Genomic DNA, 54,479 nt, shown 5'->3' with positions numbered 1-54,479 from the left:
GGCGCCATGCGCCCAACGGATGTTCCGGGAGGCGGGAACTGGGAGGCGGGCGGCGGGAACCGGTGGATGCGAACGTTCGGGTGGGCCTCCCGGCCCTCCGCGGGGACGGAGCCCCGCGGCAACGGATGTTCCGGGAGGCGGGAACTGGGAGGCGGGCGGCGGGAACCGGTGGATGCGAACGTTCGGGTGGGCCTCCCGGCCCTCCGCGGGGACGGAGCCCCGCGGCGGCGGAGTTGGGAGTTCGGAGTTGGGAGCGGGGAGTCGGAAATGGGGAGCGGGCAGCAGGGAGGGAGCATTGGCCTCCAGCCTCCAGCCTCCAAACGGCGGGCGCAGAGCGCCCGCCCCCCGCGGCGACGCCGCCGAAAGGCGGCGAGCCATCCGCCGCCGCGGGCGGCGAGCCCGCGGCATCCCGCGACGGGGCGAGCGGGGGCGGCGGCTCGCTTACTGGCGGCGGACGGCCCCCGGGATGCCGCTGGGGTCGATGCGCATGCCGTAGAGCTCCTGGTTGTGGCTGTGGGCGAGCTGGTGGAGGTTGAAAACGGCGAGCATCGCCTGCCACTGGCCCTGCGCTTCGAGCGTCTGGTTGACGGCTTCCTTGGCGAGCTTGAGGGCGAAGGACGGCTTCTCGGCGATCTTCTTCGCGAGGTCGAGGGTGAAGTTCTCGAGTTCGTCGCGCGGGACGACGTGGTTCACCATGCCGAGGCGGTAGGCGTCCTGCGCGGTCACCCAGTCGGCGGTGAAGAGCATCTCCTTCGCCTTGCGGGCGCCGAGCTCCCAGGGGTGGGCGAAGTATTCGACGCCGCAGACGCCCATCTGGACGACGGGGTCGGAGAACATGGCGTCGTCGCTGGCGACGATGAGGTCGCAGACCCAGGCGAGCATGAGGCCGCCGGCGATGCACTTGCCCTGGACCTGGGCGATGGTGGGCTTGGGGATGTTCCGCCAGCGGCGGCACATGCCAAGGTAGATTTCTTCTTCGACGGCCATGTAGCCCTCGGCGCCCTTCTTGCCGAATTCGCGCCAGGTGCCGACGGTGGGGTAGCTGGAGAGGGGCGGGCCGCCGCCGCGGAGGTCGTGGCCGGCGGAGAAGTGGGGGCCGGCGCCGGCGAGGATGATGACCTTGACTGATTCGTCGGCGGCGGCGGCATCGAAGGCGGCGTTGAGGTCGTAGGTGAGCTGGTAGTTCTGGGCGTTGCGCGCTTCGGGGCGGTTCTGGGTGATGCGGGCGACGCCGGGCGCCGGGATTTCGTAGAGGACGGTTTCGAAGTCGGGCACGGGCTGCCTCCGGGCGTGAGCGTTGGCCCGGATTGTACCGGCCGTACAGGAATTCGGTCAGGCGACCGATGCCCAGGCCTGGAGCTTTTCGGCGAGGAGGCGGCGGACTTCGGCGGCGGCGCCGCCGGTGAAGGGCGCGAGCTCGGCGAGGCGGGCGTCGCCGTAGGCGAGGGCGGCGTCGATGCTCGTGACGTCGTCGTTTTCGGCGGCTTCGATGAAGAGGGCAGAGGCGAGGATGCCGGGGTCGGCGGCGACGGCCTGCCGCGCGGCATCCTCCGTTTCGAGGGGCCGCTGGTAGATGCGCGAGAGCTGGCGGAGGCGGGGGTCAGCGAGCATGGGGCCGGGCCTTGCCCCGGTGCGCGGCTGCCGTTACTGGCGGGCGACTTCTTCGCGCGGGGGCTTGAGTTTGCTGTAGCAGTTCGAGCAGTAGACGGGGCGCTCGCCGCGGGGGACGAAGGGGACCTCCGTCATCTGGCCGCACTCGGCGCAGGAGGCGGGGTGCATCTGCCGCGGGGTCTTGCCGCCGAAGCTGGCGAAGTTCCCGTAGCGGACGTAGCCGTCGGCCTGTTCGAGCGAGCTCTGGCTGGAGCGGCGGGCGGAGCGGCAGGAGGGGCAGCGGGTGGGCTCGTTCATGAGGCCCTTGTTCGCGTAGAACTCCTGCTCGCCTGCGGTGAAGACGAAGATGTTGCCGCAATCGCGGCAGCTGATCTGCTTATCGGCAAACGCCAAGAGGGACTCCTGAATTCCGCGCCATGCGGGTCTCGGATTCCATGGTAGCAGGTTGGCGGGCGGGTGATGGATGCCGCGGCTGTCGCCGCGGCGCGGGATGGCTCGCCTGCGGCGTCGCCGCGGGATGCCGGCGCGCCGCGCCGGCGCGGGAGGCGGGAAGCGAGAGACGGGAAGCGGGAGGCGGGAGGCGGGAAGCGGGAGACGGGAGGCGGGAAGCGGGAGACGGGAAGCGGTAGGCGGGAGTTGGGAAGGGGCGTACGCCGGGTCCCGGGTGGGTCAACCTCGGACGTGCGGCCCCGTCCTTCGACCGCGGGGCACGATGCGGCCGCATCTCGCGGCGATGCCGCCGGAGGGCGGCGCGCCATCCACCCCCGCGGGCGGCGAGCCCGCGGCATCGTGCCGGGCTAACCGCGGCCGGTGACGCCGGAGACGCGCTGGGGGTGGACGCGGATGATGACGCGGCCGTCGGCGCGGAGGCGCTCTTCGAAGCCGGGGGGCGGCTCCCAGGCGGGGTCGCGCCGCATGGCGCGGTTGATGAGGACGTGGCCCGGGACGAGGTCCTCCCGTTCGATCTCGGTGCGGCCTTCGACGGTGACGAAGCGGTGGGGCGCGCCTTCATCGAGCGCGGTGAGCGCGATACGGGGGTCGCGCGCCAGGGTGCGGGCTTTCAGGCGGTTGGCGGTGGTGCTGAAGATGAGCGTGTCGCCGTCGGCGGCGTAGAAGACGACGGACGAGGCAGGCGAGCCGTCGGCGCGGAGGGTGGTGACGACGGCCCACCGCCACTGGCGGAGGAGGGCATCCTGTTCGGGCGTTCCGATCACGGCAGGGCTCCTTTCGGCGGCGGCGGTCAGCCGGCGCGGGCGAGGAAATCGAGGACGAGGCGGTTGAAGGCGTCGGCCCGCTCGAAGTAGACGGAATGGCCGGCGGCGGGGACGAGGGCGAACTCGCCGCGGGGAAGGGCGCGGGCGAGCGCTTCGACGGCCGCGGGCGGGATGACGATGTCGTCCTCGCCCGCGAGGCAGAGGACGGGGATATCGAGCCGGGCGACGTCGGCCGGGGTGATGGCCCAGAGCTCGCCGAGCTGGCGGCGGAGCGCGTCCTTATCGAGCCCGGCCGCGAGGGCATCGATGCCGCGGTAGAGGAAGTGGAGGGCGGGCTGTTCGCGGGCCATCCGCTCGCCGGCGGCGGGATGGATGCCGCGGGCGAAGAGGTCCGCCTCGATGGTGGCGGGCTTTGCGGCCCAGGCGGCGGCCGCGGCGTCGGACCAGAAGCCGCCGTGGGTATCGCACATGACGAGGGCGCGGACCCGGCCGGGATGGGCGAGGGCCCAGGCGAGCGAGGTCCAGCCGCCCATCGACTGGGCGACGAGGCGGACGGGCTGGCCGGGCGCGGCGGCATCGAGGAGGGCGGCGAGGTCCTCGGCGAAGGCGCGGGCGCCCGGTTCGGGGGCGTCCTGGGTCGAGGGGGCGAAGCCGCGGTGGGCGAAGGTGAGGCAGCGGTAGCCGGCCGCGAGGAAGGAGGGAACCTGCTGCCACCAGGAGAGGTGGTTGCCGCCGAGCCCGTGGGCGAAGACGACGAGCGGCGCCTCGCCGGGGCCGTGGAGTTCGTAGTAGATGCGGGCGCCGGGACGTTCGAGCCAGGGCATGGCGCGGATTCTACGCCGGAAGGCGCATTGGGGCGGCAGGTCCTATGATGCTGCCGAAGTTCCCTGCGCCCGAGGTTGAGCCGCGTATGCCGTACGTTCCCACGCGCGACATCATCACCTACTACGAGGAGGCGGGCTCCGGCGAGCCGCTGGTGCTCATCCGGGGGCTGGGAAGCGACCTGCAGGCCTGGGCGCCGCAGCTGCCGCTGCTGGCGAAGCACTTCCGGGTCATCGTCTACGACAACCGGGGCGCGGGGCGGACGGGCGCGCCGGACAAGCCGTACAGCATCGCGGGGATGGCGGACGACCTCGCGGCGCTGCTGGACGAGCTGAAGGTGGAGAAAGCGCACGTCCTCGGCTATTCGATGGGCGGGATGATTGCGCAGGAGTTCGCGCTGCGGCACCCGGGGCGGCTGGAGAAGCTGATCCTGCTGGCGACGACGGCGAAGCCGGACGGGTATGTGCGGGCGGTGCTGCAGTCGTTCATCACGATCCGGCGGACGAACATTTCGCGCGAGGGATTCGTGCGGGCGCTGGCGCCGTACCTGTACACGGCGGGGCTGTTCGACGACGAGGAACGGTACGAGCGGGCGATCCTGGCGAGCGTGCAGAACCCGTACGCCCAGCAGGACCACGCGTTCATCCGGCAGGCGCAGGCGATCCTGGCGCACGACGCGAGCGGGCGGGTCGGCGGCATCAAGGCGGCGACGCTGGTGGTGACGAACCCGGGCGACATCCTCATTCCGCCGCGTCACGGCGAGGCGCTGGCGAAGGCGATCCCCGGCGCGCAGCTGCAGTCGCTGGACGGCGGCCACGCGGGGGTGACGGAGTACCCGGTGGAGCACTGCCAGGCGTTCCTCGAATTCCTCGGGGCGGCGGTCACGGCCTGACGGGCGCGGGCGGAGCGGGGGCGGCGCGCGCCGCGTAGAATGCGCGGCACGAATCGTTCGCTCGAGAGAAAGTGAGCCCCTGCCATGGTCTACCGCCCGCGCCGGATGAAGTTCGGCATCTTCCTCGCGCCCTTCCACCGCGTCGGTGAGAACCCGACGCTGGCGCTGAAGCGCGACCTCCAGCTGATCGAACACCTCGACTTCCTCGGTTTCGACGAGGCGTGGATCGGGGAACACCATTCGTACGCGCGGGAGCTCATCGCGGACCCGATGATCTTCATCGCGGCGGCGGCGCAGCGGACGCGGCGCATCAAGCTGGGGACTGGCGTCACATCGCTGCCGTACCACCACCCGTTCCTCGTGGCGGACCGGATGCTGCAGCTGGACCACATGACGGAGGGCCGGGCGATGCTGGGCTGCGGCCCCGGCGTGCTGACGAGCGACGCGTACATGATGGGCATCGACCCGCTGGTGCAGCGGCGGCGGATGGACGAGGCGCTGGGCGCCATCATGCAGCTGCTGCGGACGCGGGAGCCGGTGACGATGCAGACGGACTGGTTCACGCTCCGGGATGCGCGGCTGCAGATGGCGAACTTCAGCGACCCGCACCTGCACGTGGCGGTGGCGGCGAGCTTCACACCGGCCGGGCCGACGGCGGCGGGGAAGTACGGGACGGGGCTGCTCTCGGTGGCGGGCGTGAGCCACGAGGCGTTCGAACGGACGTGGGGCTGGGTGGAGGAGGCGGCGGCCGCATCGGGGCAGACGGTCTCGCGGGATGACTGGAAGGTGGTCATCCCGGTGCATCTTTCGGATTCGAAGCAGCAGGCGATCGAGGATGTGCGGGAGGGATACCGGCGGCAGGCGTACGTGGGCGACCGGCTGAACAACGACAGCCCCTCGGCGGCGCCGCCGTTCGCGGGGGGTGCGCCGGACATCGAGGGGGCGATGGCGCGGGACGGCGTGATCGTGGGCACGCCGGACGACGCGATCGCGGCCATCGAGCGGATCCAGGAGCGCTCGGGCGGGATCGGCGGGCTGCTCATCCTGGCGCACGAGTGGACGACGACGGAGAAGACGCTCCACAGCTATGAGCTGTTCGCGCGGTACGTGGCGCCGCGGTTCCAGGGCCAGCTGGAGGTGCTGGAGGAGAACCGGAACTGGATCGAAACGAACATGGGCGAGGTGTTCAAGGGGACGGCGAAGGCGCAGGTGCAGGCGTTCGCCGATGCGGGGAAGGAGCTGCCGGAGGAGATGCGGCGGGCGATGGAGCAGATGCGGCGGGCGCGGGAGTAGGCGCCGGGCGCGCCGGCGCGGGGGCGCATGTGTTGCAAGGTCCCGCGGAGTCGTCGTATCGTGAGGGTGCTGGAAGGGACGGCGCCACGCCGGGTGGCGTATTCCAGCTCCCCACACGTCCAGGCTTCAGCACGAGCCCACAGCGGAAGTCCAGCGACAGCCACCGCAGCGTCAGCCCACCACCTCGTTCCTCGGGCGCCATCAGACACGCACACGGGAAGACCCTTGCAAGAGACCGAAGCCAACGACCTGATCCCCACGACTGAAGCTCATGCCGCCGAAAACGGCCATGCGCCGGAAGCGCCGGCACCGCGCCGCCGTGCTGCGCGCGCCCGGAAGGCGGACCCGCCGCCGGAGGTGCTGGAGCAGGCCATCGACGTCGCCGCGGCGGCCGGCGGCGGCGCGGGTGCGAACCGGGCCGAGAGCGCCGGCGAGCCGGCGGACGCCCCCGCCCCGCGGCGCCGGGTGCGGAGCCGGGCGGCAGCGGCGGAGGAGCAGGGCGGCGGCGATGCGCCGGCGCAGGGTGACAAGGACAGCGGGGCGCCCGTTGCCGCCGCGAGCCCGGCAGCACCTGCTGCCGAAGAGCGGGGCGCGACGGCGGACGCGCCCGCCGCGGAGGCGCCGGCGGAGCCGCAGCGGACGCGCATCTTCCGGCGGGAGGCCGCGCCGGAGCGGCCGGCCGTGCCGGAGGTGATCACCCGGCGCGAGCCGGCTCCGCCGCAGCCGAGCCGGCAGGAGCGCGAAGCCGCGGCCCGGCGGGAGCGGCGCTGGCGCGACCGGGAGAACCGGAACGACCGCGGCTGGCGCGACCGGGAGTTCCGGGAACGGGACTTCGCCCGGGAGCGGCTGGAGCGCGAGCTCGAACGCGAGATCGCGCGGGAGGAGCGGGCGCAGGGCGGCGCGCCGCCGCTGAACATCGCCGAGCTGGAGCAGAAGAGCCGCGAAGAGCTCATCGCCATCGCGCAGGAGATGGGGCTGGAGGACGTCTACGCCCTGCGGAAGAACGACCTGATCTTCCGGCTGCTGCAGGCGCAGGCCGAGGCCCGCGGGAACGTCTTCAGCGGCGGCTTCCTCGAGGTGAGCGACGACGGGAACTACGGCTTCCTCCGGGGGCCGTCGATGCTGCCGGGCCCGAACGACATTTATGTCTCGCAGTCGCAGCTGCGGCGGTTCGCCCTGCGGCCCGGCGATTACGTGACGGGGCAGGTGCGGCACCCGAAGGACAACGAGAAGTACTACGGGCTGCTGAAGGTGGAGGCCGTGAACGGGATGGACCCGGAGACGGCGAAGCGGCGGCCGCACTTCGAGAACCTGACGGCGATCTTCCCGTACCAGCAGCTGAAGCTGGAGACGACGCCGGACAACCTGACGCACCGGATCATCGACCTGATCGCGCCGATCGGGCGGGGGCAGCGCGGGCTCATCGTTTCGCCGCCGAAGGCCGGCAAGACGATGCTACTGAAGAACATCGCGAACGGGATTTCGACGAACTACCCGGACGTGCACCTGATGGTGCTGCTCATCGGCGAACGGCCGGAAGAAGTGACCGACATGCAGCGGAGCGTCCGCGGCGAGGTGGTGAGCTCGACGTTCGACGAGCCGGTGGAGGACCACACGCGCGTGGCGGAGATGGCGCTCGAGCGGGCGAAGCGGCTCGTGGAGGGCGGGAAGGACGTCGTCATCCTGCTGGACTCCATCACGCGGCTGACGCGGGCGTACAACCTCGCGCTGCCGCCGAGCGGCCGGACGCTCTCGGGCGGCGTGGACCCGATCGCGCTCTACCCGCCGAAGCGGCTGTTCGGCGCGGCGCGGAAGTGCGAGGAGGGCGGTTCGCTGACGATCCTGGCGACGTGCCTGGTGGACACCGGGTCGCGGATGGACGAGGTGGTGTTCGAGGAGTTCAAGGGCACGGGGAACATGGAGCTGCGGCTGGACCGGCGGCTCGCGGAGCGGCGGTACTACCCGGCGATCGACATCCAGGCCTCGAGCACGCGGCGCGAAGAGCTGCTGCTGGATGAAAAAACGTTAAAGGGCGTCTGGCTCGTGCGCCGCATGACGGCTATGATTTCGCAGAACTCGCCGAACCAGCTCGAAGCGACCGAGAGGCTGCTCGAGCGGCTCGCGCGGACGAACAACAACGAGGAGTTTCTCGCCAGCCTGAAATCGGACCTGTAGGGGGAACCCGTAGGGGTCCGGCAGCCCGGCATTCAGAGGCCGCCGGGATAGCCAGGAAAGGAGGACGAGGAGCAGGCTTCGGCTGTGCTCAGCCCGCGCCGGCGGTTCGCTCCCGCGGCGCGCCAGCACAACGGCTTATGGGCATCGAAGGAACCCGCGCGCGTTCGCACGCGCACGCCAGGCGCCACGGGCGACTAACAGTCCACGCAGTGATCGTGGTGCTGGCGCTGCTCGCTGTCGTTTCCGCGGCACGATTCCCCACCCGCTCCTCGGCATCGGCACAGGCTCCCGTTCCACAGTTCAGCTTCTCCGGCGTCTCGACGGCGGCACAGCGGCCGGGGCAGGCCGTCTTCCGGCCGGCGGCCACGACACAGACGCTCGGCTCGGTCGTGGCGGTGGCGTCGCGGACGGAGACGCTTTCGACGCGGGCGGTCGGCGGGATATCGCCGGTGAATTCGCTCTCGGCCGGCGTGACGGCGGCTGCGGCAACCTCGGGCGAGGTCGGCGCGGGCATCAAGCCGCTGGCGGACATCATCGACCCGCGCAGCCCGATCGTGGAGTACGAGACGCAGGCGGGCGACACGGTCTCGGGCGTGGCGGCGAAGTTCGGGATTTCGATGCAGACGCTCCTCGACAACAACCCGACGGTGCGGAACCCGAACCTGCTGCCGAAGGGCCTCATCCTCATCGTTCCGCGGAAGGACGGCATCCTGCACAAGGTGGCGTACGGCGAGACGGTCGATTCGATCGTGAAGCAGTACGACAACATCACGGCGTCGACCGTGATCGAGTACAAGCCGAACAACATCACGGACCCGAACAACCTCGAGGCGGGGAAGGTGCTGCTGCTGGTGGGCGCGAAGATCAAGCCGCCGCCTCCGCCGCCCCCGCCGCCGCAGCGGCCGTCGAGCCCCTCGACGCCTTCCGGGCCGTCGGCTGGCGGCGCGCCGGCGCCGAGCTCGGGCGGGATCTTCAAGAACTTCCCGCTCGCGGCCTGGCGGGGCGTGAGCGACCCGTTCGGGACGCCGCGCGGCGGTTCGTCGTACCACACGGGCATCGACCTCGACCTGTACGGCTTCGGCCCCTCGCCGCTGTTCGCCGTGTGCGACGGCGTGGTGAGCCGGACGGAGTACCTGACGTACAGCTATGGCTACTACGTGGTGATCGACTGCGGCGGCGGCTGGACGGTGCTGTACGCGCACATGAGCCAGATCGACGTCGTGCCGGGGCAGGCAGTGAGCGCGGGCCAGACCATCGGCCTCACGGGCCTGACGGGCTTCACGACGGGCCACCACCTGCACTTCGAAATCCGGTACAACGGCGGCTACGTCGACCCTGCGCTCTACCTGAATTTCTGACGGTGCGGCTGCGCGGCTGACCTGACCGCGGCCAGCGGTTGCGGTAGGCTCAAGGCATGCCTGCCTATCAGCCCGAGGACCTGGACCCGGTCGAACGCGCGCTGCTGGGGGTGCTCTCCGTGGGGCTGCCGCCTTCGCGCGCCGCGGGGAGCGACACCTTCCGGGTGGACCATGTGACGGCGGTGGTGGTCAGCCTCGCGGCGACGGGCGAGCGCGGCGCGCACCTCGCGGAGGACGGGGTGCGGGTGACCGCCGAGTTCCGCGCGAGGCTGCGGGCGGCGGTGGAATCGCTGACCGCGAAGGGGCTGGTGATGCAGCAGGCGGCGGGGATGCCCGCCGCGGCCGGCGGCTACGAGTCGGGGCTGCGGCTGGACCTCGTAGACCCGGACGAACACCCGGTGGTGCTGGACCGCTACCTCTCGCAGCTGTGCATGGAGCACCTGTTCAACATCCCGGCGGTGTACCCGTACCTGATGGAGCGGTATTCCGCGAGCGGGGAGGTCTGGCGGCGCCTCCGCGCCGGCGGGTACGGGGAGTGAGGTGGCGGGAGGCGGGAACCGGGAGACGGGAACCGGGAGGCGGGAACCGGGAGACGGGAACCGGGAAGCGGGAGACGGGAAGCGGGAGACGGGAAGCGGGAGACGGGAAGCGGGAGGCGGGAACCGGGAAGGGGGAGGCGGGAACCGGGAGACGGGAACCGGGAGGCGGGAACCGGGAAGGGGTTCATAACCTCCAACCTCCAACCTCCAACCTCCAACCTCCAACCTCCAACCTCCAACCTCCAACCTCCAGCCTCCAGCCTCGCGGACGCGGATGGGCCGCGGGGTGGGTTCCCGCGGCCCGCAGTGCGATGCTGGTCGGCCGGGCGGAGCGGTGCGGCTACACGACCTGCAGCTCGCGCAGCTTTTCGTCGGTGACGACGCCGTTCTTCCAGCCGCGAACGCGGTAGTACTCCTCGAGCATCTGGTCGAGTTCGCAGACCTGGCCCATCGAGCCTTTGGAGTTCGAGGGCTCTTCGAGGAAGCGCTTCGGGAGGGTATCGGAGCCTTCGCGGAAGCCGGCGAGGTTGTTGTAGTAGCGCTCGAGGTTGTAGATGCGCTCGCCGGTGCGGAGGACGTCCTCGGGGCCGAAGCTGTCGAGGCCGGTCATGACGCGGTACTGCTCGGCGTACTCGTCGGGGCCTTCGGCGAAGGCGCTGAATTTGCAGAGGTCGAGCGAATCGCTGAAGGCGTGGATGTCCTGGAGGAGCTTGAGGAGTTCGCCCTTGCCCTGCCAGGCGAGGGGGTCGGCCTTGAGCGGGATGACGCCGAGTTCGGCGGCGGGGGTGTAGCCGCGGAGGTGGCAGGCGCCGCGGTTGGAGGTGGCGTAGCCGAGCCCCATGCCCTTGAGGCCGCGCGGGTCGTAGGCGGGGGTCGCCTGGCCTTTGACGGTCATGGCGATTTCGGGGTGGCCGATGGAGCGGGCGAACGGTTCGATGCCGTCGGCGAGGCGGGCGCCGATGCCTTCGCGGAAGGCGACCTGGCGCATGACTTCGATCATGCGGTCGCGGTCGCCCCAGGCGATGCCTTCGCCGGCGGGGATGTACTCGCGCTGGGTGGCTTCCATGAGGCAGGAGAGGGCCTGGCCGATTTCGATGGCGTCGTAGCCCCAGTCGTTGGCGCGGTCGATCATGTAGGCGACGGAGGCGACGTCGTCGTTGCCGCAGTTGGCGCCGAGGGACCAGGCGGGTTCGTACTCGACGGACTCCATCTTGACCTTGTAGGGGCCTTCGGTGATTTCGACTTCTTTTTTGCAGGCGACGGGGCAGGCGTGGCAGGTGGGGTCGTCGATGAGGTAGTGCTCTTTGACGTATTCGCCGGAGAGTTTTTCGGCGCCGTCGAAGTGGGTTTCCTGGCTGTTGCGGGCGCCGAGGGCGCCGATGGTGTTGGTGACGTTCATGAGCACGTTGGTGCCGTAGACGGAGAGGCCGCCCTTGCGGGGCGAGGTGATGTTGGCCTCATCCATGATTTTCTTGAGGGCGTTGCTGTGGGCGGCGCGCCAGGCTTCGCGGTCGGCGGCGCGGGGGTAGTTGCGGGCGGCTTTGATGACGATGGCCTTGAGCTTCTTGGCGCCGCCGACGCAGCCGGTGCCGCCCCGGCCGGAGGCGCGGTCGTGCTCGTTGATCCAGCTGGCGAAGCGGACGGTGTTTTCGCCGGCCTGGCCGATGGCGATGACGCTGAGGTCGTCTTCGCCGTGGCGTTCTTTGAGGAGCTGGATCGTCTCATGGACGCCCTTGCCCCAGAGGTCGGAGGCGTCGCGGAGTTCGACCATGCCGTCGTGGACGTAGGCGTAGACGGGGCGCGGGGAGATGCCTTTGAAGACGAGGCCGTCGAAGCCGGCCCAGCGGAGGCGGGCGGCGCTCCAGCCGCCCTGGTGGCTGTCGGTGACGGTGCCGGTGAGCGGGCTCTTGGTGACGATGGCGAGGCGTCCGCTCATGGAGGCTTCGGTGCCGGTGAGGGGGCCGTTCATGAAGCAGAGCACGTTGTCGGGGCCGAGCGGGTCGACGGTTGGGCCGGCTTCGAAGACGTAGCGGACGCCGAGCCCGCGGCCGCCGATGTACTTCCGGGCCCAGTCTTCGGGGATGGGCGCGTAGCTGACGGTGCCTGCGGTGAGGTCGACGGTGCCGACGCGGCCGGCGTAGCCTCCGAGTGCCATGGATAAACGCCTCCTATTGCTGCGATTCAGGCTGATGGGAGTATAGATCGGCCGCGCAAGGGGGCCGGTGATCCGCGCCGGGCCTCTTTACCCGGGCGTTCCCGGGGCGGCACACTGCGGGCATGGACTGGAAGCGGCTCTTCGGGCGCAGAGGCGGCGAGGCGTGGCAGCGGCCGCCGCCGCCGGCGGAGGTGACGCTGCGCGCGGTGGGCTCTGTGCGGAGCCCGGTGACGAAGCCGCGGCCGCACGGCTGGGCGAACGTCGAGAGCGCGATCGTGTTCGAACCGGAGCACGGTCGGCGGCTGGAGGGGCTGGAGCGGTTCAGCCACCTGATCGTGGTGTTCTACCTCGATGTGGCGGCGGATGCTCCCGAGAAGCCGGAGCAGCTGGAGCTGGCGGGCGGGCGGCTGGCGGGCATTTTCGCGACGCGAAGTCAGCTGCGCCCGAACCACCTCGGGGTATCGGCGGTGGAGCTGCTGGGCCGGGAGGGGCTGGAGGTGCGGGTGCGGGGCCTCGATGCGATCGACGGGACGCCGGTGCTCGATGTGAAGCCGTACCTCCCGGAGTACGACCGGCGGTAGGCGGGAGGCGGGAAGCGGGAGGCGGGAGTTGGGAGTTGGGAGTTGGGAGTTGGGAGTTGGGAGGGAGCGTCATGCTGCCCGGGATGCCGTCGACCTTCAACCTTCAACCTCCAACCGTAGCCGCGGGGCTCCGTCCCCGCGGGGCGCCATGCGCCCAACGGATGTCCCGGGAAGCGGGAGGCGGGAGTTGGGAGTTGGGAGGCGGGAGGCGGGAGGCGGGAGGCGGGAGGCGGGAAGCGGGCGGAGGCCAACGTGGGGGTGGGCCTCGCCGGCCCTCAGCGGGGACGGAGCCCCGCGGCTACGGAGGCGGGAGTTGGGAGTTGGGAGTTGGGAGTTGGAAGTTGGGAGTTGGGAGTTGGGAGTTGGGAGTTGGGAGTTGGAAGTTGGGAGTTGGGAGTTGGGAGGGAGCGTCATGCTGCCCGGGATGCCTTCAACCTCCGACCTTCAACCCTCAACCCTCAACCTTCAACCTTCAACCTTCAACCTTCAACCTTCAGCCTTCAACCTCCAACCTCCAACCTCCAACCGCCAACCTCCAACCTTCAACCTCCAACCGTAGCCGCGGGGCTCCGTCCCCGCGGGGCGCCATGCGCCCAACGGATGTCCCGGGAAGCGGGAAGCGGGAGGCGGGATGCGGGAAGCGGGAGGCGGGAAGCGGGAGGCGGGAAGCGGGCGGAGGGAGGCGGGAAGCGGGCGGAGGCGAACGTGGGGGTGGGCCTCGCCGGCCCTCCGCGGGGACGGAGCCCCGCGGCTACGGAGTTGGAAGTTGGGAGTTGGGAGTTGGGAGGGAGCGTCATGCTGCCCGGGATGCCGTCAACCTGCAACCTGCAACCTCCAACCTCGAACCTTCAACCTTCAACCGTAGCCGCGGGGCTCCGTCTCCGCGGGGCGCCATGCGCCCAACGAACGTCCCGGGAACCGGGAGGCGGGAGTTGGGAGTTGGGAGGCGGGAGGCGGGAGGCGGGAGGCGGGAGGCGGGAGGCGGGAGGGAGCGTCATGCTGCCCGGGATGTCGTCAACCTCCAACCCTCAACCCTCAACCCTCAACCCTCAACCCTCAACCTTTAACCTCCAACCTCCAACCTCCAACCTCCAACCTTCGACCATCAACCGTAGCCGCGGGGCTCCGTCCCCGCGGGGCGCCATGCGCCCAACGGATGTCCCGGGAAGCGGGAGGCGGGAGTTGGGAGTTGGGAGTTGGGAGTTGGGAGTTGGGAGTTGGGAGTTGGGAGGGAGCGTCATGCTGCCCGGGATGCCGTCAACCTCCAACCTTCAACCTTCAACCTCCAACCCTCAACCTCCAACCTCCAACCTCCGGAGGCGGGGTCAGGAGGCGGGGGTAGGGGACGGGGTTGGGGCGGCGGCGCCGGGCTGGGGGATGCGGAGCTCCTGGCCGGGGAAGATGAGGTCGGGGTCGGTGAGGCCATTGGCGGCGGCAAGCGCTTCGACGGTGACGCCGAAACGCTCCGCGATAGCGCCGAGGGTATCGCCATCCTGGACGGTGTAGGTGCCGGGATTCGGGGTCGGCGTGGGCGAGGCGGCAGGGCTCGGCGACGGGGCGGGCTGCTGGCCGGCAGGAGCCGTCCCTGCCGGGGAAGTCGGCGTGCCGGGCGTCGGCTCGTTGCCGCCGAAGGGGTTGCCGCCCGGGCCGCCGCCTCCGCCGCAGGCGGCCGCGAGGAGCGCGGCCAGGACGATGCCGGCGAGCGACGTGCGCATCGAACCCTCCATCAGGGCCCCCGCGGCGAAGCCTAGGCGATCGTGTGATGGGCTGTAAACCGGGGGCGGCGCGCGTCAGTCCGGGTGGGAGGCGGGCACATCGCCGCCGGGGTGTTCGCCCCAGCGGGCGGTCCACGCATCGATGGCGGCGACGATCCGCTCGAGCTCGCGCCCTTTTTCGGTGAGGCGGTATTCGATGCGGACGGGGTGGTCGGGGTAGACGGTGCGGCTGACGATGCCCTCGGCCTCGAGTTCGCGGAGGCGTTCGGCGAGGAGGCGGTCGGAGAGGCCGGGGACGGCGGCGAGGATGGCGGAGAAGCGGCTGGAGCCGGCCAGGAGGGAACGGATGATGGCGCCGGTCCAGCGCCGGCCGATGAGTTCGACGGTGTGCTGGAAGGCGGGGCAGTAGGGGCTGACGTCGGCGGCGCCGCGGGTGTCGGTGCTCACGTGTTCAGGATAGCACCGCGGCCGGGGGAGCTGGCCGCCTGCTCAGGTCGTGGTCAGGTCGGCGACGAGGTCGCGGAGCGCCTGGAGGTCGAACGGCTTGGCGAGGAAGCGGCGGCCCTCGCGGGCGAGGTCGTCGCGGGGGTAGCCGCTCATGATGGCGACGGGCGTGCCGGGGGCGAGGCGGTCGAGTTCGCGGAGGGTGCCTTCGCCGCCGATGCCGGGCATGGTGAGGTCGAGCAGGATGCAGGCGAACCGTTCGCCGGCTTCGAGGAGGCGGATGGCCGCTTCGCCCGAGGGGACGGCAACGGTGTCGTACTTCCAGAGCGCGAGGGCGCGCACGAGCATGCTGCGGACGGCGTCTTCGTCGTCGATGACGAGGATGCGCGGCGCGGGGGTGTCATCGGGAGGCATGACACTTCGAGTATGCCGCAATCGTAAAGGGTTGGCGACTGTCGAACGGCCGTTCCTTCGCGGTCAGGAGGTCATCCCGCCGAGGCCGACGAGGGCGCGGCCGTGTTCGACTTCGCCCATGTGGCGGAGGCCGTGCTGGTAGACGAAGCATTCGAGCACGTCGAGGCGGCGGAGGGGCGCGCCGGGGCCGATGACGAGGGCGCAGAAGATCTGCTGCATGTTGGGGGGCAGCTGGGGGAGGACGACCTCGGCGAGGCGGTCGGCGGTGAGGGTCTCGAGGACACGCGCGGTGCGGGCGATGACCTCGGCCTGGTACGCCTTCCATGCGTCGAGGTCGGCGATGCGCTGGTGCTCCATCTGTTCGACGGATTCTTCGCGGCCGAGGGCATCGACGGCGACGCCGGTTTTGGCGGCCCAGCTGCCCTGCTGCCAGAGCGGGGGTTCGCCGAGGAAGATGGCGCTGATGGACTGGTCCTGGGAGCGGAGGTAGTGGGTGAAGCTGAAGGCGATGGGGAGCACGCCGGGGCGCTCGTGGTGGTTGAGCTGCTCGAGGGTCATATCGCTGATGGCGCGCTCCCAGAGGAGGTTCATGGCGCGGACGCGGTTGCGGAGAGAGGCGACGAACATCTCTTCGTGGTTCACGGGGCGGCTCCGGTGACGGGGATGCGTTCGGTATCGCGGGCGACGCGGATGGGCCCGGCGAAGTGGTCGGCCATGCCGGAAATGAAGCGGTCGAGTTCGGGGCCGGCGTTCGGCACGGGCGGGATGAGGTGGTCGATGACGAGCTGGCGGACGCCGGCGCGGGCGGCGAGGCGGGCCACGTCGGCGACGTCGATGTGGTAGCTGGGGATGTCTTGGAAGAGGGAGGCCTGGAGGTCGCGGCCGACGGCGCGGAGGGCGCGGATGCGCTCTTCGAGCAGGCGGGTGTTGAGCGCTTCGCAGACGAGCATGTCGGCGCCCTCGGCGGCGTGGAGGAGGGCTTCGCAGAAGGCGGTATCGCCGGAGAGGACGGCGGTGCGGCCGTCGAAGCGCGCGCGGTAGCCGAGCGCGGGGACGACGGGGAAGTGGTCGACTTCGAACCGTTCGAGGACGAGGCCGCCGCGGTCGAAGAAGGGTGTCGGCCGGCTGGTGGCGCTGATTTCGGTGACTTCGACGAGGATGCCGTCGGGGTGGAGCTTGTCGCCGTGGTGGGCGATGCGGAAGCCGATGTCGCGGCGGAGGGCGTGGAGGAAGCCTTCGACCATCTCGCCGGTGCCTTCGGGGCCGTAGACGCGGAGGGGGGTGCGCGCACCGGAGGTCCACCGGAGGAAGATGAAATCGGGGAAGTCGGTGATGTGGTCGGAGTGCATGTGGGTGAAGATGGCGGTGTCGATGGCGGCAGGCATGACGCCGGCGGCGAGGATTTTGCGGGCGGCGCCCCAGCCGCAATCGACGAGGACGTGCTGGTCCCCGGCGACGAGGACGTGGCCGGCGCCGCAGCGGTCGGGGCTGGGGAGGGGGCTGCCGGTGCCGAGGAAGACGATGTCGAATTGCTGCACTATCTCGAATCTCCTTCGGATTCGTGGCACTGTAGCAGATATTCGGAAGGGGCGTCCATTAGCGGCCGCGCGGGTAGGATCGGCGGCATGAGCAGCAGATACCGGGCAGCGATTTTCGATATCGGCGGGGTGCTGACCCATTCGCCGGTGACGCGCATCAAGGAGTTTTGCCGGGAGTACGGCATCCCGGACGAGGTGCGGGTGGCGATTTTTGCGCCGGAGGATGGGCCGTGGTCGCGGTTCGAGCGGAGCGAGATTCCGCCGGAGGGATTCGCGGAGCTGTTCGACCGGCACATCGCGGGGCTGGAGACGCCGGCGAACGGGCGGCAGTTCCTCGAGTGGTTCTTCCAGGGCTTCGGCGAGCGGCCGGAAATGGTGGCGGTGGTGCGCTACCTGCGCGGCCGGGTGAAGCTGGGCAGCATTACGAACAACGTGGCGCGGGACGAGCCGGCGCAGCGGCGGACGAGCGGCATCGACGTGCACAGCCTGTTCGACGTCGTGGTGGAGTCGGCGATCGTGGGGGTGCGGAAGCCGGAGCCGCGGATCTACCAGATCGCCTGCGAGCAGCTGGGCATCGAGCCGCCGGAGGCGGTCTTCCTCGACGACCTCGGGGCGAACCTGAAGGGCGCGAAGGCGCTCGGGATGCACACGATCAAGGTGGACGAGACGACGCGCGCGATCGACGAGCTGGAGGAGGCGCTGGGCATCCCGCTGCCGCGGCTCTGAGGACGGGGACCGGCGCGGCGCGTACGATTGCGGGACATGGAGCCCGCATCGCGCTGGTACACCTCGCAGCGGCTGAAGCTGCACTACCTCGTCTGGGGCGACGAGGCGAACCCACCGCTCATCCTCATCCACGGGACGCGCGACCACGCGCGGTCGTGGGACCGGGTCGCGCGGGCGCTGGCGGACCGGTACTGCGTCTACGCGCCGGACTTGCGCGGCCACGGTGATTCGGACTGGGCGATCGGGGGCAACTACTCGATCATCGATTACGCGCTCGACATCCACGCGCTCGGGGAGGCGATCGGGCGGGCGCCGTACGTGATCATCGGCCACAGCCTCGGGGGCGGGGTGGCGCTGCAGTACGCGGGCGCCTTCCCGGAGAAGGTGACGCGGCTCGTCACGATCGAGGGGCTGGGCGGGCTCGGCTGGCAGCGGGAGCGGCGGCCGGCCCACAAGCGGATGCGGCAGTGGGTGGAGAGCATGCGGGAGCTGGAGCGGCGCCAGCTGCGCACGTACCCGACGATCGACGACGCGACGCGCCGGATGATGGAGGCGAACCGCCACCTTTCGCCGGAGCTGGCGCGGCACCTGACGGAGCACGGGGTGCGGCCCGCGGAATCGGGCTACACGTGGAAGTTCGACAACTACACCCACGCGGGGTCGCCGTACGAGTTCAACATGGAGGACGCGCGAGACCTCTGGAATCAGATCCGCTGCCCGATGCTGATCATCTGGGGACGGGAGAGCTGGGGGACGCGGCCGGGCGGCCCGCCGGACCTCTCAGCGTTCCACGAGTACCGGGCGGTGGAGGTGGAGGGCGCGGGGCACTGGGTGCACCACGACCAGTTCGAGACCTTCATGGAGCAGGTGAATGCTTTCCTGGATGCGTAGCGCCGCGCTCGGCGCGGGGGCGGCGGTGCTGGCTGCCGGGCTGGCCGCGGGGTGCGGCGGCGATGGCGATGCGCCCGGCGGGAGCGGCGGGCCCACGCCGACGGCCACGGCGCCGGCCGACCCGGCCGCCGCCCTCGAGGCGCGGGCGGTGCCGGCAGGGCTCGCGGACGGCGTGCGGCTGGGCCGCGCCGATGCGCCGCTGGTCATCGAGATGTACGCCGATTTCGGCTGCCCGCACTGCCTCGAGTTCACCGTGAACGTCGAGCCGCGGCTGGTGGAGGAGTACGTGGTGACGGGGAAGGCGGCGCTGGTGTACCGCTTCCTGCCGCTGCGGGATTTGACCGCCGGGCCGGCAATCGCCGCGTGGTGCGCGGCGCAGCAGAACCGGTTCTGGGAGTACCACAACCTGCTCTTCGCGGCGCAGGCGCGGGCGGCGAACGGCGGCCGGCCGTCGCTCGGGGAGTCGTTCATCTATGACGGGCTGCGGGCGATGGCGGAGCGCGCCGGGCTGGACATGGCCGCATGGGAGGCGTGCATCGGCACCTCGGCGCCGGTCGACGCCATCGTGGCGGACATGACGGAGGCGTCGAAGCTGGGCATCAACGGGACGCCGACGTTCGTCATCGATGGGACGGTGTACCAGAACCCGGGCACGTGGGCGGAATGGCAGAAGGTGCTCGCACAGGCGGGAAGGTAGGGGAGTTGGGAGATGGGAGTTGGGAGTTGGGAGATGGGAGTTGGGAGTTCGGAGTTGGGAGTTGGGAGTTGGGGGGGAGGGAGGAGCGACCTCCAGCCTTCGACCGCCAACCGGGGGCGGGGTAGTCGGTGACGGGGCGGCGGCCTACTCGCCGGGGGCAGCGGGGCGGACGATGATGACGCGGCCGCGGAGGAGGCTGCCGTTGAGGGCGATGACGGCGGCCTCAGCGGCGGCCGGGTCGTCGAACGGGACGATGGCGTAGCCGCGGGAGATGCCGGCCGCGTCGAGCGCGAGCTGCGGGGGCGCGGCGGGGCCGTAGGGCGCGAACAGGTCGCGCAGCTCGGCTGCGGTGGTGAGGTAGCTGAGGTTGCCGATGTAGAGGTCCACGGGTGCGCGCCGCCTTCCTTGCTGGCCGGCGCCGCGGGCGCGCCGCTGATAGTTCGCAGGTAACGAACGACTGTGTCGTCTGACCGTACCACGGGCGGGGCAGATGCACACCGGACGCGCGGGGGACTTTACCGGGGCTGCGCCGGGCGGCCTCCCGCGGCTCACACCTCGGCGTTGACGACCTCGGGCTCGGGCTCTTCGGGGAGGGGCGGGAGCTCCTTCGGGCTGCTGATGCCGAAGTGCTCGAGGAAACGGATGGTGGTGCGGTAGAGCTTGGGGCGGCCGGGGCCGTCGCCGATGCCGGCCTGCTCGATGAGGCCGCGCTGTTCGAGGATGGCGACGTGGCGGTCGCTGTTGACGCCGCGGATGGCTTCGACCTCGGCGCGGGAGCAGGGCTGGCGGTAAGCGATGATGGTGAGGGTTTCGAGCGCAGCGCGGCTGAGCCGCTGGCCTGGGCCGGCGCCGAGCAGAGCTTCGATGTAGGGCGCGTACTCGGGGGCGGCGCCGAGGCGGTACTTCTGCCCGTCTTCGATGAGCCGGAGGCCGCGGGCCTGGTAGTCGGCGGCGAGCTGGGCGAGGGCTTTGCGGGCCGCCGCTTCGCTGACGCCGGCGGCGCGGGCGAGGGCGCTGAGCGGCTGCGGCTCTTCGGCGACGAAGAGGAGCGCTTCAAGCACCCAGGGGAGTTCGTTGGCGGACGGCGCGCGGTTCGGCTGGCGGTCAGGCATCGGGCCGCTGCTCCGGGTCGGGCGATTCGGGCGGCTCGACGCCGCGCGCGGCGGGGAAGATGGGCGCGGGCGGCGCCGCCTGGCCGCCGCCCGCGGGCGGGGGCGGCGGCACCGGCGCGTACGCCGGCCGCGCGGGCGCCATGCCGGCAGGGCGGGCGGCGAGCTCGTCGTAGGTGATGCGGATGGCCGGGCGGCGGACGCTGGTCACGCCGACCTGCTCGCGGAGGACAGCGTGGACGGTATCGACCATGACTTTCGTGGCCATCGCGATGCTGACGCTCGGTTCGATGGTGGCATCGATGTGGCTTTCGACGGCGCCGGAGCGGACGTCGACGCGGGGTTCGGCGCGGCGCACTTCGGGCAGGGCCTGGAGGGCGTCGCGGAGGATGGCCTCGAGTGTGGCGGCCGAGATTTCGACCGTGCCGCCGTCCTCCTGCCGGAGGGCGAGGACGCCCCGCGAGCGGGGTGCGCCGCTGCGCCAGACGGCTGCGAGCAGGGAGAGGAAGGCGACGACGGCGACGGCCGCGAGGACGAGGCCGAAGACGAGCCGGGCGCCGTCGCTGGACACCACGAAGGCCTGGAGGTTGAAGTCGCCGACCTGGATGTCGAGCTTCTTGTCCTGGTTCCAGGCGAGGGCGAAGAGGCCGCCGCAGGCGGCGAGGAGGAGGACGCTGTAGACGGCGAGCAGGAGCCTTCGGACGGCGTTCATGGTGCCTCCGTGGGGAGGGTTCCCCGCACGCCGTCATGGTACACCTCGCAGAGTCGAACGGGCGTCACGCGGTTGCGGAGGTTCGCGCCCGGGGCGTAGACGGGGATGTAGTTGTCGGTGTGGCCGAACCACTCTCCGGCCTTTTCTTCTTCCCAGAGGACGGGGCGCGTGGCGCCCTGGTGGGCCCGGCGGAAGGCGAGGGAGAGCTCCCCGGCGAGGGCGAGGAGGCGGGCCATCCGCTCCTTCTTCACCTCCGGCGAGAGCTGGCCGGGCATGCGGGCGGCGGCGGTGCGGCTGCGCGGGGAGTAGGGGAAGGCGTGGATGCGGGCGAAGCCGACCTCGCGGCAGAGGGCGAGCGTCGCCTCGAAATCGGCCTCGGTTTCGCCGGGGAAGCCGGCGATGACGTCGGTGGTGATGGCGGCAGCCGGGACGGCGGCGCGGATGCGCTCGGCCGCGAGGAGGAAGTCGCGGGCGGTGTAGCGGCGGCGCATCGCGGCGAGGACGGTGTCGCTGCCGGACTGGAGGGCGAGGTGGAAGTGGGGCATCAGGCGGGGGTCCTGCCAGAGGGCGAGGAGCTCCGGCGTGATGTCCTGCGGCTGGAGGGAGCTGAAGCGGAGGCGGAGCACTTCGGTGCGCTCGAGGACGGCGGAGATGAGGTGGTGCGGGCGGAGCGGGGGGTCGAGATCGCGGCCCCAGGCGCCGAGCTGGGTGCCGGTGATGACGACTTCGCGGGCGCCGGCGTCGACGGCGCGCTGGACTTCGGCGGCGACCGCTTCGATCGAGCGGCTCTCTTCGCGGCCGCGCGTGCGGGGGACGATGCAGAAAGCGCAGACGTCGTTGCAGCCCTCCTGCGCTTTGACGAAGGCGCGCGTGAGGCCCGGCACGAGCGGCGCCGGTTCGAACGCGGGCGCGGCGGCGGGAGGGGGCGGCGCACCGGCGGCGAGGAACGACACGAGCGCGGCCTTGTCGGCGTCGCGGGTGCCGGCGACGAAGTCGGCGCCGAGGTCGCGGACGGCATCGAAGCCGGCGGACTGGGGGTAGCAGCCGGTGACGGCGACGCGGGCCGCGGGCGCGAGGCGGCGCATCGAGCGGATGAGCTTGCGGGACTTGGCGTCGGCGACGTGGGTGACGGAGCAGGTGTTGATGACGTAGGCGTCGGCCTCGCAAACGTGGTCGACGACGTCGTAGCCGGCGCGGCGGAGGCCGGCGGCGATTTCGCCGGAATCGGCGAGGTTGAGTTTGCAGCCGAGGGTGAGGACGGCGGCGAGCGGGCGGCGCATACGCTTCAGGGTACGGCATGGATGCGGCGGCGCGCCTCAGCCCGGGGCGTGCGAAACTCGGAGGCATGGCCCGCCTGCGCCCGAAGCCGAACAGCACGCCGGACGACGTTGCCTACGGGGTGAACGCGGTGGCGATGGCGCTGGAGACGGGGCACGCGAAATCGCTGCTGTACTACCGGGAGACGGCGAACGAGCGGGTGCTGGCGCTGGCGGAGCGGGCGCGGGAGGCCGGGCTGCGGGTGGAGGGGGTCGATGCCCGGCGGCTGGACGAGCTGAGCGGGGACGGCGTGCACCAGGGCGTGCTGGCGCGGGTTCGGCCGGTGGAGCCGGTGGACCTGAAGGCGGTGGCGAAGGCGGCCGGGCGGCAGTCGCTCGTGCTGCTGCTGGACCGGGTGACGGACCCGCAGAACGTGGGCGCGATCCTGCGGACGGCGGTGGCCGTGGGGGCAGATGCGATCGTGCTGCCGCTGCGGCGGGGCGCGCTGATCACGCCGGGGGTGCACCGGGCGAGCGCGGGGCTCAGCTTCGTCGCGCCGGTGGCCGCGCCGCAGAACCTCGCGCAGGCGGTGCGGACGCTGAAGGAGGCGAACTACTGGGTGGCGGCGGCGGATGCCGGGGAGGGGAGCGAGCCGGCGACGGCGTTCGACTGGCCGGGGCGGACGGCGCTCATCGTGGGGAGCGAGGGCGAAGGGGTGGGCCAGCTGCTGCTGCGGGAGAGCGATTTCCGGGTCGCGCTGCCGATGGACCCGCGAGTGGAATCGCTCAACGTGGCGGTGGCGACGGGCGCGCTGGCGTACCTGTGGCGGCGGCAGCACCCGTTCCCGGCGCCGGCGCCCGGGGGCTGAAGGCCGGCGGCCGGGCGAGGAGGAAGAGGCCGAGCGCGGCCGTGGAGGCTGCCGCCATGCCGCCGGCGAGCGTGGCCGGGCCGGGCTGGACGGCAGCGGAGAACGCGATGCTGGCGGCGGAGGCGAGCGCCATCTGGGTGAAGCCCATGACGGCGGAGGCGAGGCCGGCCATCTCCGGGAAGTCGGCGAGCGCGGTGGCCGTCGCGGCCGGCCGGGCCATGCCGTTCCCGGCGAGGATGACGAAGGCCGGGAGGACCGTCGCGGGGAGGGCTTCGATGCCGAGGAGGGCAAGGGCCGTCATCACGGCGGCCGCTGTCCAGCCCATCGCAGCCGCGAGGAGGACGATCCGGCCGGGCGGCCAGCGGCTCGAGAGCCGGCGGCAGACGGTCGCGCCGGCCATGATGCCGAAGGAGACGAAGCCGAAGCTGAGGCCGAAAACGAGCGGGCTCGCGCCGAGGTCGTCGACGAGAACGAAGGAGCTGGTGGAGATGAAGATGAGCTGCCCGGCGAACAGGAGGCCCAGGAGCAGGGCGGCGGTGACGAAGGTGCGGGAGCGGAAGAGGCGGCGGTAGTTCGCGGCCTGGCGGGAGAGCGCGAGAGCGGACGGGTCGGGGGAGCGGTTCGTTTCGGGGACGAGGGCGAGGAAGGCGGTGGCGAGGATGAGCCCGACGGCGGCCTGGAGGACGAAGACCACGCGCCAGGTGGCGTACTCCTGGATGAGGCCGCCGAAGACGGGCGCGATCATCGGGGCGAGGGCGATGGAGAGGGTGATGAGGGCGAGGATGCCGATGGCGCGCTCGCGGCGGTAGGTATCAATGACGACAGCGTTGGCGATGGCGGGGCCGGCGCCGCCGCCGAGGCCCTGGAGCACCCGGCCGGCGAGCAGGACGGGGATGCTCGGCGCAGCGAGGCAGAGGAGGCTGCCGGCGATGAAGAGCGCGAGCCCGGCGAGGAGGGCGGGCCGCCGGCCGGCGCGGTCGGAGAGCGGCCCCCAGAAGAGCTGGGCGCCAGCGAAGGCGAAGATGAAGAGCGTGACGGCGAGGGAGAGCGTGCCCGTGCTCGTGTCGAATTCGCGGGCCATCGCGGGCATCGAGGGAAGGAAGACGTCGACGGCGATAGGGGCGAGGGCGGCGATGCCGACGAGGACCGCGGTCGCGGCCGGGCGTTCGACCCGGGAAAGCGGCGGAGCAGGGGGCCGGGCCATGCGGGGCATCGTACGGGCGGGGCGCGGCTCGCGACAGGCAGGGGAACCTTTGGCGCGCCCGGGGCGTTTTCGGCAGAGGGAGATGTCCCCCGGGAGGCAGGGATGCGGCGGTTGGTGCTGGCAGCAGCAGGCGCGATGGCGGTCGCGGCGGCGGCCGCCTGCAGCGGGGGCGAGCGCGAACGGCCCGCGCAGCCCGGCGGCGCGGCGACGACGGAGACCCCCGCCGCGGCGCGGCCGCTGGCCGTCCTGGCCGTGCAGACGGGACATGAGGACACGCCGGGGCGGAGCTACCCGCTGCTGGAGGTCGTGAGCTTCGACGCCGTGACGGGGGAGGAGGCCGCGCGCTTCGAGGCCGGCGGCAGGGACGATTTCCTCACACCGGGGATGGTCTTCCTTGCCGGGCGGGAGGTGGTGACCGTGGGCGAGGGGCGGGTCGCGCGCCGGGCGCTCGATGGGCGGGAGCTCGGCGTCCTCGTCGACTGGCGGGAGGACCAGCGGCCGACGTCGGCGGCGCTCTCGCACGATGGGCGGCTGCTCGCGGTGGGCTGGGAGGACGCCGGGCTGCGGGACCGGGAGAACGGCGGGCTCATCGTGGTCGAAGTGGCGACCGGGCGGGTCGTCCGGGAGTGGGGGATGGACGTCTTCGGGCCTGCGGTCGGGGCCTGGCCGGCGCCGGCGGGCTGGCACGCGGACGACCGGGGGCTGGAGGTGTTCGGCTTTGCGCACCGCGGCGGGCCGGGGGTGTACGCCGCGGTGCGGCTGGACGGGAGCGTCGCGCGGCGGGGGCCGGTCGTGGCGGGCATCGAGCCCGGCGGACGGCTGATCGCCACGGCACCCGGCGGGTGGACGTGGGCGTGCATGGGCATCGCCATGGCGGCCCGGGAGCTGGTGTTCGCCGACCCGGTGAGCGGGCGCGAGGCGGGCCGGGCGGCGCTGGACGGCTTCGCGCTCTCGCCGCTGCGCTTCGCGCCCGGCGCGGACGCTGTGCTCATCGAGGCCTACCCGGTCCGCCCCGCGCCGGCGGGCGGCGGCGAATGCTACGCGTGGCAGGCGGGCCCCGAGGTGTACCTGTTCACGTTCGCCAGCGGGAAGCTGGAGCGGGTGCGCGACCCGGGCGCGGTCGCGGCGGCGTGGAACGACCCGGCGCTGCCGGTCATCGTGTGCGCCAGCGCCGCCGCGGAGGCGGGGCCGTGGGCGGAGGTGCGCGACCCGCGGTGGCCGGTCTTCTGCGAAGGAGGCGCCGAGGTGCGCCTCGGCGGGAAGGTCGCGCTGCGCGCAGAGCAGCTGCGGGTGCTGGGCATCGCGCCCGGGAACTGAGGCGGGAAGCGGGAAGCGGGAACCGGGAGACGGGAAGCGGGAGCAGGGAGGGAGGACAACCTCCAACCTCCAACCTCCAACCTCCACCGCGTATGATGCGCGCATGACGCAGCCGGGGCCTTCGCCATTTCCGGGTCCGGAGGAGCTGCTGAAGCAATTCCAGCAGCTGAACGAGCAGTTCCTCTCGGCATGGGGGAAGACGTACGAGAGCTTCATGGCTTCGGCGGCGGGCCAGGAGGCCTCGAAGGAGACGCAGCAGGCGTACGTGGCGACACGGGCGGCGCTCGCGCGGGCGGCGCGGGAGGCGTGGGGACCGCTCATCGAGGCGGCGGGCGCGGTGCCGCTGACGGAGTTCCAGCGGCTGGCGGACCAGGTGCAGCTTCTCCTCGAGCGGCTGGACGCAGTCGATGACCGGCTCGAGGAGATCGCCGGGATGCTGCGCGAGGCGGGGAAGGGCAAGGGGAAGAAGAAGGCGCAGGGGTAGGGGGATGCCGCGGGCGCGGCGCCCGCGGCGGGGGATAGCTGGCCGCCTTCGGCGGCGGCGCCGCGGGATGCCGCCGCTCCGCGGCGGCGGTGGCGGGGAGGAGGGAGCTGGGAGCTGGGAGCTGGGAGCTGGGAGCTGGGAGCTGGGAGCTGGGAGCTGGGAGCTGGGAGGGAGGATAACCTCCAACCTCCAACCTCCANCCTCCAACCTCCAACCTCCAACCTCCAACCTCCAACCTCCAACCTCCAACCTCCAACCTCCAACCTCCAACCGTAGTCGCGGGGCTCCGTCCCTGCGGGGCGCCATGCGCCCAACGGATGTTCCGCGATAGGGAAACCGGGAACCGGGAAGCGGGAAACGGGAGGCAGGAGGCGCGAGAGGTGGATGCCGACGTCGGGGTGGGCCTTGCCGGCCCTCCGCGGGGACGGAGCCCGCGGGCGATGGAGTTGGGAGGTTGAAGTTGGGAGTTGGGAGGGGCCTCGGGAGGAGAGTTCTCCCTTTCTCCCTTTCTCCCTTTCTCCCTTTCTCCCTTTCTCCCTTTCTCCCTTTCTCCCTTTCTGACGGAGCCCCGCGGCGATGGAGTTGGGAGGTTGAAGTTGGGAGTTGGGAGGGGCCTCGGGAGGAGATTTCTCCCTTTCTCCCTTTCTCCCTTTCTCCCTTCTCAGTCCTCGCTCCTCCCTGTCCCCTCCTTCGCCCATTTGAAGTGCATGCGGCCGTGGTCGGCGTTGGCGGCGAGGATGCCGCCGATGGTGCCGTCGGCCCAGGGGGCGCCGGGGATCGTCTGCTGGAGCTGGTCGTCGGTGAGGTCGGCGAGGAGGGCGAGTGTCTCGGCGCGGGCCGCGAGGCCGATGCGGGCGAGCTCGTCGAACGGTTTGCCGCGGTGCTCTTCGGCCCAGGCCTCGGTCCATGCGTGGATGCCGGCCATCACTTCATCGCGGGATTGCGGGGTGCCGTCGGCGCGGAGACGGCGGGGAAGGGCGGTTTCGCCGCGGAGGTGGCGCCGGATCATGTCGTTCCAGTTCCGTTCGATGAGGGTGGTGTGGATGAAGTGGTCGGCGTAGGACCACCACGTCTCCGGGTCGTGTTCGGAGCGGGTGCGCGGGGCGTGGAGTTCTTCCGGGCTCATGGCGGAGAGGGTTTCGAGGAGCCAGGCGCGGTCGCGGCTGAGCTTGATTTCGATGTCGATGCGGTTCACGGGGCCTCCGGCGATGTGGTCCGTCAGTTGTACGCCGCGCGGGCGGTGCCGGTCGAATCGCCGGAGCGGGCGGCTTCGACGGCGCGGGCTGCGGCGCCGGCGTAGTCGGCGGCGTACCGTTCGTGGACCGGGGTGGCCATGACGTGGATGCCGTCGGGGGCGGTGGTGCGGCCGGCGACCCAGCCTTCGCGGGCCATGGCGGCAGCGACGCGGCCCATGCTGACGCCTTCGGCGGCCCAGGCGAAGGCGTAGAGCGGGGGTTCGCCGTGGATACGGAGCCCGGGGATGCGCTCGCGGAGGCCGGCTTCGATGGCGGCGCGGGCGCGCATGCTGGCGGCGGCGAGGCCGCGGTAGCCTTCGCGGCCGAGGAACTGGAAGGCGGCCCACGCCGCCGCGATGGCGCCGCCGGGGCGGGTGCCGGTGAAGGTGAGGCCGCTGTACGTGCCGCTCGGCCAGTCGTCGAAGGTGTAGCGGGCGAATTCGCGGTGGGCTTCGGAGCGGAAGAGGAGGGCCGAGGCGGGCTTGGCGGCGAAGCCGGACTTGTGGAGGTCGGCGGAGACGGAGGTGACGCCCTCGCATTCGAAGGCGAAAGGCGGGACGGGGTAGCCGAGGTCGCGGACGAAGGGGCCGAGGATGCCGCCGACGCAGGCGTCGACGTGGAGCCAGAGGCCGCGGTCGGCGGCGAGGCGGGCGAGGTCGGCGATGGGGTCGATGACGCCGAGGGAGTAGGCGGGCGCGGAGGCGTAGAGGCCGACGGTGCGCGCATCGACGGCGGCGGCGATGGCGGCAGGGTCGGCGCGGTAATCGGGGCCGACGGGGACGCGGCGGACATCGAGGCCGAGGTAGTGGGCGGCCTTGTTGAGGGCGGGGTGGGCGGAATGGGGCGCGACGACGGCGGGCCGCTCGAGGCCGGGGCGGCTGGCGCGGGCCCATTCGCGCATGGCGTAGACGGCGAGGAAGATGCTTTCGGTGCCGCCGCTGGTGAAGATGCCGGGCGTCTCCGGGCCGCCGCCGAGGAGCGCGGCGACGGATTCGAGCACGTCGGCTTCCATGCGGGCGAGGCTGGGGAAGACGCGGATGCCGAGGCCGTTTTCGACGAGGAACATGCCGAAGGCGTCGCGGAGGACGTGTTCGAGCTCGTCGGAGGCGTACCAGACGTAGGCGCCGTGGCGGCCGCGGCGCCAGTCGAGGTCGCGGGCGCGGGCGGCCTCCATCTCGGCGGCGATCTCGGGCCATGGGCGGCCGCGCTCGGGGATGGGCATGGGCGGAGCTCCGGCCGGGTGGGCTGGGCTGGAGTCTACCCCGCCGGGGGCGGGGGTGCAGGGTCAGGCGGAATCGGCGTCGGCTTTTTCGAGTTCGAAGGCGGCGTGGAGGGCGCGGACGGCGTCGTGGACGCGGTCGGCGGCGATGATGCAGGTGAGCCGGATTTCGCTGGTGGAGATGAGTTCGATGTTGATGCCGGCGTCGTAGAGGGCGCGGAACATGCGGGCGGCGTAGCCCGGGGCGGTCTGGATGCCGACGCCGACGATGGAGACCTTGCCGAGGTTGGCGTTGGAGGTCCATTCGGGGGCGCCGACGCGGGCGCAGATCTCGGGCATGAGCTGCTCGGCGCGGCGGAGGTCGGCGCGGGAGACGGTGAAGGAGAGGTCGGTGAGGTTGGCTTCGGAGGCGTTCTGGACGATGGTGTCGACGCTGATGCCGGCCTCGGCGAGGGGTTCGAAGATGTTGGCGGCGATGCCGGGCCGGTCGGGGACGCGGCGGACGGTGATCTTGGCGACGTCGAGGTCGTGGGCGATGCCGCGGACGCGGTTGCGTTCTTCCAATTCTGCCTCCCCCCGGATGAGGGTGCCGGGTGCTTCGACCATGCTGGAGGTGACGAGGATGGGGACGTTGTAGACGGATGCGAGCTCGACGGCGCGGTTGTGCATAACCTGCGAGCCCTGCGTGGCGAGCTCGAGCATCTCTTCGTAGGCGATGTCTTTGAGCTTGCGGGCGGTGGGGACGATGCGCGGGTCGGCGGTGTAGATGCCTTCGACGTCTTTGCAGTTTTCGCAGCGGTCGGCGCCGAGGGCGATGGCGAGGGCGACGGCGGTGGTGTCGCTGGCGCCGCGGCCGAGGGTGAAGATCTCCTGGTGTTCGTTGACGCCCCAGTAGCCGGCGACGACGGGGACGCGGCCGGCGGCGAGCTCGGCGCGGACGCGGTCGGCTTCGACGCGGGAGATGCGGCCCTGGTAGTGGCGGCCCTGCGCGATGATGCCGGCCTGCTGCCCGGTGAGGCCGACGGCCTCCTGGCCGAGGGACTTGAGCGCCATGGCGAGGAGAGCGACGCTGACCTGTTCGCCGGTGGAGAGGAGCATATCGAGCTCGCGGGGGTCGGGGTCGGGCGCGACCTGGAGGGCGAGGTCGATGAGGTCGTCGGTGGCGGAGCCCATGGCGGAGACGACGGCGACGACCTGGTCGCCCTGGCGGACTCTGCGGATGATGCGGCCGGCGACGTGGCGGATCCGCTCCGCGTCGGCGACGGAGGTTCCGCCGTATTTCTGGACGACGAGCACGAAGGTAGCGTAGGGCGGGAGGCGGGAACGGGGAAGCGGGGAGGGGGAGAGCGGGAGAAGGGGAGAGAGGGAGAAGGGGAGAGAGGGAGAAGGGGAGAGGGAGAAGGGGAGAGAGGGGGAGAGTCCATGCTTTCCTCCTCACTCACCCTCTTTGTTTTTTGTGCTTCTCTGCTTTTCTCTTTGCGGTTTTTCTCCCTGTGTTCGCCCTTTCTCCCGCTCTCCCTCTCTCCCCTTCTCCCGCTCTCCCTCTACCGTGCCTTCGCGCTCAGTCGTGGGCGCGGAGCCAGTCGGCGAGGGCGGGCCAGACCTGGGCGCGGGCGCGGCGGCCGGCGATGACGCTGATGTGGCCGCCTTCGAGCTCGAGGAACTGTTTGTCGGCGCTGCCGACGGCATCGATGAGGGCGCAGGCGCTGGCGGCGGGGACGATGTCGTCTTTCGTGGCGCCGACGCAGAGGACGGGGGCGGTGATGCGGCGGAGGTCGATGGGCTGGCCCATGATGCGGAGTTCGCCGCGGATGAGTTCGTTGCGCTGGTAGAAGTGGCGGACCCAGTGGCGGAAGAACTGCTTCGGGAGCGGGATCCATTCGCTGGCCCAGCGGTTCATCGCTTTGTAGCCTTCGAGCCACTGGGGGTTGCCGGCGTTTTCGAGGAGGGCTTTCGCCTGCTGGAGGTCGCCGAGCGGGTTGAGCATTTTGAAGCCGCTGCGGATGAACTCGGCGGGCATGAGGTCGAAGGTTTCGATGATGGCGTCGACGTCGAAGCGGTCTTCGTCGGTGATGCGGGGGAATTCGCCGATGGAGAAGTCGATGGGGCCGACCATGGCGAGGTAGTTCTTCGCGGGGAGGGAGGGGTCGAAGGCGAGGGCGGAGGCCGTCATCGGGACGCCCATGCAGTAGCCGAAGACGGTGGCGGCCTCGGCGCGGGCGTGGCGGAGCGCCTGCCGGAGGAGGGAGGGGATCATGTCGGCGACGATGTCGTCGAGGCCGAGGTCGCGGTCCTCGGGGCCGAAGATGCCCCAGTCGACGAGGTAGAAGGGGATGCCCTCGGCGGCGAGGAACTCGGCGAAGGATTCGCCGGGGCGGAGGTCGAAGATGTAGGGCCGGGAGATGCCGAGGTAGGGGAAGAGGACCAGCGGCGTGCGGAGGCGGGGGCCGCCGAGCGGCGGGTAGTAGAAGAGCCGCGCCTTGCCGCGGAAGCCGGCGAGCACGCGGCGGGACTGGGCGACGGGCGCGGGGGCGCCGAGGGCGCTGCGGAGGCCCTGCGCGAGCCGGAGGAGCTCGCTATCGGATTCGAAGACGGGTGCCTGCGCCATGCGCGGGAGTATACGCCTCCCGCGCAAGGGGCATGACAGGGGTCAGAACTGGCACTCGGGAAGCGTCTGGAAGAGCTCGTCGAGGCCTTCGGGGTCGTACTGCTGGAGTTCGTCGAAGGTGGCGGCGGCGTCGCTGAAGAGCCGGTCGATGAGGGTGATGAGGCGGTCGGATTCGAGCTGGGCCTGCGCGACGGAGGTGAAGCTGACGGAGCGGGCTTCGCGGGTGAGGCGCTCCATGGCGGCGACGAGCTCGTCGCTCGCGGTGACGAAGACCTGGTGGATGGCCTGGCCGTCTTTGATGGGCGGCGGGTTGAGCTGGCCGATGCTGCGCTTCAGGGCGCGGGTATCGGTCAGGGCTTCTTCGAAGAAGTCGACCAGGATGCGCTCGACCTCGGCGACGGTGACGGCGCGGGCGACGTCGCGGTCGAGGCGGTCGGCGCCGTCGGTGAGCGCCTGGACCCAGGTGCCGAGGGCGGTGCAGATGCCGCTGACCCAGGCTTCGCTTTCGGGCTCGGCGGCGGCGTCGATGGTGAAGAGGGTGCGGGCGCAGGGCCGATCGGCCTCGATGGCGGCGATGAGGTCGTTGACTTTCGGGTGGTCTTTCGCGACGGCTTCGAGCTTCGGGCGGAAATCGGGCTGGCCGATATCGTCGGCGATTTTCAGGAACTCGGTGAGGAAGTCGGCGCGGTCGGGGATGGCGGCGACGCGCTTTTCGACGTCGTCGGTGCGCTTCGTGTTCTCGTCGAACTGCGTTTTGAACGCGTCCACGACCTGCTTGCCGCCGTCGATGTCGGGCTGGCCGAGGTCGGCGAAAGCGGAGCGGAAGGCTTTCTGGGCGTCCCGCTGCCTGGCGAGGGATTCGGCGAAGGCAGCCTTGGCGGCTTTCGTATCGGCGAGGTCGGCATCGATGAACGCTTCGCCGGCGGCCTCGGCGGCCTTGTCGTAGTCGGCGACGGCCTTGCAGAGGCCGTCGACCCACTGGTCGAGGGCGACTTTTTTCGTTGCATCGCCGCAGGCGGCGGCGACGAGGGCGAGGGGCAGGAGGAGCAGGGCGAGGGCTGGCGCAAACGAGCGGGACACGAAGCCTCCGGCGGCCGAATGGGGCCGTCGCCGTCATTTATCGTCGGGATGGCGCTACCGCTCAAGCAGCGGTGCGGAGGATGTCGCGCAAATTCTCACAGACGAAATCGACGTCGGCGTCCGTCATGGCGGGGAACATGGGCAGGCTGATGGCGCCGTCGAAGATGCGCTCGGACACGGGGAAATCGCCGGGCTGGTAGCCGAGCTTGCGGTAGGCGGTGTGGTAGTGGAGGGGGATGAAGTGGACGGAGGTGCCGATGCCGCGCTCGGCGAGGCGGCGGATGACGTCGTCGCGCTGGACGGGGGAGCGCTGGTTGTCGACGCGGACCATGAAGAGGTGCCAGGCGTGGCGGTTCGCCTCGTCGAAGGCGGGGAGGGTGAGGAGGGGCTCATCGCGGAGGTTGGCGACGTAGCGCATGGCGATGCGGGTGCGGGCTTCGGTGAGGCGGTCGAGTTTTGCGAGCTGGCGGCGGCCGAGGGCGGCGGCGAGGTCGGTGAGGTTGTCCTTGAAGCCGAATTCGACGATGTCGTAGCGCCAGCTGCCGCCGGCGTCGTACCGGTTCCAGGCGTCCTTCGTCATGCCGTGGAGGGTGAGGACGCGGACGCGGTCGGAGAGGGCCTGGTCGGCGGTGGCGAGGGCGCCGCCTTCGCCGGTGGTGATGTTCTTGGTGGCGTAGAAGCTGAAGGCGGTGGCATCGCCGATGCTGCCGATGGGGCGGCCGCGGTAGGCGGCGCCGATGGCGTGGGCGGCGTCTTCGAGGACGCGAATGCCGCGCGGGCGGGCGATGGCGAGGATGGCGTCCATATCGCACGGCTCGCCGGCGAAGTGGACAGGGATGACGGCCTTCGTGCGGGGCGTGATGGCGCGTTCGAAGGCTGCGGGGTCGAGGTTGGCGTCGCGCTCGCGGACGTCGACGAGGACGGGCCGGGCGCCGGTGTGGACGACGACAGTGGCGGTGGCGGAGAAGGTGTAGGCGGGGACGATGACTTCGTCGCCGGGGCCGATATCCCATGCCCGGAGGCAGAGGTGGAGGGCGGCGGTGCAGGAGTTGACGGCGTTGACGAAGGGAGCGCCGCAGGCGGCGGCGAGTTCGCGTTCGAACTCGCGGACGTTGGGGCCGGAGGTGAGCCAGCCGCTGCGCAGGGTCTCGGCGACGGCGGCGATGTCGTCGTCGTCGATGGCGGGGCGGAAGAAGGGGATGCGCAGTTCGGCCATGGGGGCAGTGTAGGATACGGGCCGGTAGCTACCAGCAGGGGAGGCGCGCGTGGCCGAGATCCGGCACCGGTTCATCGAAACGAACGGCATCCGCATGCACGTCGCGGAGGCGGGGGAGGGGTTCCCGGTGGTGTTCTGCCACGGGTTCCCGGAGCTGTGGTATTCGTGGCGGCACCAGCTGACGGCGCTGGCGGAGGCGGGCTACCGGGCGATTGCGCCGGACATGCGGGGGTACGGGGAGACGGACGCGCCGGCGGACCCGGCGCAGTACACGATGAAGGTGCTCTGCGCGGACATGGCGGGGCTGCTGGATGCGCTCGGGCTGGAGCGGGCGGTGTTCGTCGGGCACGACTGGGGTGGCGCGGTGGTGTGGCAGATGGGGCTGCGCTACCCGGGGCGGGTCGCCGCCATCGTGGGGCTGAACACGCCGTATGCGCCGCCTTCGAACCGGCGCACGACGGAGGCGCTGCGCGATTACCACGGGCTCACGGACGCGACGTTCTACATGCGGTACTTCCTGAAGCCGGGGGTCGCCGAGGCGGAGCTGGAGGCGGACATCGAGAAAACGTTCCACAAGGTGTTCATGGACTGGACCCGGGCGGAAGACTTCACGACGTTCATGACGGTGGGCGGCGACGGGAGCGGGGTGCTGGCGCGCATCCCGGATGACCGGCGGTCGTTCCTCTCGGAGGAGGAGATCGCCGTGTACGTGGGGGCATACCGGAAGACGGGCTTCCGGGGCGGGCTGAACTGGTACCGGGGAGCGGATCTGAACGCGGAGGAGGCGGACGCGCCGAAGGGCCCGCAGCTGCACGTGCCGGCGATGATGATCACGGCGGCGGACGACACGATTTTGAAGCCGGAGATGGCGGCGGCGATGCCGGCGCTCATCCCGGGCATCCGGATGGAGCACCTCGAGCGGTGCGGGCACTGGACGCAGCAGGAGCGGCCGGCGGAGGTGAACCGGCTGCTGCTGGAGTTTCTCGGGTCGCTCGGGCTGCCGCGGAGCTGACGGTCAGAGGCGGGGCCCGGCGAACGGGCGGCGGCGAAGGAACAGCCGGCGGCGGCGCCACCGCCGGAAGGGAAACAGGAACCGGAGCATGTGAACGCACCTCGCGCGAAGGGTTCGCCGGTTCCATGGCGCGGGGGCGGGGAAAGGTGACGGGGGCGCCCCCGGCTCAGGGGCAGCAGCGGGCATCGCCCTCCGGGGCCGGCTGGCCGGGCGGGCAGCAGAGGCCGTAGCAGAACGCCGCCAGCCAGCGGATGACCTCCGGGTCGAGGCAGTAGCAGGCGCCGGGGCCTTCGACTTCGCCGCGGACGATGCCGGCCTCCTTCAGGACTTTCAGGTGCTGGGAGACGGTGGACTGGGCGAGGGGGAGGGCGGCGACGAGGTCGCTGACGCAGGCGGCGCGGCGGGCGAGTTCGCTGACGATGGCGACCCGGGCAGGGTTGCCGAGGGCGCGGAAGATGGCGGCGGCGCGCTCTTCGTCGGTGGTGAGGGTGGGGATCGGCTTCATGGCGCGGGGATATCGTACCGCGGCGCGGCTGCTCAGCGGGGCCGGAGGAGCTGGAGCCGCTCGTCGATTTCCCGGAGGGGCGCGCCGCCACCGAACCGCTCGAGGACGCGGCGGCGGCCATCGAGGTTGAGGCCGAGCGCGCCGGCATCGTGGCGCTCGAGCAGGCGGCGGAGGGCGGCGCTGACGGCCTCGAAGCCGCTGGCCTGGATGGCGCCGGGCATCGGGTGGGTCCAGATGACGTAGCGGCCGCGGGCGAGGGCCTCGGCAGCCATGAACGACTGGCCGTCGTGGGTGGTGAGGCGGACGAGGACGCTGACCTCGCGGTAGAGGGCGTCCATGTCGTCGACCCAGCCGCGGGCTTCGAGGTTGGGCGGGAGCGGGCCGGGCAGCGTCTCCGGCGGCGAGGGGATGAGGAGGAAGCGGACGCCGGGGAAGGCGCCGGGCAGGCGCGCCATGGTGGCCCAGTCGAAGACTTCGCGGTCGAAGGCATCGACGGGGTAGTAGAGGAGGACAGTGAAGCGCGCCGGGAGGGGCGGGGGTTCGGCCTCGGGGACCGGGATGGGGAGGGGGACGTATTCGGCGCGGATGCCGGCCTGCCGGAGTTCGTCGGCGAGCCACGGGGCATCGCACCAGTGGATGGCGCGCTCGGCAAGGCGGGCGTCGGCGTTGCGGCGGCGGTGCTCGTCGAGGGCGATCTGGACATCGGTGCCGACCCAGTGGATGACGATGGGGCGGCGGCGGACCCGGGCGAGGCGGGCCTGGGGCGAGCCGCGGTCGAGCCGGCTGCCGATGAGGTAGACGATATCGGCGCGGGCGACGGCGGCGGCGACGCGGCCCCAGGCGGGGAGGCTGCGGCCGGGGTGGGGGAGGTAGTCGGCCCGCCAGCCGAGGGCGGCGAGGTCGGCGGCGAGCCGGCGGCCGAAGTAGGGGAGGCCGAGGACGAGGACCCGGCCGCGGGGGCCGCTCACGCGGGGGCTTCCCCGGCGCGGCGGGCGCGCGGCGCGAGGACGGTCGCGCCGGCGGGCACGTCGCGGTCGACGAGGGCATGGGCGCCGATGGTCGCGCATTCGCCGATGGTGACGCCGTGGAGGATGGTGGCGCCGATGCCGAGGTAGGCGCCGCGGCCGATGCGGACGGGCGCCTGCTGGCGCGGCCGGCGCTCGCGGAGGGGGCCGGGGCCGACATCGAGGTGGGTGATGATGCTGGCGCGCATGGCGAGGGTCGCCTCGTCCTCGATGGTAACGGCATCGGCGAGGTCGATGAGGACGTCAGTCCCAAGGTGGACGCGGGAGCCGATGCGGAGGTTCGAGAAATCGCGGCCGGCGTTGACGATGTGGATGGGGCCGTGGATGGAGACATCGCGACCGACGCGGGCGCCGAAGAGGCGGAGCAGCTCCTCGTGGTGGGCAACGGTGGTGCGGAGCTCCATGGCGATGCCGTCGATGCCGTCGCGGAGGTAGCGGGCGCGCCAGCGGGCGCGGCGGAGGGGCGCGAGGCCGGCGCGGAGGGGGCGGCCGACGGGGCGGAGGACATCGCGGAGGGTGCTGAAGGCCGGCATTGGAGGGCCTCGCGGGCGGGCTGTAAACTGTCCGTAAACAGTTCGGCGGCCCCCCGAAGGGCGGGGGGATTTGGCTTGCCTGCATAATCTTCGCCGCCTACGCTGCTAGCTGCGAGCGTATTCCCGCTCCCCAGTGAGGCGACATGAAACGAGCGATTCTCCCTGCGATTGGCGCTGTCGCGGTTGCGATGGCTGCGATTCCCGCGCTGGTGGCGGCCCAGGGTGCGCCGCCTTCGCCGCCGGCGACGTTTTACGGGTCGGTGCCCTCGGGCGTCGGCCCGGGCCAGGCGGTCCTTGCAATCGTGACGAGCGGCGGCAGCTCGCAGACCTGCGGCGTGGGGCAGACCATCGCCGACGGCTCGGGCGTGGTATACGTGGTGGACGTGATTGCGGACAGCCAGCTGGCGGGCTGCGGCGCCGCAGGCCGAACGGTGCAGTTCTACTTCGTGGGCAACCGCCAGATGGCGACGGACACGGCGACCTGGAGCGGCGCCGGGCCGGCGCAGCGGAACCTGACAGGGCTGGGGCCGCAGCTGACGCCGCGGAACATCGGCCCGCAGGTGGCGAAGGACGGCACGAACTAGCGATACTCTCGGCATGACCACACTGCGCCGCGGCAGGGCGCGCCGGCTGATGTTCTTTGCCGGGCTGCTCGCCGCGGCGCTGTCGTTCCCGGCAGCGACGGGGGCGCAGCAGCCGCCGGGGCCGCCGGATTTCGCGTGGCCGTACGGCATCGTGCAGGCCGATGGGGCGAACCTCGACCCGGCGGTCCAGCCGGTCATCGCGCTGGTGAACGGGAAGGCGTGCGGCGACGGGACGACGCAGGTGGCAGCGGCCGGGCCGGGCACGCCTGCCTCGGACGTGGGGAAGACGGTCTACGTGGTGGACGTGCTGGCGGACGGGAGCGGGCCGGGGCAGCGGCCGGGGTGCGGGGCGGCGGGGCTGCCGATCCGGCTGTGGTTCCCGGTTGCGCGGCGGTTCGCGCTGCAGGAGCCGATCTTCGCGCCGGGGGGCCAGCGATTCGATGTCGACCTCGGGCCGGTGCTGCCGTTCCGGCTGACGGCGCCGCAGGCGGCCTCGGACGGGGTGAACTGAGAGGGCGGCGGCGTTACGCCTCCCCGGTGAGGAAGCGGCGGGGGACGTCGCGGAGCATGGTGTCGATCGCGTCCTGCGGGACGCCGTCGCGGAGGAGGGCCGGGACGGCGACGGTCGAGACGAAGAGGTAGCGGGTTGGGCCCTGCGGCGGGGGCGGCTGCTGGCCTCTGACGATCGGCATGGGGGCGTAGTCGTGGCCGAGCATGAGCCGGCTGGCCCAGCCGCGGTCGATGAGCGCCTTGACGGTGGCGTTGCGCTGCTCCCACGAGGGGCGGCCGGGCGCGCCGGGGTAGCGGTCCATGGAGAGGAAGACGCCGCGCTGGAGGAGGCGTTCGAGGTAGTCGACGTCGGTGGTGTCGGCGCTGTGGCCGATGGCGACGCGGTCCATCTGGACGCCTTCGTCTTCGAAGATTTGCACCTGCTGCCAGCCGACCTCTTCGGGCGCCCACTGGTGGGTGCTGATGGGGATGCCGGTGCGTTTACAGGCGCGGGCGGCGCCGCGGAGGATGCGCTCGGCCTCGGGGGTGACGCCGCCCATGTCGTTGGCGACTTTGATGACGCCCGCGCGGATGTCGGTGGTGCCGATGCCGGTTTCGATTTCGTGCACGAAGATATCGGCGATTTCGTCGGGGTCGCGGGTCCAGAAGGAGCGGGGGATATCGCGCCAGATGCCGGTGGCGACGACGACGTTGATGCCGGCTTCGCGGGCGACATCGCGGACGAATGCGACATCGCGGCCGAGGTCGGGGGTGGTGAGGTCGATGATGGTGCCGATGCCGCCCTCGCGGGCTTCGCGGAGTTCGCGGATGGTGTTGGCGCGGGTGGCGTCCCAGTCGAACCGCCAGGGGTAGTGGTGGTTGTCTTCGCCCATGCCGACGAGGATGTGCTCGTGGCTCAGGGTGACGCCGAGGGTGCTGGCGTCGACGGGGCCGAGGACGGTCTGGACAGTCGCCATGGCGGGGATTGTGCCGCGGCTGGCGGCGGCTGTCGACGGCGGCGGCCTGACAGGCGGGGTGGAACCGGCTACACTCCCGGCCACACCGGGATGGCGCCGGCCGGCGCCATGTGCCCTGCCCTGGAGGTGACGCGATGCCTGAGTTTCCTTCGGTCGAGTGGTTCCGCGCGGCGGCGGACCTGTTGAACGCCTCGGACAGCTTCAAGCGGCTGGGGACGTGCGATGCGGAGATGGGGGTGCAGGTGGGCGACCGCTACTTCGAGATCGACTTCGAGGCGTTCGAGGTGAAGGACGTGAAGGAGATCGACGCGAAGCGGGCGGAGGAGCTGGATTTCGTGCTGGTGCAATCGCCGGAGGCGTGGCGGGCGATGATCGAGGACATCCAGCGGAACGGGCGGGCGACGCACGAGTACACGCTGAATTCGCTGGACCTGCGCAGCGCGGAGGAGTTCGCGCGCGGGAAGGATTACCACCGGCGGGATACGTTCTACCGCTTCAATCAGACGTTCCAGGAGTACTTCGACATGGCGGCGAAGATCCCGACGACGTTCCCGGCGGGGGTCGCGTAGGCCGCGGCGTGTGCGATGATGGCGGGGTGGATGGCCCGGTTTCGCTCGAACTGATCCGCTTTACGGCAGCGTTTCACGACTGGGCGAACGAGCGGATCCTGCGGGCGGCGGAGGCTGCGGGCGAGGAGGCGGCGGGGGCGCGCATCCCGGGGAGTTACGGCGACGGCTCGCTGCACGCGCTGCTGGCGCACCTCGTGGCCTCGGAGCGGCACTGGCTGCGGCGGTGGCTGGGCGACAGCGAGGCGAAGCTGGACGGGCCGGCGACGTGGCCGACGATCGCGGCAGTGCGGGAGGCGTGGGAGCGCCACCGGCCGGAGCGGGCGCGGTTTTTCGCGGAGCTCGACGAGGCGCGGCTGCTCTCGGTCTGCCGCTACCGGCGGAACCAGCCGCCGCTGCCGGACGAGCGGCCGCTCTGGCAGCTGATCCTGCACGTGTTCAACCATTCGACGCACCACCGGGCCGAGGCGGCGGCGATCCTGACGACGATCGGCCGCCCGCCGGAGAGCGTCGACATGATCGACTACATCCGGCGGGACGGCTGAGGGCGCGCGTCAGAGCAGGTCGGCGGGGAGGGCGGTGACGGAGAGGATGGGGGGCAGGGTGCCGGGGAGGCGGACCCAGGATTCGCCCCATTCGCGGCCGTACCAGACTTCGCCGTTGGTGGTGCCGAGGTAGACGCCTTCGGGGTCGATGCCGTCGGTATCCATGGCGTCGCGGTAAACGCTCTGGTAATCGTGGGGGCCGGGGAGGCCGCGGGTGAGGCGCTCCCAGGTGGCGCCGGCATCGGCAGTGCGGTAGACGGCGAACTGGCCGTTGACGACGCGGAAGTTGTCGGCCTCCATTTCGAGGGGGACGACGAACACGGCGTCGCGGCCCTGTTTCGTGACGGCGAGGGGAAAGCCGTGGAAGGAGGGGAGGCCTTTCGTGACGTCGTGCCACTGGCGCCCGGCGTTGTCGGAGCGGAAGACGCCGACGTGGGCCTGGCCCCAGAGCCGGTCGGGGTTTTTGGGGTCGATGCGGAGGCGGTGGAACTCGTTGGCGGCGAGGGGGTCGACGCCCTCCGGGGCGGGGAACTGCTCCTCCATTTCGGGGAACATCTCGGCGATCTTTTCGAACATCTCGCGGACTTCGGGCGTCGTGGCGATGGCGGTGTGCCAGCGGGGCTCCCACGTCCTGCCGCCGTCTTCGGAGCAGTAGCAGCCGCCGGTGGCGATGTTGATGAAGATGCGATCAGGCGTGCGGGGGTCGAGTTCGATGGCGGTGAGGGCGGACTGGCCGCCGCCGGTCATGTGCCAGAACTTGCGGTCCGGCAGGCGGTTGAGGTCGTCGACGGGCTGCCAGGATTCGCCCCAGTCGTCGGAGCGGAAGAGACCGGCGGGCTGGGTGCCGGCCCAGACGACGCCGGGCTGCGCCGGGTGGCCGGGGGTGATGCCCCAGACGTTGTCGATGGTGATGCCCATGTCCTGGGGGAAGCCGAGGCCGGGTGAGCGCTGGTCCCAGGTCTGGCCGCCATCGTCGCTGCGGGCGACGGAGCGGCCCCAGGCCCAGTGGTTGGCGGCGAGGAGGATGCGAGACGGCCGGCGGCGGGTGTCGACGGCGGCCTGGTAGACGGAGGTGCCCTTCAGCATCGGGGGCGAAAGCTCCCAGCGTTCGCGGGAAGCGTCGGAGCGGTAGATGAAGAAGGCTTTGCGGGTGCCGATGAGGAGCGCGGTGCCAGGCATGTGGTTCTCCTTCCTGCCCCGGCCGGGGCGCAGCGCAGTGTACGCGGTGAGGCTCAGGCCGCGGGCGAAACCTGCCCGCGGGCGGCGGCTTCGAGAGCAGCGATGTCGATCTTGACCATGCCGAGGACGGCGCCGAAGACGCGCTCGCGGACGGCCGGGTCGGGATGGGTGAGCCAGTGGTCCATGGGGCAGGCGATCTGCCAGGTGACGCCGAAGCGATCGGTCAGCCAGCCGCAGGCCTGGGCCTGGCCGCCTTCGAGGAGGGCGTTCCAGTACCGGTCGATCTCCTCCTGGGTCTCGAATTCGAGGAGGAAGGAGAAGGCGTTGTCGAGGCGGAAGCCGGGGCCGCCGTTGAGGAGCATGACAGGGTTGCCGTCGAGCTCCATGGTCACGGTGAGGACGGTGCCGGGCTCCTGGCCGTGGACCTCCCGGCCGACGCCCGGGTAGCGGGTGACGGAGGTGATGCGGGAGTTGGGGAAGATGCCGGTGTAGAAGGCAGCCGCCTCCTCGGCGCCGGATTCGAGCCAGAGGTGGGGGATGAAGCGAACGCCCATCGGCGGCTCCTGAAATGGCGATGGAGGGAAAGTATAGCAACAGTTTTTTGCCGTCAACTGTGCGGAACGTATACTGCCGGCATGGCCGGGGAGACGGCAATCGTGGACGCAGGCGGCATCGCGGTGCCGGTGACGAACCCGGGCAAGGTGTACTTCCCGGCGATTGGGCTGACGAAGCTGGAGCTGGTGCGGTACTACCTGGCCGTGGGCGAGGGGGCGCTGCGGGGGGTGGCGAACCGGCCGATGGTGCTGAAGCGGTTCGTGGACGGCGCCGGGGCGCCGCCGTTCTTCCAGAAGCGGGCGCCGCCGAAGCTGCCCCCGTACGTGCGGACGGCGAAGGTCACGTTCCCGAGCGGGCGGTCGGCGAACCTGCCGGTCATCGACAGCCTGGCCGGGATCGCCTGGGCGGTGAACCTCGGCTGCATCGACCTGAACCCGTGGCCGGTGCGCGCCGACGATGTGGAGCACCCGGACGAGCTGCGGTTCGACCTCGACCCGACGCCCGAGGCGGGGTTCGGGCAGGTGAAGGAGGCGGCCCTGCTGGTGGGCGAGCTGCTCCGCGAGTACGGGCTGGAGGGCTACCCGAAGACGTCGGGGAGCCGGGGCATCCACATCTACGTGCGCATCCTTCCGCGGTGGGAGTTCACGGCGGTGCGGCGCGCGGCGCTGGCGCTCGGCCGGGAGGCGGAGCGGCGGGCGCCGGGGCTGGTGACGACGGCCTGGTGGAAGGAGGAGCGGCACGGGGTGTTCATCGATTACAACCAGAACGCGCGCGACCGGACGGTGGCGTCGGCGTATTCGGTGCGGCCGACGCCGAACGCGCAGGTTTCGATGCCGCTGACGTGGGAGGAGCTGCCGGGCGCGGAGCTGGCCGAGTACACGGTGGCGACGGTGCCGGCGCGGTTCGCGGCGCGGGGGGACGCGATGGCGGGGCTCGATGCGCGGGCGTATTCGCTGGAGCCGCTGCTGGCGCTCTCGCGGGAGCAGGAGCGGGCGGGGCTGGGCGATGCGCCGTATCCGCCGCACTTCCCGAAGGCGCCGGGCGAACCGAAGCGGGTGCAGCCCTCGCGGGCGCGCAAGGAGGGGGACCGGTGAGCGGGGAGCGGGGGCGGCGGCTAGGCGCCGATGACGACGTGCCAGGGCTCGATGCGGTGGGCGGTGACGAGGCCGTTGAGGACGTAGGGGTCGCGCAGGACGAAGTCGGCGGCGGCGTCCGGGTCGCTGAAGACGATCAGGGCGCCGCGGACGGGTTCGCCGATCGCCCCGGCGAGGCGCAGGCGGCCGGCTTCGAAGTATTCGCGGATGAGCGCGAGGTGGGCCGGCCGGAACGGTTCGCGCCGCTCGAGGATATCGGGGACGTAGTCGTAGCTGAGGACGTGGAGCATCGCGGGCGCATGCTACCGCGCGGGGCGGCGGGCAGCTACGGGCTGGCTTCGCTCCACGGGTCGAGGCCCTCGGCTTCGGTCTGCCACATCTTGCGGCCGTCGTAGCTGCGGATGCGCTCGATATCGACGCGCAGGACGGCGCGCTCGGGGCTGTCGAAGCGGGCGAATTCGCGCTCGTAGACCTCGGGGGCGACGGCGCGGCGGCCGCCGGCGGTGATCAGCTCGCGGATGAAGCGGCGGACGGATTCGCGGTCGTGGAAGAAGGCGACGCGGCCGCGGATGGTGACCTGCTTGAACCAGTCGGCGGGGTCGTGGATGGAGAGGGAGATGGCCGGGTTGCGCTTCAGGGCGCGGTACTTGTCGCGGTTCGGGGTGGAGGTCAGCCAGATGTGGCCGTCGTACCAGCAGTACGACATCTGGGCGACGACGGGCTCGCCGGACTTCGTGACCCAGGCGACGGCGGCGCGGGTGGATTCGCGGACGATGCGCCAGAGCTCGTCGTCGTCGAGGGTGAAGGGTTCGATGTACTGGCGGCTCCACCATGCGGGGCGGGCGGCGCCGGTTCCGGGGTCGGCAGACATGGGCGGCCTCACGCAGGTTGGCCATGCGGCCAAGATGCTGGCCGGGATGGTGAAGCGCGTGGCGGGGCGTGTCAAGCGCGGGCGTCGAAGACGGCGCGGAGCTCGGCGGGGACGGGGGCCTCGAGCTGGCCGAAGGTGCACGAGCGGGGCTCGCGGTCGGGCCGCCAGCGCTGGAAGGTTGCGGCGTGGCGGAAACGCGGCCCCTGCATGTGGTCGAAGGTGACTTCGCAGACGAGGGCGGGGCGGAGCCGCTCCCAGGCGAGGTCTTTGCCGGCGGTCCAGCGGCTCTCGGCGCCGGGGGTGCGGCCCTTGCCGAAGCCCTCGGCGGGGTCGTCCGTGCGGTAAGGCGCGAGGAAGCCGGCGAGGTCGCGCCGCTGGGAGGCAGAGAAGCTGGAGGTGTGGCCGACGAAGTGGAGGATGCCGTCGTCGTCGTAGAGGCCGAGCAGGAGCGAGCCGACGGAGCGGCCTTCTTCGCCGCGGTTCCAGCGGAAGCCGCCGACGACGCACTCGGCGGTGCGGAGGTGCTTGATTTTCAGCATGGCGCGCTTGCCGGGCTGGTAGGGGGCATCGAGGGGCTTGGCGATGACGCCGTCGAAGCCGGCGCCTTCGAACCGCTCGAACCAGTCGCGGGCGACGGCGGGGTCGCGGGTGGCCGGGGTGAGGTACGCCGGGGGCCGGGCCCGGCCGAGGAGCCGCTCGAGCCGCTCCCTGCGCGCGGCGAACGGCGCGGCGATGAGGGAATCGCTGCCCTCGGCGAGCAGGTCGAAGGCGACGAAGGCGGCCGGCGTCTCGGCAGCGAGGCGGGCGATGCGGGAGGCGGCGGGGTGGATGCGCTGCTGGAGGGCATCGAAATCGAGGCCGCGCGGGGTCATGATGACGATTTCGCCATCGAGGACGGCGGGGCCGGGGAGGACGCGGCCGAGGCCGTCGACGAGTTCGGGGAAGTAGCGGTTCAGCGGCTTCCGGTCGCGCGACTGGAGGGAGAGGGCGGCGCCGTCGTGAAAGAGGATGCAGCGGAAGCCGTCCCACTTCGGCTCGAAGAGCCAGCCGGGCCCGGCGGGGATCTCCAGGGCGGCCTTCGCGAGCATCGGGTCGATGGGGCCGGGCGGGAGCATGGGCCGGATTGTGCGCCCCGGGCGCGGGGCCGTCGAGGGCCGCTGGAGGGGGCGGCTTACCGCGCGGTTCGCCCGGGGTGGCAGGTTCCGGTAGAATCGGCGGCCACAAGGGTGTCCCTACGTTTTTTCCATGGAGTCTGAATGAACACGATCGAGTTCCTGCAGATCACGTCGTCGGTCGTCCCGGACCGCGAGGCGCTGGTGGATTTCGATGGGAACGGGGGCGGCAAGCGGCTCACCTACGCCGAGATGTACCGGCAGGTGTGCAAGCTGGCGAACGCGTTCCAGGGCCTCGGGGTGGAGAAGGGCGACCACGTCGCCATCATGGCGGTGAACAGCGCGGACTTCGTCATCAGCTACTACGCGACGGCGATGGTGGGCGCGACCTTCGTGCCGCTGAACTACCGGGCGAAGGATGAAGAGCTCACCTACATGGTGAACGTGAGCGAGACGAAGCTGCTGCTCGTCTCCGACCGCTACCGGGACCTGGTGGAGCGGATCCGGCCGACGCTGACGACGGTCCAGCACTACGTGAGCCTCGGCGGGGCAGCGGACGGCTACCTGCGCTACGAGGAGCTGCTGGAGAGCGGGGCGGAGGACGAGGTCTGGACGGAGGTCGACGACAAGGACGCGACGATCATCATCTTCACGTCGGGGACGACGGCGCAGCCGAAGGGCGTGCAGCTCACGTTCCTCGATATGACGGCGTACGTGACGAACCAGCCGCCGGCGGACCCGGAGACGCACGAGAAGCTGCTGGTCTCGGCGCCGTTCTTCCACGTGGCGGGCGCGACGGCGATGATGCTGGGCGTCTGGATGGGGCGGACGCTGGTGATCCTGCCGCAGTTCCAGCCGGAGCTGTGGCTGCAGGCGGTGCAGCAGGAGCGGATTACGCATGCCTTCGTTGTGCCGACGATGCTGAAGCGGATCATGGAGGTGCCGGACTTCGACACGTACGACATCTCCTCGCTGAAGCAGATCACCTACGGCGCGGCGCCGATGCCGTATGAAGTCGTGCGGAAGGCGTGCGACATCTTCCCGCCAAAGGGCATCGGCCTGATCAACGCCTACGGGCAGACGGAATCGACGGCGACGCTGACGTTCCTCGGGCCGGAGGACCACGACCTGAGCACGGATACGGAGATCAAGGAGCAGCGGCTCCGCTCGGTGGGCAAGCCGATGCCGGACGTGGAGCTGGCGATCATGGACGAGCGGAACCGGCCGCTGCCGCCGGGCGAAGAGGGCGAAATCTGCGTCCGCTCGGACCGCGTGATGAAGGGCTATTACAAGCAGGAGGACGCCACCAGCGCGGCGATCATCGACGGCTGGCTGCACACGGGCGACGTGGGCAAGCTGGACGAGGGCGGCTACCTCTACATCACCGGCCGGAAGAAGGACCTGATCATCCGGGGCGGCGAGAACATCTCGCCCGGCGAAATCGAAAACGTGCTGGAGGAGCACCCGGCCATCGATGAGGCGGCCGTCATCGGCGTGCCGGACGTGGAATGGGGCGAGGTGGTGAAGGCGATCGTGGTGCTGAAGCCGGGCGCGACGATCACGCCGGAGGAGATCACGGCGTACGCGAAGTCGCGCCTCGCCTCGTTCAAGGCCCCGCAGTACGTGGCGGTCGTGGATGAGCTGCCGCGGAACGTGATGGGGAAGGTGCTGAAGACGGACCTGCGGAAGCTCTACGGGACGCCGACGAACGACATCCCGGCGGGCAAGGCGTAGGCCGCGCCGCCGCTGGCGACGACGATGCGCGCCCCGGCCGGCCGGCCGGGGCGCTTCGTTCGCGCGCGGAGCACCGGTGTCGGCCGGGTCACCTGTCGCGGCAGCGAATGGAGTTCGCGCCGAAGGGGTGGCTCGGGTAGGATGCGGCTACACTGTGCGGGCCGGGGCACCGCCGGCGCGCACCTTCGAAACCTGGTACGGGAACGCGTGGTATGACGAACAGTTCGATGACCGGCAGTGGGGGAGCAGGCCGGAAGGGCACGCGGCTGCGCGGGAGTTGGGGCGGCATCGTCGTCCCGATGGCAATCCTCGCGGCGATCTCGGCGATCGAGACGGCCCGGACGACGGACGCCTCGCGCGAGGTGTTCTTCAACATCAAGACGCCGTGGCTGATGTATTTCGTGTTCACCGTCTCGATGGCGGTGATCTTCGGCGCGCTCCTGCAGCGGATGCGGGTCTGGCGGCTCGGCAAGCCGCACCGGGTGAACCAGAGCCTGAGCGGCCGCATCACGAACATGCTGACGCTCGGCGCCGGCACGAGCCGGGTGAAGAACGACCGGTACGCGGGCGTCATGCACGGCTTCATCTACTCGAGCTTCGTCGTGCTGACGATCGTGACCATCCTGCTGGCGATCGATGACTACGCGCCGATCATCCTCGGGATGGACAAGGAGCACCTCTTCCTGACGGGCGGGACGTACCTCGTCTACTCGCTCGTCGGCGACGTGTTCGGCGTCATCGGGCTCATCGGCATCGGGATGGCGGTGTACCGGCGGTACATCTCGCCGCCGGCGAAGCTGAACTGGGACCGGCGCGGCACGGAGGACGCCATCATCGTCGGTCTGCTCGGCGTGGTGCTGTTCAGCGGCATCATCGTCGAGGGGCTGCGCATCGGCGGCGACGAGATCCCGGCGGGGAACGAGTCGTGGTCGAAGTGGTCGCCGGCGGGCTACGTGGTGGCGAAGCTGCTGGGCGGCGTTTCCCCGGATACGCTGCTGAACTTCCACGTCGGCTGGTGGTGGTTCCACGTGGTGGCGGCCTTCGCGCTGCTGACGCTGATGGCGCTGACGAAGTTCCGGCACATCGCGCTGGCGCCGGTGAACGCGTTCTTCAAGCGGCCGACGACGCCGCTCTACCTGGAGCCGATGGGCGACATCGAGAAGCTCATCGAGGAAGGCGCGGGCCTGGGCGCGGGCCGGCTGCAGGATTTCACATGGAAGACACTGTTCGACGCTGACACGTGCGTCCGCTGCGGCCGCTGCACCGAGGTGTGCCCGGCGTACACGGCGGGGCAGCCGCTCTCGCCGATGGCGCTCATCCAGGACATCAAAACCTACATGAACCACGCGGGCCCGCTCATCATCAAAGGGAAGAACCCGGAGGAGGAGCTGGAGCCGCTGGTGGGCGGCTACATCAAGGATGAGACGCTCTGGGCCTGCCGCACGTGCGGCGCCTGCATGCAGGAGTGCCCGGTGCTGGTGGAGCACGTGCCGCCGATCGTGGAGATGCGGCGCTATCTCGTGATGGAGCAGGCGCGGGTGCCGGCGACGGCGCAGGCGGCGCTCCAGAATCTCGAGCAGCGCGGCCACCCGTGGCGCGGCACCCAGCTGACGCGCGAGACGTGGATTGAGCAGCTGCGGGCGCAGGGCATCGACGTGCCGGTCTACGACGGCTCGCAGGATTACCTCTACTGGGTCGGCTGCTCGGGCGCCCTGGTGGAGCGGAACATCCCGATCACGCAGGCGGTGACGAAGCTGCTGCTCGAAGCGGGCGTGAGCTTCGGGGTGCTGGGGCAGGCGGAGACCTGCAACGGCGACCCGGCGCGGCGCCTTGGCAACGAGTTCCTCTTCGCGACGATGGCGCAGGCGAACGCGGATGCGCTGAACGAGATGGGCGTGAAGCGGGTGATCACGAGCTGCCCGCACTGCTTCAACACGTTCCGGAACGAGTACCCGGACTTCGGCGGGAAGTGGGAAGTGACCCACCACGCCGACTTCCTCCAGTTCCTGCTGGCGAAGGGCGACCTGAAGCCGAAGGAAGGCAACGGCGCGACCATCACGGTCCACGACAGCTGCTACCTCGGCCGCGGGAACGGCATCTACGACACGCCGCGGCAGGTCATCGAGGCGATCCCGGGCGCGAAGCTGGTGGAGATGCCGCGCTCCCGGGAGCGGGGCCTCTGCTGCGGCGCCGGCGGCGGCAACATGTGGCAGGAAGAGGCAGGCACGCGCGTCAACCACCTCCGCGCGGCGGAGGCGGCGAACACGGGCGCGAGCATCGTGGCGACGGCCTGCCCGTTCTGCATCCAGATGTTCGAGGACGGCATCCCGGCCGTGCAGCCGGACGAGGAGAAGCGCACCATCAAGGCGTTCGACATCGCCGAGCTGCTGGAGGTGAGCGTCCGGCCGACGGCCCGGCCGCTGCGCGACGGCGACGTCGAGGTGCCGCCGGGCGTCGTCTGAGGCGGCCTGGCAGGTTCGCAAGCGCCACGCGGCCCCGGGGAGCCTCCCCCGGGGCCGTTCGTCTTGGGCGGGCGCGCGGCGTTTCGAACGGGGCCTACGGCTCGTAGCGGACGATGGCGAGCGAGCTGTTCTGGCCGCCGAAGCCGAAGCTGTTCTTGAGCGCGGCGCGGACGGGCGCCTCGCGCGCGACGTTCGGGACGTAGTCGAGGTCGCAGTCGGGGTCGGGGTGGTGGAGGTTGATGGTGGGGTGGATGATGCCGGTCTCGATCGTCTTGATGGTGGCGACGGTTTCCATGCCGCCGGAGGCGCCGAGCCCGTGGCCGATGAGGGACTTGGTGGCGCTGATGGCGAGGCGGTAGGCGCCTTCGCCGAAGACGCGCTTGATGGCGCGGGTTTCGGCGGTATCGCCGAGGGGCGTGCTGGTGGCGTGGGCGTTGATGTAGTCGATGTCGCCGGGCTGGAGGCCGGCATCGCGGAGGGCTTCGGCCATGGCGCGGGCGGCGCCTTCGCCGTCATCGGGCGGGGCGGCGACGTGGAAAGCATCGTTGGTGCAGCCGAAGCCGGCGATCTCGGCATAGATGCGGGCGCCGCGGGCGCGGGCGTGGGCTTCGGATTCGAGGATGAGGGCGCCGGCGCCCTCGCAGGGGACGAAGCCGTCGCGGAGGGCGTCGAAGGGGCGGCTGGCCTCTTCGGGGGGGCCGTCGTAGCTGGTGAGGGCGCGCATGACGGAGAAGCCGGCGAGCCCGAGTTCGGAGATGCCGGCTTCGCAGCCGCCGGTGACGACGACCTCGGCGCGGCCGGAGCGGATGAGCATGGCGGCTTCGCCGATGGCCTGCGTGCCGGCGGCGCAGGCGGTGACGATGGTGCCGTTGTAGCCGCGGAGGCCGAACTGGAGCGAGACCTGGGCAGCGGCCATGTTGCCGAGGGAGCGGGCGAGGTAGAGGGGGTCGATGCGCATGCCGCCGCGTTCGAAGAGGGTGCGGGCGGCCTCCTGGATATCGGGGTAGCCGCCGCCGCCGTTGCCGATGAGGACGGCGAGACGGTCGCGGTCCTCGGCATCGAGGTCGAGCCCGGCGTCGTCGATGGCCTGCGCGGCGGCGGCGACCATGAACTGGCTGAAGCGGGCCATGCGGCGGGCGGCCTTTCGCTCGATGTAGCGGGTCGGGTCCCAGTCTTTGATTTCGCCCGCGAACTTGCAGGGGTAACCGGCCGGGTCGACCATCGTGAGGTGGCCGATGCCGGAGCGGCCGGCGACGAGGTTCTGCCAAAATTCTTCGACGGTCTGGCCGGCGGGAGTGATGGCGCCCAGGCCGGTGACGACGACGCGGGTTCGCGAGCGCAAGGTTTCGTTCATGGTGCGTATGGTACCGCGCCGGCGCCGGGAGGCGCGGGCGGGGGTTGCCGAGGATTTCGGCGGGAAAAATCGTTGCCGGGTGAATGTTCGGGAACTCCCCAATATCGCGCCGGAAACTGCTGTACGTACGATGCGGGGGCCTGCCGAGGGCGTTCCCGCCGGGGCGGTGAACCGCCGCGGCGCCGGGGGAATTCCATGGGGGAGACAGCGCCGGCCGGCTCGCCGGGTGAGGGCGGGCGGCCGGCTGACAGTTCGCTGCGGGCCTGGCGCGCCGGGGCCGCGGATGCCGGTTCGATCGAGGAGGAGCTGACGCGCTTCGCGGAGGCTGCCGCGCGGGCGCTGGGCGGCGAGTGCGGCTACGTCGCGCTCTCGCGGCGCGGGCGGCGCGCGTTCTGGTGGCCGCTCGACGGCGAGCATTCGCCGGGGCGGTGGCCGTTCGATCACCGGCAGAGCGATGCGGCCTTCAGCCGCCTGCTGGCTGATGAAGGCGGGGCCGTGTTCGAAGACACGCTCGCGATCCCGCGGCCAACGCCGGGGCAGCGGGCGGCGATCGCGGCAGGGATCCGCTCGACGGTGCGGCTGCCGCTGACGGACGAGCGGGGCCAGCCGATGGGGTTCGTGCTGGTCGGCTCGGTCGAACCGGGCCGGTTCTCGCGGGAGTCGCTGGGGCAGCTCTGGGAGGTGACGCAGGCGGCGATGCAGACGCTCCGGCCGCGGCTGCTGCTGGAGCGGATGGAGTTCGAGCGCGCGATCCGGGCGGCGGAGGCGGAGCTGCTGGCGATGGTGGCCTCGACGGAGGACGAGGCGGCGCTGCTCGCGGGGGCTGCCGAGGGGGTCCGCGCAGCCGTCGGCGCGGAAGCGGCGATCGTGATGGTCGAAGGCGGGCCGGGGGGCGACTGGACGTTCCGTTCGGCGCCGGCCGGGCTCCTGACGCCGGCGCTGTGGGCGGAGGCGCGGCGGGCGGCGCTGGACCCGGGCAATCGGCCGATGGGGGAGCGGGAAGGCAGCCCGGCGTGGGTGCGTGAATCGCTGGAATCGGCCGACGGGCTGCTGCCGGCGGAGCGGTTCGCGCGGGAACGGCTGGGGATGGGCTCCCTGGCTGCGGCGGTGCGGACCCACCGCTGGGGTGCGGGTCTCCGGCTGGCGCTGGTCGCGCTCCGGAAGGAGCCGTCGGCCTGGGCGGGCGAGGAGCGGGCGTTCCTCGCCCGGGTGGCACGGGTGCTCGAGATCGGGGTCGAACGGGTGCGGCGGGGCGAGCTGGCCGTTGCGCATGCGCTCACGCTCGAGCGGCAGGCCGAGCTGCTCACGGTGGGCGCTGAGCTGCTGGAGACGCTCTGGCAGGCGCGCGAGCTGGCGCCGGCCTGCCAGGCGATTGCGGAGCGGCTGCGGGCGTACTTCGGCGCGGACCACGTGGCGCTGGGCACGGTCGACCTCGACCGGCGGGTGCGCGAGGTGCTCGGGATGAGCTCGGCGGCGCTGCAGCCCGGGGACCTGCCGCCGGGGCTTTCGGACGAGGATGTCGCGGCGTACCGGGCGGCCCTGGAGGGCAAAGGCGAACCGGCGGGCGACGTCTTCGCGAGCCCGGCGGCGAACCCGGGGACGCGCATCGGGTACGAGCGGGGGCTGCGCTCCGGGATGCGGGTGCCGTTCGCGCTCTCGGACGGGACGGTCGGGCTGGTGACGGTGGGCAGCCGGGAGCCGGGCCGGTACACCCGGGCGGATGAAGAGCGACTGATGGAGCTGGCGCGGCCGATGGCCATCGCGATCGACCGGGTGCGGCTGCTGGCGCGGATGGCCGAAACGTCGGAGCTGCTGGAGGCGAAGACGCGGATGCTGCTGGCGCTGACGCCGGGGGCTTCGCTGCGGCAGGCGGGCGAGGTGTTCGTCCGCGAGGTCCGCCGGCTGTTCGGCGCCAGCCATGCGGTGGTCGTGACGACCGCGCCGGGGGATATCGCGACGCTCAGCTCGTCGACCGAGCACTTCGGGGATGAGGACCTGGAGCGGGTGGCGTCGCTGCTGCGGCAGCACCCGGTGGGCTGGCGGCGGCTGGTGGAGAGCGGCCCGGCGCTCATCGCCGACGCTTCGCTGGCGGAGGATGAACCGACGGCGTTTCTCGCGGCGCACGGGCTGCGGAGCGTGATGCGGGCGCCGATCCGGGACGGCGAGGGGGTGCCGCGCGGCATCGCCACGGTCGCGGCGGCGGCGCCGGGCCGCTGGAACGCGGGCGACCTCGAGCAGTTCGCCGAACTCGCCGCCACGCTGGGGACGGTGCTCGAGCGGGCGTTCCTGATGGACTCGGCGCGGGAGCAGGCCCGGCGGGCGCGGGCGATGCTGGAGGTGCTGAGCGCGCTCGGCTCGCACGAGCGGCTGGAAGAGCTGGCGGCCCACGCCGCGAGGGCGCTGCGGTCGCTCTACGGGGCGGACCACTGCGCCATCGGGGTCGTGGAGCAGGGGATGGTGCGGCTGGCAGGCATCGACTCGCCGGTCGGCGCATGGGCACCGGGGGCGGAGCTGCCCGTGGAGCAGGTGTTCGACGCCTGGCCGCCGGCGGGGCCCGTGGTCCATGTCTTCGAGGACCTGCAGGCGGCGCCGCGGCTGACGGCGACCTCGGAGGCGGCGCGGGCGGCGGGCATTCGCTCCAGCATGCGGGTGGCATTCATGGGCGGCGAAGGGGTGTGCGGCGTCGTGACGCTGGGGGCCCGCGAGCCCGGCCGGTTCGGGCGGTTCGATGCCGAGCAGCTGGCGGAAGCGGTGCAGCCGCTGGGGCTGGCAGTCCGGTACTTCCGCAGCCGGGAGGAGCAGGCGCGCCGCACGGCCCGGCTGGAGGCGACGACGCGCATCCTCGCGCGGCTGAACGCCGGCGGCACGTCGGAGCGGGTGGCGCAGCGGTTCCTCGCCGACTGCCGGGCGCTCTTCGGGGCGGATTTCGGCGTCGTGTTCGCGTTCGAACCGGGACAGCCGGCAGCGCGCCGGCTCGCGCTCGACAGTTCGCGGCCGCTGCCGCTGGACGCGTTCGCCGAGGAGGTGCCGGTCGGCCGGCTGCGGGGGGCTGCCCTGCAGCATGCGCCGCAGCCGGAGGTGGTCGCCGACGCGCGGGAAGAGACGCCGCTGCACCCCGGCCACCGGGCGCTGCTGGAGGCGGGCCTGCTCTCGGTCATCCGCGCGCCGCTCGTGGTGCACGAATCGGTGCGCGGCTCGGTCGCGCTCTGGGCGGAGGGCACCGACCGGTTCACGGCGGAGGATGCGGAGCTGCTGGGGACGCTGGCCCGGCCGCTGGCGCTGGCGCTGGAGAAGGCCTCGGCGCTGGAGTCCCTCGCCGAGAGCGAGCTGAAGTACCGCTCGCTGGTGGCGCAGGCGGAGGAGATGATCCTGACGGTCGATGCGGAGAGCCGGCGGATCCTCGATGCGAACCCGTTCGCGGCGCGGGTGCTCGGCTATGCGCAGCGCGAGCTGCACGGGCTGCGCCTCGATGACATTTCGATGGCGGACGAAGCGGAGCTGGCGTCGTTCATGGCGCGCATCCACGCTGATGGAGAGGTGCACCTCGCCGACGTGCGCTACCGGAAGCGGGACGGTTCGCCGCTGGATGTGGAGGTGGTGGCCTCGCTGGTGGCGTACGGCGGGCGCGAAGCGGTGCTTGTGCTCGCCCGCGATGTCTCCGAGCGGAAGGCTCTGATGGCGCAGCTGATGCAGAGTCAGAAGATGGAATCGCTCGGGACGATGGCGGGCGCGGTGGCGCACGATTTCAACAACCTGCTGACGACGATCCTCGGGTTCGCCGGCCTGCTGAAGCGGTCGCGCAACCTCGACGCGGACGAGCGCGAGAACGTCGCGCTCATCGAGGAAGCGGCGCGGAAGGCGGCGGACCTGACCGGGCGGCTGCTGGCGTTCAGCGCGCGGCGGGCTCGTGCGGTTCGGACAGGTGGACCTGCGGACGGTGGTCGAAGACACGCTGCAGCTGCTCGCGCCGGCGCTCCATTCGCGCATCGCGGTGACGGTGTCGCTGCCGGACGAGCCGCTGCTCGTGGAGGGCGATGCCGGGCAGCTGCAGCAGGCGCTGACGAACATTGTGCTCAACGCGCGGGATGTGATGCCGGAGGGCGGCCGGATCGCCATCCGCGCGGGGGCGACGGGCCCGCTGGCGTGGGTCGAAATTGCGGACACCGGCCCGGGGATGACTGAGGACGTGCGGATGCGGATCTTCGAACCGTTCTACACGACGAAGGCGCCCGGCTCCGGCACGGGCCTCGGCATGGCGATCACGTACGGCATCGTGCAGGGGCACCACGGCGATATCACGGTCGACAGCGAGCCGGGCCGCGGCACGACGTTCACCCTCAGCTTCCCGCTTCGGCAGGCCGGGGGCGAAAGCCAGGGCGACGCCTTCAGCGCCGGCGACGGGAACCTCATCCTCGTGGTGGACGACGATGCGATGGTGCGGCGGGCGCTGGCGGCGACGCTCGGCGAGCTCGGCTACAACGTGGTCGAAGCGCCGGGGGGCGCGACGG

General features: G+C 71.5%; 56 protein-coding genes (2 of these 56 running past the window's edge). 22 read left to right on the top strand and 34 right to left on the bottom strand.

The window, feature by feature from the left end:
• The 6 genes from O0235_RS08395 to O0235_RS08370 all read right to left on the bottom strand — a co-directional run.
• On the bottom strand, positions 1-16 hold the start of the coding sequence (locus O0235_RS08395) for a hypothetical protein (RefSeq protein WP_270055342.1). The gene continues 224 nt to the left of window position 1, outside the view; only the first 16 of its 240 coding nucleotides appear in the window; its start codon is at positions 14-16; the stop codon falls past the left edge of the window.
• A 425-nt stretch (positions 17-441) separates the two neighbouring features.
• On the bottom strand, positions 442-1,275 hold the full coding sequence (locus O0235_RS08390; protein ID WP_270055341.1) for an enoyl-CoA hydratase: 834 nt from the start codon (positions 1,273-1,275) through the stop codon (positions 442-444).
• A gap of 57 nt (positions 1,276-1,332) precedes the next feature.
• Positions 1,333-1,611 carry a hypothetical protein gene (locus O0235_RS08385; RefSeq protein WP_270055340.1) on the bottom strand — a complete coding sequence of 93 codons (279 nt, stop codon included), beginning with the start codon at positions 1,609-1,611 and terminating at the stop codon, positions 1,333-1,335.
• Positions 1,612-1,644: 33 nt separating this feature from the next.
• Complete coding sequence (locus O0235_RS08380) at positions 1,645-2,004, bottom strand: zinc-ribbon domain containing protein (RefSeq protein ID WP_270055339.1); 360 nt, start codon at positions 2,002-2,004, stop codon at positions 1,645-1,647.
• A gap of 404 nt (positions 2,005-2,408) precedes the next feature.
• Positions 2,409-2,825 (bottom strand): PPOX class F420-dependent oxidoreductase, encoded by a 417-nt coding sequence (locus O0235_RS08375; protein ID WP_270055338.1) that lies wholly within the window; start codon positions 2,823-2,825, stop codon positions 2,409-2,411.
• A gap of 26 nt (positions 2,826-2,851) precedes the next feature.
• Positions 2,852-3,649, bottom strand: coding sequence for an alpha/beta fold hydrolase (locus O0235_RS08370; RefSeq protein WP_270055337.1), 798 nt, complete (start codon positions 3,647-3,649; stop codon positions 2,852-2,854).
• Positions 3,650-3,735: 86 nt separating this feature from the next.
• Here O0235_RS08370 and O0235_RS08365 point away from each other — a divergent pair, with 86 nt between their 5' ends.
• The 5 genes from O0235_RS08365 to O0235_RS08345 all read left to right on the top strand — a co-directional run bounded on the left by O0235_RS08365 (position 3,736) and on the right by O0235_RS08345 (position 9,904).
• Positions 3,736-4,539 (top strand): alpha/beta fold hydrolase, encoded by an 804-nt coding sequence (locus tag O0235_RS08365; RefSeq protein WP_270055336.1) that lies wholly within the window; start codon positions 3,736-3,738, stop codon positions 4,537-4,539.
• A gap of 84 nt (positions 4,540-4,623) precedes the next feature.
• Positions 4,624-5,832, top strand: a complete 1,209-nt coding sequence (locus tag O0235_RS08360) for an LLM class flavin-dependent oxidoreductase (protein WP_270055335.1) — start codon at positions 4,624-4,626, stop codon at positions 5,830-5,832.
• A gap of 969 nt (positions 5,833-6,801) precedes the next feature.
• Positions 6,802-8,007, top strand: coding sequence for a transcription termination factor Rho (gene rho / locus O0235_RS08355; protein ID WP_444546138.1), 1,206 nt, complete (start codon positions 6,802-6,804; stop codon positions 8,005-8,007).
• A gap of 209 nt (positions 8,008-8,216) precedes the next feature.
• Complete coding sequence (locus O0235_RS08350) at positions 8,217-9,365, top strand: M23 family metallopeptidase (RefSeq protein ID WP_270055334.1); 1,149 nt, start codon at positions 8,217-8,219, stop codon at positions 9,363-9,365.
• Positions 9,366-9,421: 56 nt separating this feature from the next.
• Positions 9,422-9,904: a hypothetical protein gene (locus tag O0235_RS08345; protein WP_270055333.1), complete on the top strand. Its 483-nt coding sequence runs from the start codon at positions 9,422-9,424 to the stop codon at positions 9,902-9,904.
• Between the two features lie 340 nt (positions 9,905-10,244).
• Here the strand turns inward: O0235_RS08345 and O0235_RS08340 are convergent, their stop codons facing one another.
• Positions 10,245-12,059 (bottom strand): aldehyde ferredoxin oxidoreductase family protein, encoded by a 1,815-nt coding sequence (locus O0235_RS08340; protein ID WP_270055332.1) that lies wholly within the window; start codon positions 12,057-12,059, stop codon positions 10,245-10,247.
• A gap of 122 nt (positions 12,060-12,181) precedes the next feature.
• Between O0235_RS08340 and O0235_RS08335 the strand changes: the two genes are divergently transcribed.
• Positions 12,182-12,640, top strand: a complete 459-nt coding sequence (locus O0235_RS08335) for a TrmO family methyltransferase domain-containing protein (RefSeq protein WP_270055331.1) — start codon at positions 12,182-12,184, stop codon at positions 12,638-12,640.
• 1,049 nt (positions 12,641-13,689) lie between these two features.
• Here the strand turns inward: O0235_RS08335 and O0235_RS08330 are convergent.
• From O0235_RS08330 to O0235_RS08305, 6 genes are all read right to left on the bottom strand, one after another.
• Complete coding sequence (locus O0235_RS08330; RefSeq protein WP_270055330.1) at positions 13,690-13,908, bottom strand: hypothetical protein; 219 nt, start codon at positions 13,906-13,908, stop codon at positions 13,690-13,692.
• A 57-nt stretch (positions 13,909-13,965) separates the two neighbouring features.
• Positions 13,966-14,355, bottom strand: a complete 390-nt coding sequence (locus tag O0235_RS08325; protein WP_270055329.1) for a LysM peptidoglycan-binding domain-containing protein — start codon at positions 14,353-14,355, stop codon at positions 13,966-13,968.
• Between the two features lie 75 nt (positions 14,356-14,430).
• Positions 14,431-14,802 (bottom strand): winged helix-turn-helix transcriptional regulator, encoded by a 372-nt coding sequence (locus O0235_RS08320; protein ID WP_270055328.1) that lies wholly within the window; start codon positions 14,800-14,802, stop codon positions 14,431-14,433.
• Between the two features lie 42 nt (positions 14,803-14,844).
• Positions 14,845-15,213: a response regulator gene (locus O0235_RS08315; RefSeq protein WP_270055327.1), complete on the bottom strand. Its 369-nt coding sequence runs from the start codon at positions 15,211-15,213 to the stop codon at positions 14,845-14,847.
• Positions 15,214-15,276: 63 nt separating this feature from the next.
• Positions 15,277-15,855, bottom strand: a complete 579-nt coding sequence (locus tag O0235_RS08310; RefSeq protein ID WP_270055326.1) for a DinB family protein — start codon at positions 15,853-15,855, stop codon at positions 15,277-15,279.
• Positions 15,852-16,751 (bottom strand): MBL fold metallo-hydrolase, encoded by a 900-nt coding sequence (locus tag O0235_RS08305; RefSeq protein ID WP_270055325.1) that lies wholly within the window; start codon positions 16,749-16,751, stop codon positions 15,852-15,854. Before O0235_RS08305 ends, O0235_RS08310 begins: the two co-directional genes overlap by 4 nt.
• An 87-nt stretch (positions 16,752-16,838) precedes the next feature.
• Here O0235_RS08305 and O0235_RS08300 point away from each other — a divergent pair, with 87 nt between their 5' ends.
• From O0235_RS08300 to O0235_RS08290, 3 genes are read left to right on the top strand one after another with little or no spacing between them, the layout of a single operon-like run.
• Positions 16,839-17,477, top strand: coding sequence for an HAD-IA family hydrolase (locus tag O0235_RS08300; RefSeq protein WP_270055324.1), 639 nt, complete (start codon positions 16,839-16,841; stop codon positions 17,475-17,477).
• Between the two features lie 36 nt (positions 17,478-17,513).
• Complete coding sequence (locus O0235_RS08295) at positions 17,514-18,368, top strand: alpha/beta fold hydrolase (RefSeq protein WP_270055323.1); 855 nt, start codon at positions 17,514-17,516, stop codon at positions 18,366-18,368.
• Positions 18,361-19,065: a DsbA family protein gene (locus tag O0235_RS08290; protein ID WP_270055322.1), complete on the top strand. Its 705-nt coding sequence runs from the start codon at positions 18,361-18,363 to the stop codon at positions 19,063-19,065. Before O0235_RS08295 ends, O0235_RS08290 begins: the two co-directional genes overlap by 8 nt.
• 144 nt (positions 19,066-19,209) lie before the next feature.
• On the opposite strand, the gene O0235_RS08285 is transcribed toward O0235_RS08290, so the two are convergent.
• The 4 genes from O0235_RS08285 to mtaB form a co-directional block, all read right to left on the bottom strand.
• Complete coding sequence (locus O0235_RS08285; RefSeq protein ID WP_270055321.1) at positions 19,210-19,452, bottom strand: RNA-binding protein; 243 nt, start codon at positions 19,450-19,452, stop codon at positions 19,210-19,212.
• A gap of 161 nt (positions 19,453-19,613) precedes the next feature.
• On the bottom strand, positions 19,614-20,177 hold the full coding sequence (scpB, locus tag O0235_RS08280) for an SMC-Scp complex subunit ScpB (RefSeq protein ID WP_270055320.1): 564 nt from the start codon (positions 20,175-20,177) through the stop codon (positions 19,614-19,616).
• Positions 20,170-20,886 (bottom strand): alkaline shock response membrane anchor protein AmaP, encoded by a 717-nt coding sequence (gene amaP, locus O0235_RS08275; protein WP_270055319.1) that lies wholly within the window; start codon positions 20,884-20,886, stop codon positions 20,170-20,172. The genes scpB and amaP overlap by 8 nt, the downstream gene beginning before the upstream one ends.
• Positions 20,883-22,166, bottom strand: a complete 1,284-nt coding sequence (gene mtaB / locus O0235_RS08270) for a tRNA (N(6)-L-threonylcarbamoyladenosine(37)-C(2))-methylthiotransferase MtaB (RefSeq protein ID WP_270055318.1) — start codon at positions 22,164-22,166, stop codon at positions 20,883-20,885. Before mtaB ends, amaP begins: the two co-directional genes overlap by 4 nt.
• Positions 22,167-22,231: 65 nt before the next feature.
• Between mtaB and rlmB the strand changes: the two genes are divergently transcribed.
• Positions 22,232-23,011, top strand: coding sequence for a 23S rRNA (guanosine(2251)-2'-O)-methyltransferase RlmB (rlmB, locus tag O0235_RS08265; RefSeq protein ID WP_270055317.1), 780 nt, complete (start codon positions 22,232-22,234; stop codon positions 23,009-23,011).
• Here rlmB and O0235_RS08260 read toward each other — a convergent pair.
• A complete protein-coding gene (locus O0235_RS08260) occupies positions 22,929-24,215 on the bottom strand; it encodes a multidrug effflux MFS transporter (protein ID WP_270055316.1) in 1,287 nt (428 codons plus the stop codon). The genes rlmB and O0235_RS08260 overlap by 83 nt on opposite strands.
• A gap of 102 nt (positions 24,216-24,317) precedes the next feature.
• Between O0235_RS08260 and O0235_RS08255 the strand changes: the two genes are divergently transcribed.
• Complete coding sequence (locus tag O0235_RS08255) at positions 24,318-25,532, top strand: hypothetical protein (protein ID WP_270055315.1); 1,215 nt, start codon at positions 24,318-24,320, stop codon at positions 25,530-25,532.
• 103 nt (positions 25,533-25,635) lie between these two features.
• Positions 25,636-26,016, top strand: a complete 381-nt coding sequence (locus tag O0235_RS08250; RefSeq protein ID WP_270055314.1) for a hypothetical protein — start codon at positions 25,636-25,638, stop codon at positions 26,014-26,016.
• A gap of 661 nt (positions 26,017-26,677) precedes the next feature.
• Here O0235_RS08250 and O0235_RS08245 read toward each other — a convergent pair.
• The 6 genes from O0235_RS08245 to O0235_RS08220 all read right to left on the bottom strand — a co-directional run bounded on the left by O0235_RS08245 (position 26,678) and on the right by O0235_RS08220 (position 33,374).
• On the bottom strand, positions 26,678-27,211 hold the full coding sequence (locus O0235_RS08245) for a DinB family protein (protein WP_270055313.1): 534 nt from the start codon (positions 27,209-27,211) through the stop codon (positions 26,678-26,680).
• Between the two features lie 23 nt (positions 27,212-27,234).
• On the bottom strand, positions 27,235-28,473 hold the full coding sequence (locus tag O0235_RS08240) for a pyridoxal phosphate-dependent decarboxylase family protein (RefSeq protein ID WP_270055312.1): 1,239 nt from the start codon (positions 28,471-28,473) through the stop codon (positions 27,235-27,237).
• 63 nt (positions 28,474-28,536) lie between these two features.
• Complete coding sequence (locus O0235_RS08235; RefSeq protein WP_270055311.1) at positions 28,537-29,766, bottom strand: aspartate kinase; 1,230 nt, start codon at positions 29,764-29,766, stop codon at positions 28,537-28,539.
• Between the two features lie 265 nt (positions 29,767-30,031).
• Positions 30,032-31,078: a hypothetical protein gene (locus O0235_RS08230; RefSeq protein ID WP_270055310.1), complete on the bottom strand. Its 1,047-nt coding sequence runs from the start codon at positions 31,076-31,078 to the stop codon at positions 30,032-30,034.
• Between the two features lie 42 nt (positions 31,079-31,120).
• Positions 31,121-32,158: a hypothetical protein gene (locus O0235_RS08225; RefSeq protein ID WP_270055309.1), complete on the bottom strand. Its 1,038-nt coding sequence runs from the start codon at positions 32,156-32,158 to the stop codon at positions 31,121-31,123.
• Between the two features lie 61 nt (positions 32,159-32,219).
• Positions 32,220-33,374: a DegT/DnrJ/EryC1/StrS family aminotransferase gene (locus O0235_RS08220; protein WP_270055308.1), complete on the bottom strand. Its 1,155-nt coding sequence runs from the start codon at positions 33,372-33,374 to the stop codon at positions 32,220-32,222.
• 49 nt (positions 33,375-33,423) lie between these two features.
• Here O0235_RS08220 and O0235_RS08215 point away from each other — a divergent pair, with 49 nt between their 5' ends.
• Positions 33,424-34,386, top strand: coding sequence for an alpha/beta fold hydrolase (locus tag O0235_RS08215; protein ID WP_270055307.1), 963 nt, complete (start codon positions 33,424-33,426; stop codon positions 34,384-34,386).
• 166 nt (positions 34,387-34,552) lie between these two features.
• On the opposite strand, the gene O0235_RS08210 is transcribed toward O0235_RS08215, so the two are convergent.
• Genes O0235_RS08210 through O0235_RS08200 form a run of 3 tightly spaced genes read right to left on the bottom strand, consistent with a single transcriptional unit; the run spans position 34,553 to position 36,449 of the window.
• Positions 34,553-34,891, bottom strand: coding sequence for an ArsR/SmtB family transcription factor (locus O0235_RS08210; protein ID WP_270055306.1), 339 nt, complete (start codon positions 34,889-34,891; stop codon positions 34,553-34,555).
• A 32-nt stretch (positions 34,892-34,923) separates the two neighbouring features.
• Positions 34,924-35,859: a hypothetical protein gene (locus O0235_RS08205; RefSeq protein WP_270055305.1), complete on the bottom strand. Its 936-nt coding sequence runs from the start codon at positions 35,857-35,859 to the stop codon at positions 34,924-34,926.
• Positions 35,856-36,449: an acyltransferase gene (locus O0235_RS08200; protein WP_270055304.1), complete on the bottom strand. Its 594-nt coding sequence runs from the start codon at positions 36,447-36,449 to the stop codon at positions 35,856-35,858. Before O0235_RS08200 ends, O0235_RS08205 begins: the two co-directional genes overlap by 4 nt.
• 188 nt (positions 36,450-36,637) lie before the next feature.
• Here O0235_RS08200 and O0235_RS08195 point away from each other — a divergent pair, with 188 nt between their 5' ends.
• Together O0235_RS08195 and O0235_RS08190 are read left to right on the top strand one after the other, a co-directional pair.
• On the top strand, positions 36,638-37,033 hold the full coding sequence (locus tag O0235_RS08195) for a hypothetical protein (RefSeq protein ID WP_270055303.1): 396 nt from the start codon (positions 36,638-36,640) through the stop codon (positions 37,031-37,033).
• Between the two features lie 13 nt (positions 37,034-37,046).
• On the top strand, positions 37,047-37,544 hold the full coding sequence (locus O0235_RS08190; RefSeq protein ID WP_270055302.1) for a hypothetical protein: 498 nt from the start codon (positions 37,047-37,049) through the stop codon (positions 37,542-37,544).
• A gap of 13 nt (positions 37,545-37,557) precedes the next feature.
• On the opposite strand, the gene O0235_RS08185 is transcribed toward O0235_RS08190, so the two are convergent.
• Positions 37,558-38,499: a phosphotriesterase family protein gene (locus tag O0235_RS08185; RefSeq protein ID WP_270055301.1), complete on the bottom strand. Its 942-nt coding sequence runs from the start codon at positions 38,497-38,499 to the stop codon at positions 37,558-37,560.
• Positions 38,500-38,633: 134 nt separating this feature from the next.
• On the opposite strand from O0235_RS08185, the gene O0235_RS08180 reads away from it, so the two are divergent.
• On the top strand, positions 38,634-39,068 hold the full coding sequence (locus tag O0235_RS08180; RefSeq protein ID WP_270055300.1) for a hypothetical protein: 435 nt from the start codon (positions 38,634-38,636) through the stop codon (positions 39,066-39,068).
• Positions 39,069-39,076: 8 nt separating this feature from the next.
• A complete protein-coding gene (locus O0235_RS08175; protein ID WP_270055299.1) occupies positions 39,077-39,610 on the top strand; it encodes a DinB family protein in 534 nt (177 codons plus the stop codon).
• A gap of 9 nt (positions 39,611-39,619) precedes the next feature.
• Here O0235_RS08175 and O0235_RS08170 read toward each other — a convergent pair whose 3' ends face one another.
• Entirely contained in the window at positions 39,620-40,789 is a 1,170-nt protein-coding gene (locus O0235_RS08170) for a WD40/YVTN/BNR-like repeat-containing protein (RefSeq protein WP_270055298.1), read from the bottom strand.
• Between the two features lie 53 nt (positions 40,790-40,842).
• A complete protein-coding gene (locus tag O0235_RS08165) occupies positions 40,843-41,343 on the bottom strand; it encodes a VOC family protein (protein WP_270055297.1) in 501 nt (166 codons plus the stop codon).
• 81 nt (positions 41,344-41,424) lie between these two features.
• Here O0235_RS08165 and O0235_RS08160 point away from each other — a divergent pair, with 81 nt between their 5' ends.
• Complete coding sequence (locus O0235_RS08160; protein WP_270055296.1) at positions 41,425-42,438, top strand: DNA polymerase domain-containing protein; 1,014 nt, start codon at positions 41,425-41,427, stop codon at positions 42,436-42,438.
• Positions 42,439-42,458: 20 nt separating this feature from the next.
• Here O0235_RS08160 and O0235_RS08155 read toward each other — a convergent pair whose 3' ends face one another.
• The 3 genes from O0235_RS08155 to O0235_RS08145 form a co-directional block, all read right to left on the bottom strand.
• Positions 42,459-42,728, bottom strand: a complete 270-nt coding sequence (locus tag O0235_RS08155) for a YciI family protein (protein ID WP_270055295.1) — start codon at positions 42,726-42,728, stop codon at positions 42,459-42,461.
• A gap of 35 nt (positions 42,729-42,763) precedes the next feature.
• On the bottom strand, positions 42,764-43,309 hold the full coding sequence (locus O0235_RS08150) for a pyridoxamine 5'-phosphate oxidase family protein (RefSeq protein ID WP_270055294.1): 546 nt from the start codon (positions 43,307-43,309) through the stop codon (positions 42,764-42,766).
• A gap of 71 nt (positions 43,310-43,380) precedes the next feature.
• A complete protein-coding gene (locus O0235_RS08145; RefSeq protein ID WP_270055293.1) occupies positions 43,381-44,424 on the bottom strand; it encodes an ATP-dependent DNA ligase in 1,044 nt (347 codons plus the stop codon).
• 141 nt (positions 44,425-44,565) lie between these two features.
• Between O0235_RS08145 and O0235_RS08140 the strand changes: the two genes are divergently transcribed.
• Both O0235_RS08140 and O0235_RS08135 read left to right on the top strand, forming a co-directional pair.
• Entirely contained in the window at positions 44,566-46,155 is a 1,590-nt protein-coding gene (locus tag O0235_RS08140; protein ID WP_270055292.1) for a class I adenylate-forming enzyme family protein, read from the top strand.
• A 299-nt stretch (positions 46,156-46,454) separates the two neighbouring features.
• Positions 46,455-48,617: a heterodisulfide reductase-related iron-sulfur binding cluster gene (locus tag O0235_RS08135; protein WP_270055291.1), complete on the top strand. Its 2,163-nt coding sequence runs from the start codon at positions 46,455-46,457 to the stop codon at positions 48,615-48,617.
• 94 nt (positions 48,618-48,711) lie between these two features.
• Here the strand turns inward: O0235_RS08135 and fabF are convergent, their stop codons facing one another.
• Positions 48,712-49,971, bottom strand: a complete 1,260-nt coding sequence (gene fabF / locus O0235_RS08130) for a beta-ketoacyl-ACP synthase II (RefSeq protein WP_270055290.1) — start codon at positions 49,969-49,971, stop codon at positions 48,712-48,714.
• 195 nt (positions 49,972-50,166) lie between these two features.
• On the opposite strand from fabF, the gene O0235_RS08125 reads away from it, so the two are divergent.
• Positions 50,167-54,153, top strand: a complete 3,987-nt coding sequence (locus O0235_RS08125; RefSeq protein ID WP_270055289.1) for a GAF domain-containing protein — start codon at positions 50,167-50,169, stop codon at positions 54,151-54,153.
• Positions 54,062-54,479: the 5' portion of a response regulator gene (locus O0235_RS08120; RefSeq protein WP_270055288.1), read on the top strand. 269 nt of this gene lie beyond the right edge of the window; the window shows 418 of its 687 coding nt (coding positions 1-418); its start codon is at positions 54,062-54,064; its stop codon lies off the right edge, out of view. Before O0235_RS08125 ends, O0235_RS08120 begins: the two co-directional genes overlap by 92 nt.

Source organism: Tepidiforma flava (assembly GCF_027594505.1).
In the GTDB taxonomy this organism is placed as follows: Bacteria; Chloroflexota; Dehalococcoidia; order Tepidiformales; family Tepidiformaceae; genus Tepidiforma; species Tepidiforma flava.
The sequence above is the reverse complement of the archived record's forward strand: the minus strand, read 5'-3'. Positions and strand labels throughout refer to the sequence as shown.

What these genes read in the sequence shown, in the direction of transcription:
- O0235_RS08230 (WP_270055310.1), bottom strand. Translation starts at nt 31,078, where the DNA reads ATGGCGCAGGCACCCGTCTTCGAATCCGATAGCGAGCTCCTCCGGCTC.
- amaP (WP_270055319.1), bottom strand. Translation starts at nt 20,886, where the DNA reads ATGAACGCCGTCCGAAGGCTCCTGCTCGCCGTCTACAGCGTCCTCCTC.
- O0235_RS08125 (WP_270055289.1), top strand. Translation starts at nt 50,167, where the DNA reads ATGGGGGAGACAGCGCCGGCCGGCTCGCCGGGTGAGGGCGGGCGGCCG.
- O0235_RS08385 (WP_270055340.1), bottom strand. Translation starts at nt 1,611, where the DNA reads ATGCTCGCTGACCCCCGCCTCCGCCAGCTCTCGCGCATCTACCAGCGG.
- O0235_RS08295 (WP_270055323.1), top strand. Translation starts at nt 17,514, where the DNA reads ATGGAGCCCGCATCGCGCTGGTACACCTCGCAGCGGCTGAAGCTGCAC.
- O0235_RS08150 (WP_270055294.1), bottom strand. Translation starts at nt 43,309, where the DNA reads ATGTCTGCCGACCCCGGAACCGGCGCCGCCCGCCCCGCATGGTGGAGC.
- O0235_RS08345 (WP_270055333.1), top strand. Translation starts at nt 9,422, where the DNA reads ATGCCTGCCTATCAGCCCGAGGACCTGGACCCGGTCGAACGCGCGCTG.
- rlmB (WP_270055317.1), top strand. Translation starts at nt 22,232, where the DNA reads ATGGCCCGCCTGCGCCCGAAGCCGAACAGCACGCCGGACGACGTTGCC.
- O0235_RS08300 (WP_270055324.1), top strand. Translation starts at nt 16,839, where the DNA reads ATGAGCAGCAGATACCGGGCAGCGATTTTCGATATCGGCGGGGTGCTG.
- O0235_RS08145 (WP_270055293.1), bottom strand. Translation starts at nt 44,424, where the DNA reads ATGCTCCCGCCCGGCCCCATCGACCCGATGCTCGCGAAGGCCGCCCTG.
- fabF (WP_270055290.1), bottom strand. Translation starts at nt 49,971, where the DNA reads ATGAACGAAACCTTGCGCTCGCGAACCCGCGTCGTCGTCACCGGCCTG.
- O0235_RS08155 (WP_270055295.1), bottom strand. Translation starts at nt 42,728, where the DNA reads ATGCTCCACGTCCTCAGCTACGACTACGTCCCCGATATCCTCGAGCGG.
- O0235_RS08220 (WP_270055308.1), bottom strand. Translation starts at nt 33,374, where the DNA reads ATGGCCGAACTGCGCATCCCCTTCTTCCGCCCCGCCATCGACGACGAC.
- O0235_RS08360 (WP_270055335.1), top strand. Translation starts at nt 4,624, where the DNA reads ATGGTCTACCGCCCGCGCCGGATGAAGTTCGGCATCTTCCTCGCGCCC.
- O0235_RS08135 (WP_270055291.1), top strand. Translation starts at nt 46,455, where the DNA reads ATGGCAATCCTCGCGGCGATCTCGGCGATCGAGACGGCCCGGACGACG.
- O0235_RS08160 (WP_270055296.1), top strand. Translation starts at nt 41,425, where the DNA reads ATGGCCGGGGAGACGGCAATCGTGGACGCAGGCGGCATCGCGGTGCCG.
- rho (WP_444546138.1), top strand. Translation starts at nt 6,802, where the DNA reads ATGGGGCTGGAGGACGTCTACGCCCTGCGGAAGAACGACCTGATCTTC.
- O0235_RS08200 (WP_270055304.1), bottom strand. Translation starts at nt 36,449, where the DNA reads ATGCCGGCCTTCAGCACCCTCCGCGATGTCCTCCGCCCCGTCGGCCGC.
- O0235_RS08340 (WP_270055332.1), bottom strand. Translation starts at nt 12,059, where the DNA reads ATGGCACTCGGAGGCTACGCCGGCCGCGTCGGCACCGTCGACCTCACC.
- O0235_RS08240 (WP_270055312.1), bottom strand. Translation starts at nt 28,473, where the DNA reads ATGCCCATCCCCGAGCGCGGCCGCCCATGGCCCGAGATCGCCGCCGAG.
- O0235_RS08255 (WP_270055315.1), top strand. Translation starts at nt 24,318, where the DNA reads ATGCGGCGGTTGGTGCTGGCAGCAGCAGGCGCGATGGCGGTCGCGGCG.
- mtaB (WP_270055318.1), bottom strand. Translation starts at nt 22,166, where the DNA reads ATGCGCCGCCCGCTCGCCGCCGTCCTCACCCTCGGCTGCAAACTCAAC.
- O0235_RS08260 (WP_270055316.1), bottom strand. Translation starts at nt 24,215, where the DNA reads ATGGCCCGGCCCCCTGCTCCGCCGCTTTCCCGGGTCGAACGCCCGGCC.
- O0235_RS08370 (WP_270055337.1), bottom strand. Translation starts at nt 3,649, where the DNA reads ATGCCCTGGCTCGAACGTCCCGGCGCCCGCATCTACTACGAACTCCAC.
- O0235_RS08315 (WP_270055327.1), bottom strand. Translation starts at nt 15,213, where the DNA reads ATGCCTCCCGATGACACCCCCGCGCCGCGCATCCTCGTCATCGACGAC.
- O0235_RS08190 (WP_270055302.1), top strand. Translation starts at nt 37,047, where the DNA reads ATGACCACACTGCGCCGCGGCAGGGCGCGCCGGCTGATGTTCTTTGCC.
- O0235_RS08250 (WP_270055314.1), top strand. Translation starts at nt 25,636, where the DNA reads ATGACGCAGCCGGGGCCTTCGCCATTTCCGGGTCCGGAGGAGCTGCTG.
- O0235_RS08365 (WP_270055336.1), top strand. Translation starts at nt 3,736, where the DNA reads ATGCCGTACGTTCCCACGCGCGACATCATCACCTACTACGAGGAGGCG.
- O0235_RS08335 (WP_270055331.1), top strand. Translation starts at nt 12,182, where the DNA reads ATGGACTGGAAGCGGCTCTTCGGGCGCAGAGGCGGCGAGGCGTGGCAG.
- O0235_RS08210 (WP_270055306.1), bottom strand. Translation starts at nt 34,891, where the DNA reads ATGAAGCCGATCCCCACCCTCACCACCGACGAAGAGCGCGCCGCCGCC.
- O0235_RS08195 (WP_270055303.1), top strand. Translation starts at nt 36,638, where the DNA reads ATGGCTGCGATTCCCGCGCTGGTGGCGGCCCAGGGTGCGCCGCCTTCG.
- O0235_RS08180 (WP_270055300.1), top strand. Translation starts at nt 38,634, where the DNA reads ATGCCTGAGTTTCCTTCGGTCGAGTGGTTCCGCGCGGCGGCGGACCTG.
- O0235_RS08290 (WP_270055322.1), top strand. Translation starts at nt 18,361, where the DNA reads ATGCGTAGCGCCGCGCTCGGCGCGGGGGCGGCGGTGCTGGCTGCCGGG.
- O0235_RS08185 (WP_270055301.1), bottom strand. Translation starts at nt 38,499, where the DNA reads ATGGCGACTGTCCAGACCGTCCTCGGCCCCGTCGACGCCAGCACCCTC.
- O0235_RS08165 (WP_270055297.1), bottom strand. Translation starts at nt 41,343, where the DNA reads ATGGGCGTTCGCTTCATCCCCCACCTCTGGCTCGAATCCGGCGCCGAG.
- scpB (WP_270055320.1), bottom strand. Translation starts at nt 20,177, where the DNA reads ATGCCTGACCGCCAGCCGAACCGCGCGCCGTCCGCCAACGAACTCCCC.
- O0235_RS08140 (WP_270055292.1), top strand. Translation starts at nt 44,566, where the DNA reads ATGAACACGATCGAGTTCCTGCAGATCACGTCGTCGGTCGTCCCGGAC.
- O0235_RS08325 (WP_270055329.1), bottom strand. Translation starts at nt 14,355, where the DNA reads ATGCGCACGTCGCTCGCCGGCATCGTCCTGGCCGCGCTCCTCGCGGCC.
- O0235_RS08170 (WP_270055298.1), bottom strand. Translation starts at nt 40,789, where the DNA reads ATGCCTGGCACCGCGCTCCTCATCGGCACCCGCAAAGCCTTCTTCATC.